Origin of the sequence: Micromonospora sp. NPDC005205, assembly GCF_040608275.1 — a bacterium.
Taxonomy (GTDB): Bacteria; Actinomycetota; Actinomycetes; order Mycobacteriales; family Micromonosporaceae; genus Micromonospora.
In genome coordinates this window covers 1-53,102 of sequence record NZ_JBEXHV010000031.1, presented here as the reverse complement: position 1 = coordinate 53,102, position 53,102 = coordinate 1, and the positions used below count along the sequence as shown (strand labels likewise).

42 protein-coding genes and 2 riboswitches are annotated in these 53,102 nt (G+C 70.5%); of the genes, 27 read left to right on the top strand and 15 right to left on the bottom strand.

Going from position 1 to position 53,102, the window contains the following annotated elements:
• The 3 genes from ABZU43_RS32075 to ABZU43_RS32065 all read left to right on the top strand — a co-directional run.
• Nucleotides 1-306 (top strand): ACT domain-containing protein (locus ABZU43_RS32075; protein ID WP_355010113.1); only part of this gene is annotated, 306 nt, incomplete at its 5' end.
• Nucleotides 307-1,013: 707 nt separating this feature from the next.
• Nucleotides 1,014-1,301, top strand: coding sequence for a hypothetical protein (locus tag ABZU43_RS32070; protein WP_355010112.1), 288 nt, complete (start codon nt 1,014-1,016; stop codon nt 1,299-1,301).
• Between the two features lie 484 nt (nt 1,302-1,785).
• On the top strand, nt 1,786-2,013 hold the full coding sequence (locus ABZU43_RS32065; RefSeq protein ID WP_196922595.1) for a winged helix-turn-helix domain-containing protein: 228 nt from the start codon (nt 1,786-1,788) through the stop codon (nt 2,011-2,013).
• Nucleotides 2,014-2,319: 306 nt separating this feature from the next.
• On the opposite strand, the gene ABZU43_RS32060 is transcribed toward ABZU43_RS32065, so the two are convergent.
• Together ABZU43_RS32060 and ABZU43_RS32055 are read right to left on the bottom strand one after the other, a co-directional pair.
• Nucleotides 2,320-3,315 carry a ribonucleotide-diphosphate reductase subunit beta gene (locus ABZU43_RS32060; protein ID WP_355010116.1) on the bottom strand — a complete coding sequence of 332 codons (996 nt, stop codon included), beginning with the start codon at nt 3,313-3,315 and terminating at the stop codon, nt 2,320-2,322.
• Nucleotides 3,316-3,371: 56 nt separating this feature from the next.
• The gene (locus ABZU43_RS32055) at nt 3,372-5,690 is read right to left on the bottom strand and encodes a ribonucleoside-diphosphate reductase subunit alpha (protein WP_355010115.1); all 2,319 of its coding nucleotides are present in this window, start codon (nt 5,688-5,690) and stop codon (nt 3,372-3,374) included.
• Nucleotides 5,691-5,882: 192 nt separating this feature from the next.
• Nucleotides 5,883-6,100, bottom strand: a riboswitch (cobalamin riboswitch).
• Nucleotides 6,101-6,531: 431 nt separating this feature from the next.
• On the opposite strand from ABZU43_RS32055, the gene ABZU43_RS32050 reads away from it, so the two are divergent.
• Together ABZU43_RS32050 and ABZU43_RS32045 are read left to right on the top strand one after the other, a co-directional pair.
• Nucleotides 6,532-7,929 (top strand): enolase C-terminal domain-like protein, encoded by a 1,398-nt coding sequence (locus ABZU43_RS32050; protein WP_355010111.1) that lies wholly within the window; start codon nt 6,532-6,534, stop codon nt 7,927-7,929.
• Nucleotides 7,930-7,937: 8 nt separating this feature from the next.
• The gene (locus ABZU43_RS32045) at nt 7,938-8,660 is read left to right on the top strand and encodes a FadR/GntR family transcriptional regulator (protein ID WP_355010110.1); all 723 of its coding nucleotides are present in this window, start codon (nt 7,938-7,940) and stop codon (nt 8,658-8,660) included.
• A 7-nt stretch (nt 8,661-8,667) separates the two neighbouring features.
• Here the strand turns inward: ABZU43_RS32045 and ABZU43_RS32040 are convergent, their stop codons facing one another.
• From ABZU43_RS32040 to ABZU43_RS32020, 5 genes are all read right to left on the bottom strand, one after another.
• Nucleotides 8,668-9,687: an aldo/keto reductase gene (locus ABZU43_RS32040; protein WP_355010109.1), complete on the bottom strand. Its 1,020-nt coding sequence runs from the start codon at nt 9,685-9,687 to the stop codon at nt 8,668-8,670.
• The gene (locus tag ABZU43_RS32035) at nt 9,684-10,502 is read right to left on the bottom strand and encodes an ATP-binding cassette domain-containing protein (RefSeq protein WP_355010108.1); all 819 of its coding nucleotides are present in this window, start codon (nt 10,500-10,502) and stop codon (nt 9,684-9,686) included. The genes ABZU43_RS32040 and ABZU43_RS32035 overlap by 4 nt, the downstream gene beginning before the upstream one ends.
• On the bottom strand, nt 10,502-11,557 hold the full coding sequence (locus ABZU43_RS32030; RefSeq protein ID WP_355010107.1) for an ABC transporter substrate-binding protein: 1,056 nt from the start codon (nt 11,555-11,557) through the stop codon (nt 10,502-10,504). Before ABZU43_RS32030 ends, ABZU43_RS32035 begins: the two co-directional genes overlap by 1 nt.
• Before the next feature lie 40 nt (nt 11,558-11,597).
• A complete protein-coding gene (locus ABZU43_RS32025; protein ID WP_091406814.1) occupies nt 11,598-12,605 on the bottom strand; it encodes an ABC transporter permease in 1,008 nt (335 codons plus the stop codon).
• A 320-nt stretch (nt 12,606-12,925) separates the two neighbouring features.
• A complete protein-coding gene (locus tag ABZU43_RS32020) occupies nt 12,926-13,804 on the bottom strand; it encodes an amidohydrolase family protein (RefSeq protein WP_355010106.1) in 879 nt (292 codons plus the stop codon).
• Between the two features lie 265 nt (nt 13,805-14,069).
• Nucleotides 14,070-14,225, top strand: a riboswitch (cobalamin riboswitch).
• Nucleotides 14,226-14,259: 34 nt separating this feature from the next.
• Here ABZU43_RS32020 and ABZU43_RS32015 point away from each other — a divergent pair.
• The 3 genes from ABZU43_RS32015 to ABZU43_RS32005 are packed head-to-tail and all read left to right on the top strand — an operon-like array spanning nt 14,260 to nt 15,805.
• Entirely contained in the window at nt 14,260-14,463 is a 204-nt protein-coding gene (locus ABZU43_RS32015) for a CbtB-domain containing protein (protein ID WP_355010105.1), read from the top strand.
• The gene (locus tag ABZU43_RS32010; RefSeq protein ID WP_355010104.1) at nt 14,454-15,224 is read left to right on the top strand and encodes a CbtA family protein; all 771 of its coding nucleotides are present in this window, start codon (nt 14,454-14,456) and stop codon (nt 15,222-15,224) included. Before ABZU43_RS32015 ends, ABZU43_RS32010 begins: the two co-directional genes overlap by 10 nt.
• Entirely contained in the window at nt 15,221-15,805 is a 585-nt protein-coding gene (locus tag ABZU43_RS32005) for a histidine phosphatase family protein (protein WP_355010103.1), read from the top strand. Before ABZU43_RS32010 ends, ABZU43_RS32005 begins: the two co-directional genes overlap by 4 nt.
• Before the next feature lie 80 nt (nt 15,806-15,885).
• Here ABZU43_RS32005 and ABZU43_RS32000 read toward each other — a convergent pair whose 3' ends face one another.
• Nucleotides 15,886-17,388, bottom strand: a complete 1,503-nt coding sequence (locus tag ABZU43_RS32000) for an MFS transporter (protein WP_355010102.1) — start codon at nt 17,386-17,388, stop codon at nt 15,886-15,888.
• 213 nt (nt 17,389-17,601) lie between these two features.
• On the opposite strand from ABZU43_RS32000, the gene ABZU43_RS31995 reads away from it, so the two are divergent.
• Nucleotides 17,602-18,234 (top strand): TetR family transcriptional regulator, encoded by a 633-nt coding sequence (locus ABZU43_RS31995; RefSeq protein WP_355010101.1) that lies wholly within the window; start codon nt 17,602-17,604, stop codon nt 18,232-18,234.
• Nucleotides 18,235-18,299: 65 nt separating this feature from the next.
• On the opposite strand, the gene ABZU43_RS31990 is transcribed toward ABZU43_RS31995, so the two are convergent.
• The 3 genes from ABZU43_RS31990 to ABZU43_RS31980 form a co-directional block, all read right to left on the bottom strand.
• On the bottom strand, nt 18,300-18,959 hold the full coding sequence (locus tag ABZU43_RS31990; RefSeq protein ID WP_355010100.1) for a phosphotransferase: 660 nt from the start codon (nt 18,957-18,959) through the stop codon (nt 18,300-18,302).
• Between the two features lie 92 nt (nt 18,960-19,051).
• Nucleotides 19,052-24,667 (bottom strand): GH92 family glycosyl hydrolase, encoded by a 5,616-nt coding sequence (locus ABZU43_RS31985; RefSeq protein WP_355010099.1) that lies wholly within the window; start codon nt 24,665-24,667, stop codon nt 19,052-19,054.
• A 273-nt stretch (nt 24,668-24,940) separates the two neighbouring features.
• On the bottom strand, nt 24,941-26,020 hold the full coding sequence (locus ABZU43_RS31980; RefSeq protein WP_355010098.1) for a glycoside hydrolase family 19 protein: 1,080 nt from the start codon (nt 26,018-26,020) through the stop codon (nt 24,941-24,943).
• A 426-nt stretch (nt 26,021-26,446) separates the two neighbouring features.
• Here ABZU43_RS31980 and ABZU43_RS31975 point away from each other — a divergent pair, with 426 nt between their 5' ends.
• The 6 genes from ABZU43_RS31975 (at nt 26,447) to ABZU43_RS31950 (ending at nt 35,148) form a co-directional block, all read left to right on the top strand.
• Nucleotides 26,447-27,478 carry a polysaccharide deacetylase family protein gene (locus ABZU43_RS31975; RefSeq protein WP_355010097.1) on the top strand — a complete coding sequence of 344 codons (1,032 nt, stop codon included), beginning with the start codon at nt 26,447-26,449 and terminating at the stop codon, nt 27,476-27,478.
• Nucleotides 27,479-27,568: 90 nt separating this feature from the next.
• Nucleotides 27,569-28,528 (top strand): acetamidase/formamidase family protein, encoded by a 960-nt coding sequence (locus ABZU43_RS31970; RefSeq protein ID WP_355010096.1) that lies wholly within the window; start codon nt 27,569-27,571, stop codon nt 28,526-28,528.
• Between the two features lie 62 nt (nt 28,529-28,590).
• A complete protein-coding gene (locus ABZU43_RS31965; RefSeq protein WP_355010095.1) occupies nt 28,591-30,009 on the top strand; it encodes a PQQ-binding-like beta-propeller repeat protein in 1,419 nt (472 codons plus the stop codon).
• A 74-nt stretch (nt 30,010-30,083) separates the two neighbouring features.
• Nucleotides 30,084-31,187 (top strand): DUF559 domain-containing protein, encoded by a 1,104-nt coding sequence (locus ABZU43_RS31960; RefSeq protein ID WP_355010094.1) that lies wholly within the window; start codon nt 30,084-30,086, stop codon nt 31,185-31,187.
• On the top strand, nt 31,184-31,897 hold the full coding sequence (locus ABZU43_RS31955) for a hypothetical protein (RefSeq protein WP_355010093.1): 714 nt from the start codon (nt 31,184-31,186) through the stop codon (nt 31,895-31,897). The genes ABZU43_RS31960 and ABZU43_RS31955 overlap by 4 nt, the downstream gene beginning before the upstream one ends.
• Nucleotides 31,894-35,148, top strand: a complete 3,255-nt coding sequence (locus ABZU43_RS31950) for a DUF87 domain-containing protein (protein ID WP_355010092.1) — start codon at nt 31,894-31,896, stop codon at nt 35,146-35,148. Before ABZU43_RS31955 ends, ABZU43_RS31950 begins: the two co-directional genes overlap by 4 nt.
• Nucleotides 35,149-35,345: 197 nt before the next feature.
• On the opposite strand, the gene ABZU43_RS31945 is transcribed toward ABZU43_RS31950, so the two are convergent.
• The gene (locus ABZU43_RS31945) at nt 35,346-35,873 is read right to left on the bottom strand and encodes a DUF3224 domain-containing protein (protein WP_355010114.1); all 528 of its coding nucleotides are present in this window, start codon (nt 35,871-35,873) and stop codon (nt 35,346-35,348) included.
• Here ABZU43_RS31945 and ABZU43_RS31940 point away from each other — a divergent pair.
• Nucleotides 35,863-36,195: a putative quinol monooxygenase gene (locus ABZU43_RS31940; protein WP_355010091.1), complete on the top strand. Its 333-nt coding sequence runs from the start codon at nt 35,863-35,865 to the stop codon at nt 36,193-36,195. The genes ABZU43_RS31945 and ABZU43_RS31940 overlap by 11 nt on opposite strands.
• A gap of 57 nt (nt 36,196-36,252) precedes the next feature.
• On the opposite strand, the gene pdxY is transcribed toward ABZU43_RS31940, so the two are convergent.
• The 3 genes from pdxY to ABZU43_RS31925 all read right to left on the bottom strand — a co-directional run bounded on the left by pdxY (nt 36,253) and on the right by ABZU43_RS31925 (nt 39,244).
• Nucleotides 36,253-37,104, bottom strand: coding sequence for a pyridoxal kinase PdxY (pdxY, locus tag ABZU43_RS31935; RefSeq protein ID WP_355010090.1), 852 nt, complete (start codon nt 37,102-37,104; stop codon nt 36,253-36,255).
• Nucleotides 37,105-37,281: 177 nt separating this feature from the next.
• On the bottom strand, nt 37,282-38,076 hold the full coding sequence (locus ABZU43_RS31930; protein WP_355010089.1) for a serine protease: 795 nt from the start codon (nt 38,074-38,076) through the stop codon (nt 37,282-37,284).
• A 151-nt stretch (nt 38,077-38,227) separates the two neighbouring features.
• On the bottom strand, nt 38,228-39,244 hold the full coding sequence (locus tag ABZU43_RS31925) for a LacI family DNA-binding transcriptional regulator (RefSeq protein ID WP_355010088.1): 1,017 nt from the start codon (nt 39,242-39,244) through the stop codon (nt 38,228-38,230).
• A gap of 254 nt (nt 39,245-39,498) precedes the next feature.
• Here ABZU43_RS31925 and ABZU43_RS31920 point away from each other — a divergent pair, with 254 nt between their 5' ends.
• The 11 genes from ABZU43_RS31920 to ABZU43_RS31870 all read left to right on the top strand — a co-directional run bounded on the left by ABZU43_RS31920 (nt 39,499) and on the right by ABZU43_RS31870 (nt 52,950).
• Nucleotides 39,499-41,853: an AbfB domain-containing protein gene (locus ABZU43_RS31920; protein WP_355010087.1), complete on the top strand. Its 2,355-nt coding sequence runs from the start codon at nt 39,499-39,501 to the stop codon at nt 41,851-41,853.
• A 463-nt stretch (nt 41,854-42,316) separates the two neighbouring features.
• Nucleotides 42,317-43,609 (top strand): cytochrome P450, encoded by a 1,293-nt coding sequence (locus tag ABZU43_RS31915; protein WP_355010086.1) that lies wholly within the window; start codon nt 42,317-42,319, stop codon nt 43,607-43,609.
• 263 nt (nt 43,610-43,872) lie between these two features.
• Nucleotides 43,873-44,355, top strand: a complete 483-nt coding sequence (locus ABZU43_RS31910; RefSeq protein WP_355010085.1) for a helix-turn-helix transcriptional regulator — start codon at nt 43,873-43,875, stop codon at nt 44,353-44,355.
• Between the two features lie 250 nt (nt 44,356-44,605).
• Nucleotides 44,606-47,005, top strand: a complete 2,400-nt coding sequence (locus ABZU43_RS31905; RefSeq protein ID WP_355010084.1) for a nitrate- and nitrite sensing domain-containing protein — start codon at nt 44,606-44,608, stop codon at nt 47,003-47,005.
• 16 nt (nt 47,006-47,021) lie between these two features.
• On the top strand, nt 47,022-47,426 hold the full coding sequence (locus tag ABZU43_RS31900; protein ID WP_030490280.1) for a roadblock/LC7 domain-containing protein: 405 nt from the start codon (nt 47,022-47,024) through the stop codon (nt 47,424-47,426).
• A gap of 53 nt (nt 47,427-47,479) precedes the next feature.
• Nucleotides 47,480-48,673 carry an ABC transporter substrate-binding protein gene (locus ABZU43_RS31895; RefSeq protein WP_355010083.1) on the top strand — a complete coding sequence of 398 codons (1,194 nt, stop codon included), beginning with the start codon at nt 47,480-47,482 and terminating at the stop codon, nt 48,671-48,673.
• On the top strand, nt 48,670-49,566 hold the full coding sequence (locus tag ABZU43_RS31890; RefSeq protein ID WP_355010082.1) for a branched-chain amino acid ABC transporter permease: 897 nt from the start codon (nt 48,670-48,672) through the stop codon (nt 49,564-49,566). Before ABZU43_RS31895 ends, ABZU43_RS31890 begins: the two co-directional genes overlap by 4 nt.
• Nucleotides 49,563-50,582 (top strand): branched-chain amino acid ABC transporter permease, encoded by a 1,020-nt coding sequence (locus ABZU43_RS31885; RefSeq protein WP_355010081.1) that lies wholly within the window; start codon nt 49,563-49,565, stop codon nt 50,580-50,582. Before ABZU43_RS31890 ends, ABZU43_RS31885 begins: the two co-directional genes overlap by 4 nt.
• The gene (locus ABZU43_RS31880) at nt 50,579-51,322 is read left to right on the top strand and encodes an ABC transporter ATP-binding protein (protein WP_355010080.1); all 744 of its coding nucleotides are present in this window, start codon (nt 50,579-50,581) and stop codon (nt 51,320-51,322) included. The genes ABZU43_RS31885 and ABZU43_RS31880 overlap by 4 nt, the downstream gene beginning before the upstream one ends.
• Nucleotides 51,322-52,092 (top strand): ABC transporter ATP-binding protein, encoded by a 771-nt coding sequence (locus ABZU43_RS31875; protein WP_355010079.1) that lies wholly within the window; start codon nt 51,322-51,324, stop codon nt 52,090-52,092. Before ABZU43_RS31880 ends, ABZU43_RS31875 begins: the two co-directional genes overlap by 1 nt.
• 54 nt (nt 52,093-52,146) lie before the next feature.
• On the top strand, nt 52,147-52,950 hold the full coding sequence (locus ABZU43_RS31870) for a methyltransferase domain-containing protein (protein WP_355010078.1): 804 nt from the start codon (nt 52,147-52,149) through the stop codon (nt 52,948-52,950).
• The last annotated feature ends 152 nt before the right edge of the window (nt 52,951-53,102 follow it).

The following is a 53,102-nucleotide window of genomic DNA, read 5'->3' as shown; positions in this document are numbered from 1 at the left end:
CTGCGCGCGCAGAGCGAGCGGGTCGTCGAGGTGAGTTGGAAGCTCACCTCCGCGTCGACGTTCCTGGTCGCCATCCAGGTCGAGGCCCTGGACCGACACAAGCTGCTGGCCGACGTCACCAGGGTGCTCTCCGACGAACGGGTCAACATCCTCTCCGCTACACACTCCACAAGTTGGGATCGGGTGGCCGTGAGCCGGTTCAGCTTCGAGATGGCCGACCCGCAGCACCTTGGGCACTTACTCGCCGCAGTGCGCAGCATCGACGGTGTCTTCGACGCGTACAGAACCAAATCAGCCGAGGTGTGACGCTTCCGGTGGAAGGCCTCCGTATAACTCGCGCGGGTGCTCACGTTTAGACGAAGATGCTTGCTCTCTTGCAGCGAGTATCATCGGCTGTGGCTGCTGCGCCGCCATCAAAGGCCGCCCGCAGTGCGACTCGCCCAAGACGAATGGCTGTGCTAGGGAACAGCTACCGCTCAGAGCGGTATCGGCGGAATTTTGTTATGCCGCGGGGACACGCTCAAACCTGTACGTGGGAATCCCTGCCGGCACCCCCCTTGGCAACCACTTCGTTTTGTCGACGAGCGTGCGCAAATTTGGCAACTCGCACCGCCATTGCGCCGGCTGCTTCCGGCCGAGGAAGGTGCCCACGTCCCGCAGCACCATCACCAACCTCCAGGAACGGATCGGCAAGTTGACCGCCCAGCGGGACGCGCTGGACGCGGCCGCGACCCAGGTCGTACCCGGCAGTCCCGCCGAAGGTGCCGACCCCGCCGCGCTGGTCGGCGTCAGGTTGCCATCCCTGTCCTTCTACGGCACCGACGGCCGTCCGGTCGATCTCGGCGCGCTCGGCGCCGGGCGCAGCGTCATCTTCGTCTACCCACTGACCGGCCGGCCGGGCGTGACCTGCCCAACGGGCTGCTGGAGATCCACGGCGCGCGCGGGGCAGCACCGAGCAGGCCGCCTGGTTCCGCGACCACCACGCCGAGCTCCGCGCGGCCGGCGCCGCCCGGGTGTACGGCCTGTCCGCCCAATCGACCGGGTACCAGCGAGAACTCGCGCACCGACTGCGGCTGCCCTACCCGCTGATCCCCGACCCGAGGCTGACCCTGGCCGACGCGCTGCGGCTGCCGACCCGCACCGCGGGCGACATGACGCTCTACGAGCGGCTGACCCTGATCGTCGCCGACAGCGAGGTCGAACACGTCTTCCACCCGATCCCGGACCCGGCGTCGCACCCACTGCACGTGATGCGGTGGCTCACCAAGCGACGCCAGGCCCCCGGATCGGTCGCCGCCTAGAAGTCGTGGTCGACCTCGCCGCACTGCTCAGCGTCCATCGTTACTTCTGCAACATGATCGATGCGGCATCCGCCACGACACCCAACGACCAATCGAGCTGACGGCATTCGCCCTGACTTGTGCACTCAAGGCAGCCGCCTGAACGCCACGGCTGGTCAAGTGCCCGAGTCCAATGAGCATCAAGCGTCCGCATCGCGGCGAACAGTTCGTCTGCCCGACTTACCGGTTCATCGATCGGCACGGCGGCACCCTCCCGCGTTCACGACGTTGGCCCCACCTGGGGGCAGCGACCATCTGCCGTGCTCCCCCAGGTGGGTGTGCGGCCGAGAACCCAGGAGTTTGCCGAAACCAGGGAACCCGACCAAGCTGCAACCTATTCCAACTTGTAGGAGCAGGTCAAGGTGCTTCGTGGAACTTGTTGGATCAGGTCTCCTCGTGATCAGATTGGGCTGCCGAAACCAGGGAACCTTACGGAGATCGACCCATGCCGACCGAGCGAGTGGACTACCGGCGGATCGCCAACGAGATCGCGGGAAAAATCAAGTCGGGTGAGCTTGCTCCGGGCGAGAAACTCTCGTCCACCCGTGAGCTGGCCGAGCAGTACGGCGTGCACATCTCCACCATCAACCGGGTCATGACGATCCTCAAAGACCGCGAGTTGGTCGAGGGCCAGCCGGGCAAAGGTGTCTACGTCGCAGAAGCCCAGAGCTGAGCGCCCCGCTTCCTTCGATCGATTGATAAGAAGTAGCAAGGCACCGTCGCGTTTAGACGGAGTGGCTGTTCGCCAAACCCGCACCGCCCCGTCGATCATGGAGTTGTGGTGGGTGACAAAGTGCCTGCGCAATACCAAATCAGGCACCACAACTCCATGATCGACGAGACTGGACTGTCCCCTTCTCCGCGATCTTGCACATCCTGTCGCGACATAAATAGCATTGCGCCTATACCGGCAACGGAAAATGCAAGATCGGCGGAGGCGGGGCGTTCCTCATGGGCAACCCGTGGCCGAGGTTGCGGCCTAGAAGTCGTCGTCGAAGGCGACGGTGCCGGTCACCCCGACCTGGTACGCCGACACCCGCCGCTCGAAGAAGTTGGACAGCTCCTGCACGTCCTGCAACTCCATGAAGCCGAACGGGTTGCTCGACCCGTAGTGCGGCGCGATGCCGAGCTGGGCGAGGCGGCGGTCGGCGACGTGCTGGAGGTACTCCCGCATGTCGGCCAATGTCAGACCGGGCACGCCGTGGCCCACCAGGTCCTCGGCGAACTGCACCTCACACTCGACCGCCTCGGTGAGCATCCGGCGAACCTGGTCGGCGAGGTCGTCGTCGAACAGGTCCGGCTCCTCGGCGCGAACGGTGTCGACGACGTCGAACGCGAACGCCATGTGCATGGACTCGTCGCGGAACACCCAGTTGGTGCCCGAGGCGAGGCCGTGCAGCAGGCCACGGGAACGCAGGAAGTAGACGTAGGCGAACGCGCCGTAGAAGAACAACCCCTCGATGCAGGCGGCGAAGCAGATGAGGTTGAGCAGGAACGTGCGCCGGTCCTCGCGGGACCGCAGCTCCCGCAGGTCGCTGAGAGAGTCGATCCACCGGAAGCAGAACTCGGCCTTACGCCGGATCGAGGGGATGTTCTCGATGGCCGCGAAGGCCTCGAAGCGCTCCGTCTCGTCGGGCACGTACGTGTCGAGCAGGTTGAGATAGAACTGGACGTGCACGGCCTCCTCGAACAGTTGGCGGGACAGGTAGAGGCGACCCTCCGGGCTGTTGACGTGCTGGTAGAGGTTGAGCACCAGGTTGTTGGCGACGATCGTGTCACCGGTGGCGAAGAACGCCACCAGGCGGCTGACCAGGTGCCGTTCGGCCGGCGACAACTTGTCCAGGTCGGCGAGGTCGGCGTGCAGGTCGACCTCCTCGACGGTCCAGGTGTTGCGGATCGCGTCGCGGAACCGGTCGAAGAAGTGCGGGTAGCGCATCGGGCGGAGAGTGAGGTCCATCCCGGGGTCGAGCAGCATGTGCGTGGTCCTCGTGTCGGTGGTGCTGGCGTCGGTAGTGGCGGCGTCGGGAAGAGTCACTGGCAGGCCTCGCACGACTCGGGGTTCTCCAGCGAGCAGGCCAGCGCGTCGGCGTCGACGACGACGGGTGCGACGGCGCTGACGGTGGCCTGCTGGATCCGCGTCGCGGGGCGCGAGCGCAGGTAGTAGGTGGTCTTCAGCCCGGCCTTCCAGGCGTAGAGGTACATCGAGGAGAGCTTGCCGATGGTCGGCGCGGCCAGGAACAGGTTCAGCGACTGGGACTGGTCGATGAACGGGGCGCGGGCGGCGGCCAGGTCGATCAGCGCCCGCTGCGGCAGCTCCCACGCGGTGCGGAACAGTTCCCGTACGCCGGCCGGCAACTCGGCGATGTCCTGCACCGACCCCTCCGCCCGCTTGATCGCCGAACGGATCCGCTCGGTCCACAGACCGCGGGCCTTGAGCTCGCGTACCAGAGCGGTGTTGACCTGGAGGAACTCCCCCGACAGGGTCTCGCGCTTGAACAGGTTGGACACCTGCGGCTCGATGCACTCGTAGCACCCGGCGATCGAGGCGATGGTGGCGGTCGGCGCGACCGCCACCAGCAGCGAGTTGCGCAGCCCGTACGCCTCGACCCGCTCGCGCAGCACGTCCCACCGCGCGGTCTGCGTACCCGCGACACCCCACAGGTCGGGCTGGAGCTGGCCCCGCGCGGCCCGGGTCTGCGGGTACGCCGGATGCTTGCCGAAGTCGCGCGCCAGGTCGGCGGAGGTTTCCAGCGCGGTCAGGTACAGCTCCTCGCTGATCCGGGTGGACAGCTCGCGGGCGGCCGGCGAGTCGAACGGCAGCCGCAGCGCGAAGAAGGCGTCCTGAAGGCCCATCAGCCCGAGCCCGACGGGCCGCCAGCGGGGGTTGCTCGCCGCCGCCTGCGCGGTCGGGTAGTAGTTGATGTCGATGACCCGGTCGAGGAAGGTCACCGCGGTCCGCACCGTGGCGCGCAGCCGCTCCCAGTCGATGCCGTCGGCGGTGAGGTGGGCGGCGAGGTTCACCGAGCCGAGGTTGCACACGGCGGTCTCGGCGTCACTGGACACCTCGACGATCTCGGTGCAGAGGTTGGACAGGTGCACCACGTTGCCCGGTTCGGCGGTCTGGTTGCAGAGCCGGTTCGACGCGTCCTTGAAGGTCATCCAGCCGTTGCCGGTCTGGGCGAGGGTCCGCATCATCTTCCCGTACAGCTCGCGGGCCGGGACCTGCCGCACGTAGCGGCCCTGCGCCTCGGCCTGCCGGTACGCGGCGTCGAACCGCTCCCCCCACAGGTCGGGCAGCTCGGGCACCTCGTGCGGGTCGAACAGCGACCACAGCTCGTCGGCCTCGACCCGACGCATGAACTCGTCCGGCACCCAGTTGGCCAGGTTCAGGTTGTGGGTGCGGCGGGCGTCCTCGCCGGTGTTGTCCCGCAGTTGCAGGAACTCCTCGATGTCCGGGTGCCACGGCTCCAGGTAGACGCAGGCAGCGCCCTTGCGTCGGCCACCCTGGTTGACCGCGGCGACGCTCGCGTCCAGCGTGCGCAGCCACGGCACGATCCCGTTGGACTGCCCGTTCGTGCCCCGGATCAGCGCGCCCCGGGAGCGGACCCGGGAGTACGCGATGCCGATGCCCCCGGCGAACTTGGACAGGTTGGCGACCTGGGCGTACCGGGCGTAGATCGAGTCCAGCTCGTCGAGCGGGGAGTCGACCAGGTAGCAGGAGGACATCTGGGTGTGCCGGGTGCCGGAGTTGAACAAGGTCGGCGAGCTGGGCAGGTAGGCCAGGCTGGACATCAGCCGGTAGAAGTCGACCGCCTCGTCCGCCGTCCGGGACAGGCCGCAGGCCACCCGCAGCAGCCAGTACTGCGGGGTCTCCAGCACCAGTCGCCTGGTGGGGTGGCGCAACAGGTAGCGGTCGTACACCGTGCGCAGGCCGAAATACTCGAACCGGCGGTCGCCGTCCGGGTCGACGGCGTGGTCGAGCGTCGCGGCGTGTGCGGCGACGAACGCGGCGGTGTCGTCACCGATCAGGCCCTCGGCGTGGCCGACCCGGATCGCCGCGCTGAACGAGGTGATGCCCTGTCGCCGCACCTCCTTGTCGACGTAGCCGGCCAGCAGCCGCGCGGCCAGACGCGAGTACTGCGGCTCCTCACCGATCATCTCGGCGGCGGTCTGGATGGACAGCCGGTCGAGTTCGGCAGTGGTCGCGCCGTCGTAGAGGCCGCTGATGGTGCGGGTAGCCACCCGCAACGGGTCGACGTCGGTCAGGTCGTCGGCCCACCGCTCGACCGCCCGGACGATCTTGTTCACGTCCACGGGTTCGGTGCCGCCGTCGCGCTTGCGGACCTGCATCGGCGTCCGCCGCACTGTCGCGTCGCCTCTGGCCGGGACTACCTCGGTGACTGTCACCACTCGCTCCTCGGAGTTCGAGACCTGGTGGCCCGGACGCGAGGAGACAGACACCGACGGACGCCACGCCGGCACCGGCATGGGTCAGGTGGCGTCAGCCGTCCCACGCGGCCTCGGACCGCCGCCCACCCGGGTGCGGGTACGCGGCGCGCTGGCAGGTCTTCGGACTCGCGGGCACGACCGGGCTCGCCGGTCTCCTACTGGCCGTCGCTTCCCAGGCCGAATGGTGGCCCAGTGCTGATGACGGCTGTCGTTCCCACTCACCGCTGCGGGACAGTCCCGGATTTCCACCGGGTTCCCTGTTGCCTCGACCGCACTGGATGAGCGGCCGAACCAGCTGCGCTCGACACCATATATAGGGACGCAGTCGTTGTCACACCCCACATGTCGGTCTCGGGCGTGTCGACGGCGATGCGGTGACCACCGTCACCAACCCCCCGGGAGCACGCTGCGGCCGACCGACGCCGGGCACCGGAGACGAGGCTCTGCGCACGGTGTCGACATTCGACAAAGATTTGACGTATCGAGGCCACAGCACTGAGGACCAGGCCCATACGTGGCCGTCGATACCTCGCGGCGAGCCGGAACATCCGATCTCCAGGTCCGCCGCGCGCGGCACCTTCGCCCGCCAACCGGCATGATCGGAGTCAAGGCGGCTCGACCCGAGAGGGCAAACATCATATGTCTGCACGTCCGAGGTGATCGACAACGTTGACGCGCTGGAGCAGCCCTCCGTATACTCCCAGTGATCATCTGATCTTTAGCCTAGCCGGGCGAGGAGCGCATGCCGCAGATCACTGCCGTCACCGTCGAAGACGTCCGCTTCCCCACCTCCCTGACCGCTGACGGGTCAGACGCCATGAACAAGGACGGCGACTACTCGGCGGCCTACGTCGTCCTGCACACCGACGGCGTCGACGGCGTGGGCGCGCCACTCGCGGGGCACGGCCTGACCTTCACCATCGGCCGAGGCAACGACATCGTCGCGGCGGCGGCAGTCCACCAGGCACAGCTCCTCGTGGGCCAGGACGTGGCAACGATGGCAGCGGACATGGGCGCGGTCTACCGCCTGCTCACCTCCGACTCGCAACTGCGGTGGCTCGGCCCCGAGAAGGGCGTCGTCCACCTGTCCCTCGCCGCCGTGTTGAACGCGTCATGGGACCTGGTCGCCCGGGTCGCCGACAAGCCGCTGTGGCGGCTGCTCGTCGACATGACCCCCGAGCAACTCGTCGACATCGCTGACCTGCGCTACCTGTCCGACGCGCTGACCCGCGACGAGGCACTGGCCATCCTGCGGGCCAAGGAGAGCACGAAGGCCGCCCGCCTCGCCGAGCTCGACCGGACCGGCTACCCCGCCTACACCACCTCGGCGGGCTGGCTCGGCTACGGCGACGACAAGCTGCGCCGACTGTGCCAGGAGGCGGTCGACACCGGCTACGGCTACGTCAAGCTCAAGGTGGGCGCCAACCTCGACGACGACATCCGCCGATGCGCGATCGCGCGGGAGATCCTCGGCCCGGATCGCAACCTGATGATCGACGCCAACCAGGTGTGGGACGTCGGTCAGGCCATCGAGTGGGTCACCGCCCTCGCCCGCTTCACGCCACTGTGGATCGAGGAGCCGACCAGCCCCGACGACATCCTGGGCCACGCGGCCGTCCGCCGCGCCGTCGCTCCGATCGGCGTCGCCACCGGCGAACACTGCCACAACCGGGTGATGTTCAAGCAGCTCTTCCAGGCCGAGGCCATCGACTTCTGCCAGCTCGACACCGGCAGGTTGGCCAGCATCAACGAGATCGTCGCCGTGCTGCTGCTCGCCGCGAAGTTCAACGTCCCGGTGTGCCCGCACGCCGGTGGTGTCGGGCTGTGCGAGATGGTCCAACACGTGTCGGTGCTCGACTACGTCGCGATCTCGGGAGACCTCACCAACCGGGTCACCGAGTTCGTCGACCACCTGCACGAGCACTTCACCGATCCCTGCATCATCCGCGACACCGGTTCCGGCAGCGGATACGTCCTGCCCAGCCAGCCCGGCTACTCCACCCGGATGCGTCAGGAGTCGGTGGCGCTCTACCGGTTCCCCGACGGCCACTACTGGGCGGCGACAGACCCGACTACCGTGTCATCTCCGGAGGCGGCGTACGTGATCGCGGGTGGGAAGGCCACCCCCGCCGGCCGTTAGGGGGGGTCATGTCTCGCACCGACGAAGTGGTCAACGGCATCAAACGGATGATCCTCGAAGGGCAGTTCCGGCCCGGGGACCGGTTGCCCATCGAGAAGGACCTCGCCGAGCAGCTCGGCGTCTCGCGAGGTTCCCTGCGCGAGGGGATGTCGGCCCTGTCGATCCTGGGGATCGTCAACATCCGTCAGGGCGACGGCACCTACGTCACCAACCTCGACGCGCCACAGCTGCTGGCCCCGATGAATTTCGTGGTCGACTTCCAGGGCCAGGGCGACCCCCGGCACATCCACACCGTCCGCCGGCTGCTGGAGTGCGAGGCCGCCTGCCTGGCGGCGACCAGGATCACCGACGAGGCCCTGGCCCAGGCGGGTGACCTGCTCGAAGAGGCGGCCCGGTTGGTCGGCCAGGCACCGCCGGACCACGAGCGGATCATGGAGATCGACATCGCCTTTCACCGGATCATCGCGGTGCACGCCGAGAATCCGGTGCTCGTCGGTCTGATCGAAGCCTTCGCCGGGCGCACCATCCGTGGCCGGCTCTGGCGGAGTCTGCACGAGGAGGGCGCGGACCTGCGCACCCATGACGAGCACGTGGCGATCCTGAAGGCCCTCGTGGCACGCGACCCGGAACGGGCACGCACCCGGATGGCCAACCACCTGATCGGTGTGGAGGAGTCGTTGCAGGGGTTACCCGACGACGCTGACGCCAGCATCGAGACGGCCCGGTCGTGACCGACCCTCACGGCTGTACGTCGAGCAGCCCCTCGTCGTACAACGCCGTCCAGAGTTGATCCGGGACGTCGACACCGGACCGACGGAGGGTCTCGGTCACCTGGACGTCGTCCCGCATGCCGACAACGGTCGAGACCACGGCCGGGTGACGACGGACGAACGCCAACGCCGCCTGGGGCAACGTGACGCCGTACGTCTGACAGACCCGCGCTATCCGGCGGGCGTGGTCGATCACCTCTGCCTGCGCCTGCTGGTAGTCGTAGACGGCGTCGGTCGGCGGCATGTCCCGGGCCAGCAGCCCGGAGTTGTAGACACCGGCGACCACCACACCGACGTGGCGGGCCTGCGCGACGGGCAGCAGGTCGGTCAGCGCGCCCTGTTCCAACAGGGTGTACCGGCCGGCGCACATCACCACGTCCACGTCGGTCTCCGCCACGAAGCGGGCCAGCATCGCCGACTGGTTCATTCCCGCCCCGACGGCACCGATCACGCCCTGCTCCCGCAGCTCCACCAGGGCCGGGATCGCCTCGTTGGCGGCCTGCTGCCAGTGCTCGTCGGGGTCATGCAGATACACCACGTCGATCCGGTCCAGGCCGGTGCGCCGAAGGCTCGCCTCCAGCGAACGGCGGACGCCGTCGCGGCTGAAGTCCCAGATCCGGCGGTGATCGGCGGGAACGTCGAACCCCTCCGGATCCCGCTGGTGCGCCGTCTCCGGTGACGGCACGAGCAGCCGGCCGACCTTCGTCGACACCACGTACTCGCCGCGGGGGCGGGAGCGCAGGGCCGCGCCCAGGCGTCGTTCGGACAGGCCCAGCCCGTAGTGCGGTGCGGTGTCGAAGTATCGGATGCCGCCTGCCCACGCGGTGTCCACGGCGGCGGCGAACTGCTCGTCGGACGTCGCCCGGTAGAGATTGCCGCCCTGGGAGGCGCCGAAGCCCAGTGGGCTCAGCCGCAGCGGCGGTGCAGCGCCGCCGCGGCTCGTCGGACCCGCGGGACCGCGGGCGCCTCCCTGGACGGCGGCCCTCACCGCTCGTCCCGACCCACGCTGGTGCTGCCGGTCATCGCGGCGACCAGATCGTCGGTGGTGGCCTCGTCGGCGCGGAGCTGGGCCGCGCGCCGGCCGAGGCGCAGCACCTCGACGCGGTCGGCGATCTCGAGGACCTGCGGCATGTTGTGGCTCACCAGCACCACCGACATGCCGGCGTCGCGGGCCCGCCGGACGACGTCGAGCACCCGCCCGGTCTGGACCACACCCAGGGCCGCGGTGGGCTCGTCGAGGATGACCACGTTGGTCGCCCAGATGATGGCCCGGGCCACCGCCACGCACTGCCGCTGCCCACCGGACAGCATCGCGATGGGGGTGGTGACCCGGGGGATCCGTACGCCCAGTTCGTCCAGGGCGGCGGCGGCGCCGTGGCGCATGGCGCGCTTGTCCAGCAGCCCGAGCCGGCCGAGTGGTCCAGAGCGAAGGATCTCCCGGCCGAGATACAGGTTGGCGGCGACGCTGAGGTCGTCGGCGACGGCGAGGTCCTGGTAGACGGTCTCCACCCCTGCCCGCCGGGCGTCGACGGGGGTGGAGAACTGGACCGGACGGCCGCCGACCCGGATCTCGCCCTCGTCCGGCGGGTGCACACCGGACAGGGTCTTGATCAGGGTGCTCTTGCCGGCGCCGTTGTCGCCGATCAGCGCGACGACCTCACCGCGGCGGACCGTGAAGTCGGCGCCGCGCAACGCCTCGACGTGCCCGAACCGCTTGACGATGCCGCGGGCTTCGAGGACCGGCGGCTCCGCGTCGGTGGGTTGCTGGTCGCTGGTCTTGGTGGCCGTGGGGTTCACACCCATCACTGCACCGGCGGGTTGGCGCAGCTGGGCTCGAGCACCGCCTTGATCTCCGCCGAGTCGATGTTCTCCTTGGTGACGAAGGTGACGCCGGTGTCGGCCGACGCCAGCGGCGCCTTGTCCCGAAGGTGCTTGACCATCTTGTCGACGCCGAAGTAGCCCATCTTGAACGGGTTCTGCACGACCAGCGCCGAGATCTGGCCGTTGCGTACCCCGGCGATCTCGTCCGGGGCGGCGTCCCACCCGATGATGACCACCTTGCCGGACTTGCCGGCGGCCTGGATGGCCTGCGCGGCACCGAGCACGCTCGGCTCGTTGGCCGCGAAGACACCCTTCAGGTTGGGGTTGGCGGTGAGGATGTTCTCGGTGACCCGTCGGGCCTCGTTGACGTCGCTCTTGCTCGGCTGTTGGCCGACCAGCTTCAGGTTGGGGTACTGGGCGAGGCCGGCCTTGAAGCCGTCGACCCGCTCGGTGTTGGTCTGCGATCCGGGCTGGAACTCGACGAGCGCCACCTCGTGGTTGCCGGGGCCGAGCTCGGTGGCGAGCAGCTTGGCCGCCTCGGTCGCCGACGCACGGTTGTCGGTGGCGAAGAGGGGCACGTTCGACGGCTGCGGGCTGGTGCCAGAGTCGATCATGGCGACCGGGATGTTGGCGCTGAGCGCCTTGTCGGTCGCCGGTGCCAGCGCGCTGGAGTCGGTCGCTGCGTAGACGATGCCGTCGACCTTCTTGGTGACGAAGTTCTGGATCAGGTTGACCTGGCCCTCGACGTCGGTCTCGGCGGTCACCCCGTCCCACTGGACGGTGACGTCCCCCGCGCGCTGCGCGGCGCACTCGGCGCCCGCCTTGACGGTGTTCCAGTAGTCGGCGCCGACCGCCTTGGGTACGACGGCGAGCTTCAACGGGCCGCTCGCGTCCTTGGTCGCGCTGTCGCCGCCGCCGTCACGGACCTCGACGCCGCCGCAGGCGCTGAGCAGGGCGGTCGCTGCGGCCGCGGCCAGGATCGCCTGCACGCGCAGGAGTCGTCCTCGCGTCCGCCGGCTGGTGGTGGTGTGTGCCATGGTGTGTGTCCTTCCTCGTTCGGACTCTCGGAATGGCATGTCAACCCCGTGATTCCAGCCGCCGGCGGCGGTACTGGTCGAAGTAGACGGCGGCCCAGATGATCACGCCGACGATCACCTGCTGGTAGTGGATGCTGATGTCGAGCAGGACGGCGCCGTTGCGGACCAGGGCGATGAGGAACGCGCCGATGATGGTCCCGACGATCCGGCCCTGCCCGCCGAACAGGCTGGCTCCGCCGATGACGGCGGCGGCGATGACGTCGAGTTCCAGTGAGATCCCGTAGTTGGGCTGGCCGGAGTTGACCCGGGAGGCGGCGATCATGCCGCCCAGCCCGACCAGCACGCCGGCCAGCACGTACACCCCGGTCAGGTGCCGCCCGACCCGGATACCGGAGCGGCGGGCCGCCTCCAAATTGGAGCCCATGGCGTAGGTGTACTGACCGAAGCGGGTCTGGGAGAGCAGGAAGGCGACCCCGACGGCGACCAGGACGGTGATCACCACGGCGAACGGAATGCCGAGGATCTGCCCGTTGCCGAGCAGTTGGAAGGACCGGGGAAGGCCGTAGACGCCGACCGCACCGGTGATGATGAAGACCAGGCCTCGGCCCACGGACATGGTCCCCAACGTCGCGATGAACGGCGGAATCCGGGCCACCGTTACCAGCAGCCCGTTCAGCAGCCCGGCCAGCGCGCCCACGCCGATCGCGACCGCCGTCGCCGCCCAGAGCGAGAAGCCGAGGTCGCGCACGACCATCGCGCCCAACACGCCGGCGAGCGCGGCGACCGACCCCACGGACAGGTCGATGCCCTTCGTGATGATGACCATCGTCTGGGCGGTGGCGATGATGGCGATCACCGCCGTCTGGGCCCCGATGTTGAAGAGGTTGTCCGCAGTCAGGAAGTAGGGACTCGCGAAGGTCAAGGCGATGAACAGGACGACCAACGCGGTCGCGGCGGTGAACTCGGAGACGGCGTGGGAGATCCGTTCCCGGAACCAGTCGCTGAGTTCGCCGCGCTGTGTGCCGGCGGTTGCCTCGGCGCTACTCATCGTCGGACCTGACCTCCTCAAGCGTGGCGCCGGCGTCCGACGGGGACCCGCCGACGAGCCGAACGTCTGTGAGCGACCGACCCCGCTCGGCCGGCGGTGCGGCGAGGTGCCCGCACAACCTTGGAGATAGGTCGGATGTTTCCCGCGATCAGGCGTTACCTTGCCACGCATTCACGTATGTTGCCAAGGTCTTGCGGGCATGTTTTGCCATCGTTACCTGTGCCATCGAAGCCATACGTCTGACCAAATCGACACCGACTGCCACCGCCAGCATGTTATCGATAACATGCTATGTCCCCAGGCCGAAAGGCGCTGCAGTCTCAGGACGGGGCCAGCTGGTAGACACGGCCGGCGGTCCGGCGCCAGATCGCGGCCCGCTCGTCGTCGGACAGCGGGTCCAGCAGGTCACCGAGGACGGCGACCCAGCGGTTGTACGAAGTGGCGAGCAGGCACACCGGCCAGTCCGAGCCGAACATCAGCCGATCCGGCCCGAACACGTCGAGGGCGTGCTCGACCGCGGGCCGCAGGTCGGCCGCGGTCCAGGACCCACCATCCACTTCGGTCACCAGGCCGGAGAGCTTCGCCGTGGTGTTGGACTCGGCCGCGAGCGCCCGCAGGTCGCGCTGCCAGTCGCCGAGATCGGCGCGTCCGAGCGGGGGCTTGCCGAGGTGGTCCAGGACGAACCGCACCTGGGGCAGGTCGCGGACGAGCCGGACGGCCGCCGGCAGCTGACGGTGGCGCACCAGGAGGTCGAAGGCGAGACCCGCGGCACCGACCGCGGCGATGCCGCGCCGCACCTCGGGGCGATCGAGATAGGTCGGGTCGGGTTCGGACTGGACCAGGTGCCGGATCCCGACCAGCCGTTCGCCGCCGCGCGCCCCGCGTAGTCGGGCGAGGCGACGGTCGACATCGGCCGCGGTGAGGTCGACCCAGCCGACGACCCCGGCGACGAGCGGGTCGTCGGCCGCGATGCCGAGCAACTCGGGCGTCTCCGACCGAACGGCGACGGACTGGACGACCACGGTCTGGGTGACCCCGGCGGCCCGGGTCGCCGGGGCGAGCTCGACCGGTGTGAAGTCGTCGTCGATCGCGGCCATGGTGTGCGGATCGATCCAGGGCTGTGGGTGCCGCGCCCGGACCCAGAGGTGATGGTGCGCGTCGACGATGCCCGCTCGTCGCGCGACCTCGCCGGTCGTCACCGGACCCGTCCCTGGCGCGTTCTCGTCCACAGCACACCCCGCCCCGCCGCTGATCGAACCCTCCGGGTCAACCCGGAGCCACGGAGCCGATCTGGCAGATTGACCATGTTAGCGGTAACAGCCTGTTGTCGAGTCCCGAACGCGCACCACGACCGGCCTCCGGCAGTGTCGCCTTTTGGTCTGACGAATCCACCCGGCACCTGCGGCTGGTCCGCCTCGTCGACGCGCCGGTGCACTGACGCGTCCGGGGCACGGGTCCGGGTTGACCGCCTGAGGCGGCACCGATACCGTCGACGCACTATCTGCGGCGACGCGAGGGAAGCCGGTGTGAATCCGGCGCGGTCGCGCCACTGTGAGCGGTTCCCCAATCACCATCGGGGTCCGCGAGCCAGGACGCTCGGTCGTCCGCAGCCTTGCGATGGGGACGCGTCATCCCTGGGGAGGTTCGTGTATTCATGTCTAGCTCCGCTACCAGCCAGCCGGTGGTGCACCCCGCTGGCAGTGCCCGTCTCTTGTGGACTGCTCTGGCGACCGTTGCCGCGCTCGCCCTGCTGACGTATCTCGTCGCCTTCGACCAGGGGGCGGTGTCGCGCAGTGGGATGTACCTGCACGAGCTGATGCACGACGGCCGGCACCTGCTGGGCGTCCCGTGCCACTGACCACCACCAGCACTCCCCCGTTCCTCGCCGTCCTCGTCCGCGGGCTGCTGGCCGGCCTGATCGCCGGCCTGCTCGCCGGGGCGTTCGCGTACGTCGCCGGCGAACCGCACGTCGAGGCGGCCATCGCCATCGAGGAGGCGGCGACGCACGCCGAGCCTGCCGTTGGTGCGCACGATCACGAGGACGCCCTGGTCAGCCGGACGGGTCAGCGGGGCGGCCTCTTCCTGGCCACCGCCCTGTTCGGGGCCGCGATGGGTGGCCTGCTGGCCACGGCGTACGTCCTGCTGGCCCGGCGGCGGCGCGGCGACGACGACGGGCGGTGGGGTCTGCTGCTGGCCGGCGCGGCGCTGGTCGGTGCGGTGATCGTGCCGTTCCTCAAGTACCCGGCGAACCCACCGGCGGTCGGCGACCCGGCCACCATCAACCAACGGACCGTCACCTACCTGTTGATGGTGGTGCTCGGGCTGGTGGCCGTGTGGGCCGGCTCGCTGGGCTACCGGTCGGTCGGTGCCCACGCGCCGACGTGGCTTCGCGCCGCCGCGGCCGTGGGCGGCTTTCTCCTGGTCACGGCAGTGTCGTACGTGGTGATGCCCTCCTTCCAGGAGGTTCCGGCGGACTTCCCGGCGACCCTGTTGTGGAGTTTCCGGTTGGCCTCGCTCGGCACCCAGGTCGTGCTCTGGACCGGCATCGGCCTGCTGTTCGCGGCCCTGATGCACCACGAGCGGCGTCGCCGGGCCGGCACCGCGCTGCCGAGCACGTGACCGGCACCAGCCTTCGGCTGGTCGCCCACGCTCACACCGCCGCGCTGCGCCGGGCCCGCTTCGGCGGTGCCGGCGACGGCCTGGACGAGGGTGGCCTGCGTGCCACGCTCGCCCAGGCCCACGCGGGTGCGGACCGGCGTTGGCCCCTCGGGGAGAACGCCACCTGCCTGTCCAGCCCCGCGGTGGCCGCCCGACAGACCGCCGACGCCTTCGGCCTGCTGCCGACGGTCGAGACCGCGTTGGCCGACTGTGACTACGGGGACTGGTCCGGGCGATCGCTTGAGGAGGTCGCTGAATCGCAGCCGCAGGCACTGCACGACTGGTTGTCCGCCCCGGACTGCGCGCCGCACGGCGGTGAGTCCGTCACGGCGGTGCGGGATCGGGTCGGCAGCTGGCTGGACGCGCAGCACCGGGCCGGTGGACGAGTCATCGCGGTCACCCACCCACTGGTGATCCGGGTCGCGGTGGTGCACGCCCTCGGCCTTCCGATGGCGACGTACCGGCAGGTGGACGTCGAGCCGTTGGCTGTCGTCCGGCTCACCAGCCAGGGTGCGCGCTGGCACCTTCGACTGGGCGGATAGCGAGCAGGTCGAGGTCACACCGAACGGCGTAGGCCGTGCCCACTCCTGGTGGGCACGGCCTGCGCCTGTGCGCCGCTTGCTCAGTGCTGCCGAATGGGCAGGTGCAGCTCGACCGGCTCGGGCGGGAGGTCGTCGACACCGGCGGCAAGGGCCTGCTCGTGGCGGCGGCGCGCTGAGGGCAGGGCGAGTGCCGCGAAGACGGCCAGGACCGCGACGCCCGCGCACACCCAGAAGCCGGCGGTGAACGCCGTGTCGGTGGGTAGCCCCTGTGGGGTGCTGTTCGAGGTGATGACGGCCGCCACGACCGCCGCGCCGATGCTGCTGCCGATGGTGCGGGCGATGGTGTTGACGCCGCTCGCCTCGCCGGTCTGCCCGGCCGGGACGCTCTCGATGATGGCGTTGGACATCGCCGCGAACGCCAGGCCGATGCCGGCGCCGGTGAGCACCCCGGAGAGCAGAACCTGCCAGGTCGCGCCGTGCCCGAGCGCCGGCAGCACGAACGCGACGACGACCGCGACCGTGCCGAGGAACATCGGCACCTTGGGGCCGAAGCGACGGTCCAGCAGACCCGCGAGGGGGCCGAAGACCACCATCATCAGGACGGTGGGCAGCAGGAAGAGGCCCGCCTGGGACACCGTCTTGCCGAACCCGTACCCGGTGGCCGCGGGGAGTTGCAGCAGGGTCGGTACCAGCACGAACGTCCCGAACATCGCGAAACCGAGGATCAGGGCGACGAGGTCGGTGGCCCAGACACCGCGGATCCGCATCAGGCGCATGTCGATGAGGGGCTCGCGTACCCGCAGCTCGACCCGGACGAACACCACCATCGCGACCACGCCGAGCAGGAACAGGCCGATGGTCTTCGACTCGGTCCAGCCCCAGCCCTGCCCCTTGCTCACGGCCAGCAGCAACGAGACCAGCGACACCGAGAGGATGGCCGCGCCGAGCATGTCGAGCCGTCCGGGCGTGCGGACCCGCGACTCGGGCATCCCGAAGATGGTTCCGAGCAGCGCGACGACGACGAGGACCAGTGGCAGCCAGAACAGCCAGTGCCACGACAGGTGCTCCACGATCGGGCCCGCGGCCACGATGCCGACACCGGCGCCGACCCCGAAGATCGCCGACAGCAGGCCGACGGTGACGCCGACCTTCTCCCGGGGCAGTTGGTCGCGGACGATGCCGATCGAGAGCGGCAGGATCGCTCCGGCGGCTCCCTGTAGCGCCCGCGCGACGATCAGCACGGTCAGGTTGGGGGCCAGAGCGGCGAGCAGTGTGCCCGCGGCGAGGGCCGCGAGGACGCCGATGAGGACCCGGCGCTTGCCGACCATGTCACCGAGACGTCCGAGGATGGGCGTCAACACCGAGGCGGCCAACAGGTACGCAGTGAGCACCCAGCTGATGTCTCCGGTCGAGACGCCCAGGTCCCTTCCGATGGTCGACAGCGCGGGCGCGACCAGCGACTGGAGCACCGCGAACGCCAGGCCGCCCAGCGACAGGTACAGCACCAGGAGGCTGCTGTTGGCGCGCGGGGCGGCGCCGGACGCGGAGTCGAGGTTCGTCGACTCCTCGATGGTGTGGGTCATGAGATCCCCGAACTAGATGTAAACGTTTGCTGACTTAGCCAGTATCCGCAGCCCGGGACTCATGTCAACAGTCGTTTACGTCACCTTCGGGTCGTACCGGACCTTGCAGTCGACAGAAAGTCAACATATGTTTACTTACCGGCCCGAATCGAGCAGCGGATGGGCGGACGGCAACCCACCGACTCCGCGCCAGAGCGACAGGAAGGACGCGTCGTGACAGCAGAACCGCCTGTCCCCGCGACCAGCAACACCGCCGGCGAACCGGCCCAGCGTCGCCGTCGGGACGCGGCCGAGACCCGGCAGTTGCTGCTCGACGCCGCCCGCCAACGCTTCGCCCGGGACGGCTACGCGGCCACCACCGTCCGGGACATCGCCGACGACGCGGGCGTCAACGTGGCGCTCATCAGCCGCTACTTCACTTCCAAAGGAGGCCTGTTCGAGGCGTGCCTGCGTGCCGCTGGCGACGAACTGGGCCGAACCTACGGTCAGACGCCCGCCGGCCGGGTGCCCGAAGCCATCGCCCGGCACATCGCCGGCCTCGGCGCGGCCGGCCTGTCGAGCCAGCTCGCACTGCTGTTGCGGTCGTCCGGGGACGCGGAGGCCGACGAGATCCGGCGTGGCGTGCTGGTCCGTTCCAGCGAACAACTGGCAGCGGCTCGCGGGTGGCGTCCCGGCGATCCGGACAGCCAACAGCTCCTGCTCCACGCCCAGATGGCCCTCGCCGCCGGCATCGGAGTCGCGGTGCTGCGGTCGTCGATCCGGCTGGAACCGCTGAGTTCAGCCACCGAGCATGACCTGGTCGGGCCGCTGCGCGACCTGGTCGACGCGCTGCTGCCACCGCACTGAGCGCTGGCCGAGAGGCCGATCACGGGACCCGGCGCGCGCCGTTCGGGCTGCCAGCGCACGGACGATCAGCCGACGCGGGTATGGACCAGGGCGGCGGCGCGGCCCAGGGCGGACTTCTCGACCGCGGAGAGCGCGGGGTCGACCCGGCGCAGACCCACGGCATGTCGTAGTTGGCTGACCCGGGGTGCTTCGGCGCGTTGCTGAAAGGCGTCGAGGCCGTCCCGGGCAAGATCGGCGAGCTGCGGGTCCGGGCTGACCGCCACCTCGGCGAGAATGAGAGCGGTCATGGCCACGTCCAGGTCGGCTGGGCCCTCGGTCGCGTTACGCCAATCGATGAGCACCGGCCCGCGCGAGGTCACCATGACGTTCTGTGGATGCAGGTCGAGGTGCAGGACGCGGTCCGCCGGATCGGCGCTGAAGCGGGCCGGCAGGCTGTGGAGGCGGTCGTGCAGGCCCACCAGTAGGTCGGCGGCCGCGCCGATGCCGGTGCGCCCGGCGAGCATCGACGCCAGGAGAGTCTCGCCGTCGAGTCGTTCGAGCACCAGGTCGGGCCCCTGGGCGTCGTACACCACGGGCACCGGGTAGCCGGCGGCAGCGACGTACGCCATCAACGCCGCCTCAGGCTCGCTGTCCCCGCCCTGGCGGTAGCGGCGCAGCACCCGCGACTCGTCGAGCACGTAGACGTCGGCGTCGCGGCCCGAGGCGAGCAGCGCGTGATCGTCCATGGCAGACGACGCTAACAGTGTGTTGCGCGACAGGCGCGTGGGGCGGGCCGTGATCACGGCCCGCCCCACGCTGCGTTGTCCCCGGCTCGGTGCTAGCCGGTGACGGTGAACGGTCGGGACACCGTGGTGGCCGACGTGGCGCCGTTCAGCGTGACGCTGGTCGCGCCCGCCTTCGCCGCGCCAGGAACGCTGACTGTCGCGCCGGAGATGACGCCGTCACCGTTCGCGCGCACTGTGCTGACCGCCAGTCCGGTCCCGAAGGCGATCGTGACCACCTCGTTCGGCGCGTACCCGGAACCGTCGACCATGATCGACGTGCCGCGCGGGCCCGAAGTGGTCAACAGCGAAACCCGCGGCTGGTAGGTCCGCGCCTGCGGCTCCCCGGTCACCTGGACGGTGGCCGTGGCCGGCGTACGCGAGGACGCGCCCGTCGCGGTGACGGCGTACCGGCCGGGTTGCGCGTCACCGGAGGTCGGCACCGAGGCGCGGACCGTTCCCGTCGCGGAGGCCGCGACCTTCAACGTCCGGCCCGGGTCGGTGCCGACGTTGACGGTCACCTGCTCACCGGCGGCGAACCCGCTGCCGGTGACGGTGATCGCGCCGCCGGTGGTGACGGCGCCGGACGCGGACAGCGTGATCGCCGGCTGCGATCCGCCCCGAGCCACGGTCACGGTGAAGGATCCGGTGCTGCTCGACAGCGTGTCCCACGCGGTGACGCGCACCGTGTAGGTGCCCTCCCGTGCGTAGGTGTGCTGGCCGCTCATCGCACCCGACGCGCCGATCGTCACATCGTCCGGAACCGTGCCGTCACCCCACTGGACGCGGGCGCGGTATCCCGTCGTACCGGGAACGCCGCCGGTCACCGCACCGAGGTTCGCCGCGAGGGCCTGGCCGGCGGTGGCCGTCTGGCTCTTCGGGGCGGCGGTCGTCAGCGCCGGGGCGGGCGTGCCGTCGTTGGCCACGGCGAACACGTGGATCCGACCCGCCGAGCGAGGGTCACCGGTCTGCGTCGGCAGGGTCACCGACACCAGCGTCCTGCCCGCCGGAATCTGGTACGGCGCGGTGGCGAAGAGGAACGGCTGGGCGCCGTCGCGGTTCGTGCCCTGCAACCGGTACGCCGTCCGGGTGACGATGATGTTGCCGTAGGACGGGGTGCCGTTGGCGTTGCCGCCCAGCGTCCAGTCGCTCAACTGGATCGGAATGCTGGCCGTGCTGCCGTCGCTGAACGTCGCCGTGCCGGTGGTGCTCTGGTTGCCCTGCGTTCCGGCGCCGATGAACGAGATGCTCTTCGCGTCCTCCGGAAGGTCGAGGACGACGCTCGCCCCGTTGCCGGTGGCGTTGTCCGGCTGCCCGGCCGGGATCACCGGCAGGGTGAACCGCAGCGCGGTTCCGGGAACCTGCTGCGGCTGGCCCTGGGTGGCACCACCCGCCGCCAGGGCGGCCCGGGAGTAGGCCCAGGACTTGGCGTCACAGTCCGCGGCCAGTGCCCCTTCGTCGCCGACGCAGACGCTGTCGAAGGCGGCGGTGAGACCGGAGGCCGGGGCGTACGCCACCTCGACGCCGACCGTCGTGGAGCTCTGAGTCTCGCCGTCGGTCACCGTCACGTTCGCCTGGTGGTAGCCGGGCGTGGTGTAGGTGTGCGACCCACCGATGCGGTAGACGGCCCGCGAGTTCAACGTCACGGTGCCCTCGGTGGCCGGCGTGCCGTCACCCCAGTCGATGGTGGCCTGGTAGCCGCCGGCGTCGCCGCCGGTGACGGTGGCCAGCGGGACCGAGACGGGTACGCCGGTGGTCGCGTGAACGCCGTCCGCCGCGGTGACGGTGATGTCGCCGCCCCCGAGGTCGAGGTCACCGCCGGCGAGCAGCTCAACCTCGGCGAGGGTGGTCTGCGCGGCACCGACGGTCTTCGTGACGGCGAGGCGGAACTGCGCGAACCGTCCCGGCTTGTCGATCGAGTACGGGCGGGTCTGGTTGCGCCACGGGAACACCTGACCGTTGCGGGAGTCCACTGTGGTCCAGGTGAGGCCGTCGTTGGAGCCCTGCAGACGCCAGTCCGCCGGGTCGCCGGCAGCGGCCCCGGACGTGAGCGTGTAGTACTTCGGCTTCTGCTTGGCACCACGGAAGGCCCAGGTGATCTGCGGGGTCGCCGAGGCGAAGGTCAGCTGCGTGGTCGACGAGTCGTCAAACAGCTTCGACGCGTCCTGACCGCCGGTCGCGGTCGCGGTGCCGAGACCGGGGCCGGTGACGTCCTGCAACGGCTTGGGCGCCTCGTCACCCTTGGTGAGCGACGGCGGGGCGTCGTTCTTGCCACTGCCCCACGACGACGGCTTGGATCCCATCTGGAAGTCGATGGTGCCGCCCTTGGCGAGCGTCGCGACATCCACCGACAGGCCGCGCTGCTTCCTGCCGTTGACCGAGACGCCCTGCACGTAGACGTTCGCCGCGCTGTTGTTCGGCGCGTTCACGACGATGTCGCCGCTGCTGCGGCGCACGGTCATCCTGGTGAACTGCGGCGAGCCGATCGCCCACTCGGACGACCCGGCCTGCAACGGGTAGATGCCCAGCGAGCTGAGGATGTACCACGACGACATCTCGCCGTTGTCCTCGTCGCCCAGGTAGCCCTGGCCGATCTCACTGCCGACGTAGAGTCGCCGCAGGATCTCCCGCACCGTCTCCTGGGTCCTGGCGGGTGCGCCGGCGACGTTGTACATGTACGGGATGTGGTGCGACGGCTGGTTGCTCATGCCGAGCTGACCCATCCGCACCGCGCGCGCTTCGAGCATCTCGTGGATGACGCCGCCGTACCCACCGGGGCGGTCGGCGTTCTCCGGAGTCGCGAAGAACGCGTCGAGCTTGTCCCGCAGCGCCTTCTGCCCGCCGTACAGGTTGATCAGGCCCTGGCCGTCCTGCTGGGCGGTGAACGCGAAGTTCCACCCGTTGGTCTCGGTGTAGACGCCACCCCAGTCCAGCGGGTCACCGGCGAGGAAGTTGCCGGCGGCGTCGCGGCCCTGGAAGAGCTTCGTCTTCGGGTCGAAGAGGTGGACGTAGTTGCGGGCCCGCTCCAGGAAGTACCGCGACTCCTCCTTGAGCCGGGCACGTTCCGACTTCGGCGTGGCCGGGTCCTTGGCGAGCGCCGCGCCCATGTTGCCGATGCCGAAGTCGTTGATGTAGCCCTCCAGCGCCCAGGACACCGACTCCCCGGTGGACGTCGGCGTGTAGCCGAGGAACAGGGAGCTCTCGATGCCCTTGCGTCCGACCGCGCTGCGCCCGGACGCGACGGTCGCGTCCTTGACGGCCGCGTCGTACGCGGCGAGCGGGTCGGGCAGCTTGACCCCGGTGAGGTACGCCTGAGCCAGTGCCACGTTCGCGCTGGTGCCGGTCATCAGGTCGGCGTAGCCGGGGGACGACCAGCGGGCGATCCAGCCGCCGTCGCGGTAGTGCTGGACGAACCCGTCGGAGATCCTGGTGGCGACGTCCGGGTACAGCAGCGCGTAGGCGGGCCACACGGTGCGGTAGGTGTCCCAGAAGCCGTTGTTGACGTAGATCTGCCCGTCGACGATCTTCGCGCCCGTCCGGGTGGGGGTCGACGCGCCGGTCGGCGCCGAGACCGGGCTCGCGTACTGCCAGCGCGGCGCGGCGGCGGTGCCGGTGTTCTCCGACTGGGAGTTCGGGTAGAGGTTCAGCCGGTACAGGTTCGAGTACATGGTGACGAGCTGCGCCTCGGTGGCGCCCCGCACCTCGACCCGGCCGAGCCGGTCCTTCCAGGTGGCCGTCGCGGCGGCGTGGATCTGGTCGAAGCTCTTGCCGGTGACCTCAAGGTCGAGGTTGCGGCGGGCCTGGTCGACGGAGAGGAACGACGTGGCGAGGCGCATCGTCACCTCCCGCGACCCGGAGATGTCGAAGGTGGCCGAGGTCGCGGCGGACGCCGTCGGCGCCCGGTCGAAGGTGCCGGAGACGAACATCCGGCTCCGACCGGCCGACAGGCCGCTGCCGTTGTCGACCCAACCGGTGAACGTGCCGTCCGCGCCGATGGTGAACGTGCCGTTGTGGAAGACGAGGCTTCCGGTCGGCTGCCCGGTGGGGAAGGTGAACCGCATGATTCCGGCGTGGTCGGTGGGCGACATCTCCGCGATCAGGCCGTTCTGGAGCGTGACCCGGTAGAGGTCCGGCTGTGCCGTCTCGTTGTCGTGGGTGAAGGCGAGCGCACGACTGGCCGGCTGACCGGTGAGCGACCCGCCACCGACGACCGGCATGACCGACATCTGGTTGCGGTCACCCATCCAGGGGCTGGGCTCGTGGGAGATCGCGAGGCCCTGGAGCATGGGCAGGTTGGCCTCGTTGTTCTTCCGGTGGTACTCGTACTCCCACGAGTCGGAGGTCGCGTCGGTCACCGGGGTGAAGAAGTTGAACCCGTTCGGTACGGCGGTGATCGGCAGGTTGTTGCCGCGCGAGAAACCACCCGTCGAGTTGGTGCCCCGTCGGGTGTCGACGTAGTTGGTGAGCTTCGAGCCGTCGATCGACGCCGGCGTGGCCGTCAGCTCGATGTCGTCGAGCCAACCCTGGAACCGGGTCTCGCCGGTGGCCTGCGGGTTGTCGTACGCGAGCAGGATGCGGTCGATCGTCTTGCCGCGTGCGACGGTGCCCAGGTCGGCCTGCACCAGGTTCCACTGGTCGGCGAAGAGCACCTTCGAGGCGCCCTGACCTGCGCCCGTGAGCGGGTAGCCGTGCTGGTCGGCGGCCGAGCGACCACTCAGGTAACTGCCGTCGGTGAAGTGCAGGTCGACGGCGGTGTAGGTGGACGGGTACCGGCCGTCCCCGCCGGTGAACTCGGGGAAGATCTTGTACGACAGTCGGGTCTTCGGCCCGACCGGGATGCTGACGTCGAAGAGCTTGTTGGTCGCGTACGACCGGCCGTTGCCCTCGGCGCCGCCGGAGTAGCGCAGCGCGGCCAGTCCGGTGAACCCGACGTCCGGCTTCGTGGTGTAGCCGCCGTTCGGGCCGGCGGTCGCCTCGCTGACCATGGGGGTGGCCGGCGGGCGGACGTCCGAGCCGTCGCTGATGTTCCAGTCGGCGAGCTGCACGAGCGAGTCACCGGAGTTCGCGGTGACGTTGAGCCGGTAGAAGCCGTAGGCGTCCGGGTTGGTGAAGCTGTACGTGTTGGTGGCGAAGCGTCCGCTGAACTTCTCGCCGGCGCGCTTGTCCAGGTCGGTCCAGGTGCTGCCGTCGTTCGACCCCTGGACGACGAAGTCCTTCGGGTCGCGGGTCGGCGCGTCGTTGGCAGCGGTCAGCGAGTAACGCCGCACTGTCGCCGGCTTGGCGAGCTGGTAGGTCACCCAGCCGCTGGACGCGAACACGAGCCACTTCGTCGACGGGTCGTCGTCGGCGAGGTTCGCGGCGACCTCGCGCGGCTTGTTCTCGTCGCTCGCGGTCACGGCGCTGACCTGGCCGAGCAGGCTGCCCGGCAGGGTGGCGACCTTGCCGCTGAGGTTGGCCTGCACGGGCCTTCCGTTGGGGCCGACCTCGACGGTGCTGGTGGCGGGCTGCGGGTCGGCGGACTCGAACGAGGAGGTGAAGTTGCCGGGGGTGGCGGGGGTGGGGGCGGCGTTCGCCGGGGGCGTGGCGACGAGCAGACCCAGGGGTAGCAGGGCTGTTGTCGTCGCCGCGATCAGGCGGCGCGAGAGTGGACGCGCAAGGGGGGTGTGCGACATGAGGGACGGAGCCTTTCGACTCGAACCGGGTCGAGTTCGTCGAACGTCTGGGCAGTGTGGAGCGGGTGGTGGGCCGAGCCCTGACATCGTTGTCATGAGAGTGCGTGAGCAACGGGAGTCGGGCCTGTGGACTGCCGCTGATAGTTCCGGGCGCAACACGGCCGTGTCAACGGGTTGGCCGCGCCGAAACGGCAGCTGCCCGCACCGGGCCCGGCCGCCGACGTGCCGGGCCTCGACGCCGTCGGATGACGTACGCCGAGGCCCGGGCACGGATCAGCAGTAGAGGTTGGCTCCGGCGGACACGCCGAGGATGCCGACGAACTGCTGGTACCTGGTGACGCGGCTCTGCACCTGGGCGGGGTTTCCGCCGTTGCACTCGATCGAGCCGTTGATGCTGCGGATGGTCTGACCGAACCCGGCGCCGTTGACCATCGCATTGTGGGCGGTCATGGTGCCCGGCCCGTTCTGGGTCATCCAGTACCAGATACCGGTCTTCCAGGCCACCGCGGCGTCGGTCTGCACCAGCCACGGGTTGGTCAGCAGCGGCAGGTTGAGCGCGTTGCCGGCGGCGTTGTAGTTGAAGTTCCAACTCAGCTGGATCGGCCCCCGCCCGTAGTAGGCGGCCTGCCCGGCGGGACACCCGTAGGGCTGGCCGGGGTCGCAGTAGTGCGGGTAGTTGGCGGTGTTCTGCTCGACGATGTGCACGAGCCCGCCGGTCTCGTGGTAGACGTTCGCCAGGAAGGCCGCTGCCTCCTGCCGCTGGACGCTGGCACTGCCGCTCTTCGCGAACGCCGGGTAGGCGCTGAGCGCGGCGATGAGACCGGAGTAGGTGTAGAAGGAGTTGCGACCCGGGAACATCTGGTTGAACTGGGCCTCGGTGACCACGAAGCCCCCCGGATTGGTGGGCGGCGGGGTGGTCGGTGGTTGACCACCACAGGTGTACGGCTCCCAGTACCAGGTGCTGACAACGGGGTCGTACCCGGGATTGTCGTGCTCGGCGATGTAGTAGAGGCCGTTGGTGTACCGCACTATCGCCCCGGTGGCGTACCACGTCCCGGCGGCCCAGTTCGGGTAGGCGCAGGTCCCCCCGGTGGGTGGCGTGGTGCCGCCTCCGCACGCGCCGAGGTCCTCCCAGACGCCGGTCGTGCCCGGCGGGGCCTCGTTCTGGGTCCACCACTTCGCCCGGTAGTTGCGGCCGTTGTGGGAGACCTGCGCGTCTCCCCAGTAGACGGCCGAGGCCTGCCACGACGCTGAGCAGGCCGCCGCTGACGCGGCGGTGGCCGGGATGATCGCGACCAGTCCGCCGGCGACGATCAGCGCCGCCAGCGCGACCAGCGCGCGGAGTCTTGTCATGTGGTTGCTCCTTCCTCGGGCCCCAGTGGCCGAGATCCGAGCCGGATATCGACGCAAGTGACTCTAACATCATCTGTTCACAGTCTTTACTAATTCATCGCCCTCGGACGACGGCAACTCCGTGGCCGGCCGCCGATACTTCCGATGAATTTCCGGATCATGCATCTCTCCACTGCTGCGGTTGACGTCGATCGACTCCCCGGCAGATCAACCTCAGCGCAGTCACAACTGGCCACGCCAGGTGCATGCCCCGCGAGCCGCCCTGACCTGTTCCGGATTGATTCCGGAACTTGTTGACGTGTTCGAATTCTCGCTGTAATACTCCGATCCACTGAGGTCGATACGACAGCAGGCTGCGATCCACCCACCACCACACCTGTCCGGACTGCGCCGTCCGCCGTCCGGGCCTGCGAGAAGGGGCACCAGATGAGCAGACTCCTCCCCCGCACGGCCCTGTGGTCGAGGCGGTTGCGCGCGGCGCTCGCCGTCCTCGCCACCGCGGTCGCCATGTGCGGCGTCGTCCTCGCCGCCACCTCGACCCCGTCGAGCGCCGCCACCTGCAACGGCTACGTCGGCCTCACCTTCGACGACGGCCCGACCGGCAGCACCAGCGCGCTGCTCAACGTGCTGCGCAACAACGGCGTACGGGCCACGATGTTCAACGTCGGGCAGAACGTCCAGAACAACAGGTCGGCCGCACAGGCACAGGTGGCCGCCGGCATGTGGGTCGCCAACCACAGCTGGAACCACGCCCACATGACGTCGATGAGCCAGTCCCAGATGCAGTCGGACCTGTCCCAGACCAGCTCGGCGATCCAGTCGGCGACCGGCAGCCGGCCGGTGCTGTTCCGGCCGCCGTACGGCGAGACCAACTCCACCCTGCAGTCGGTGGCGTCGTCACTGGGCATGCGCCAGGTGATCTGGGACGTGGACTCGCAGGACTGGAACGGCGCCAGCGTCAGCCAGATCGTGTCCAACGCGAGTCGACTCCAGGCCGGTCAGGTCATCCTGATGCACGACGGGATCCAGAACACCCGCGACGCCATCCCCCAGATCATGGCCAACCTGACCAGCCGCAACCTGTGCCCCGGCATGATCTCGCCGTCCACCGGCCGCGCGGTCGCGCCCGACGGCACGACCCCGCCGACCACCCCGCCGCCGACCACCCCGCCGCCCTCCGGCGGCACCTGCACAGCGACCGCCACGACCCCCAACGTCTGGGGCGACAGGTACAACACGTCGGTGACGGTCAGCGGCGCCAGCACGTGGACCGTGGTCGTGGCCATCACCTCGCCGCAGCGGATCTCCACCGTCTGGAACGGCACGGCCACCTGGGACAGCAGCGGGACGGTCATGACCATGCGGTCCAACGGCAGTGGCAACACCTTCGGCTTCACCACGATGACCAACGGCAACAGCAGCGCCCGCCCACAGATCCGCTCCTGCACCTCGGGTTGACATCGCCCGGGTTGAGTCGTGCGCGGTGGGTGCGCCCGGCACCCACCGCGCACCTGCCTGCTCGCCGCACGTGGCCACTAGCCTGCACAGATGCGACACACCCTCACCCCGGGGAATGAGAGCCTGCACGGCCATTTCTCCCCCGATCTCCCGCCCGTGCTCACCATCGATCCCGGCGACACCGTCACCTGTCGCACCCTGGACTGCTGGTGGTCCGCCGGCCCGTACCCCGGCGGGCCGAACCGGGACCGGCCCCGGGTGCCCCAGCACCGCCCCGATTACGGACACGCGTTGATCGGTCCGGTCGCGGTCCGCGGTGCGCGCGCTGGTCAGACCCTCGCGGTACGCATCGACGCGGTCGTCCCGGGCAACTGGGGAACCACAGTGGCCGGCGGCTGGCCGAGCGAGTTCAACAGGCACTACGGCGTGCAGGATCACCAGGTGGTGCACGCCTGGACGCTGGACCCGGTGACGATGACCGGTCGCAACCAGCACGGGCACACGGTTCCGCTGCGACCCTTCATGGGAGTGCTCGGCATGCCGCCCGCTGAGCCGGGGCTGCACTCGACGACCCCACCGCGCCCGTGGGGCGGCAATCTGGACTGCCGGGACCTCACTGCCGGCACCACCCTGCTGCTGCCGATCCCGGTGGACGACGCGCTCTTCTCCGTCGGGGACGGGCACGCCGTACAGGGTGACGGCGAGGTCGGCGGCACCGCGATCGAGTGTCCGATGGACGAGGTGACGGTGATCATCGACGTACGCGACGACTTCCCGGTCACCGGCCCGGTGGCCCGTACCCCCGACGCGTGGCTGACCATGGGCGTCGGCGCCACCCTCGACGACGCCACGTTCACCGCCCTGGACTCGATGCTGACCCTGATGCAGCGACTGCACGGCCTCAGCCGCCCGGACGCGGTGGCGCTGGCCAGCATCGCCGTCGACGTGCGGGTGACGCAGATCGTCAACCAGAGCGTCGGCGCGCACGCGGTGCTCCGCGACGACGCGCTGCGCTGGCCGGACGCCGGTTCTGTCGGGGGGCGTCGTTAACGTGTGGTCACTGTCGCCGCGCCGGCCGGATCGCGCCGCTCGCTGACCCTCGGAGGCCCCCCATGTCCCAGGAGACGACCTACCTCGAACTGTCCGAAGTGGACGGTGCACACAAGTTCTACGAGGTCATCGTCGACAACGCCACGCTGACGGTGCGCTACGGCCGGATCGGCGACCATGGGCAGGTCAAGGCGAGCGCCTATCCGGACAACGCCCGGGCCCGGGCCGCCGCGGCGAAGAAGATCGGGGAGAAGGTCCGCAAGGGCTACGCGCCGGCGGTCCCCGGCGTCCGCCAGAAGCGCACCGTGTCGCGGCGGCAGATCGTCAGCACCCGCTCCACCGCCCACACCGCCCCGGTGCTCTGGCGCTACGACTCCGGCGCCCCCGCCTTCGGCATCTTCGTCGACGGGCAGCACTGCATGGTCGGCAACGAGCACGGAGTCATCACCACGCTCGACCACAACGCCCAGGTGCGCGGCCAGGTCCGCCTCCCCGACGGGGTCAAGTGCATCGTCGCCGACGACGCCTGGATCTACGCCGGCTGCGACGACGGCAACGTCTACGACCTGTCCGGCAAGGTGCCCCGCGTGGCGTACGCGATCGCCCCGGAGATCGACATCTACTGGTTGGACATCCACGACGGCGTCCTCGGCGTCTCCGACGCCGACGGCGGGATCACCGCCGTCGACCACGAGGACGAGTTCCTGTGGCGTCGCCCCGGTCGCGGGCGTTCGGCGTGGATGGTGCGGTGCGACGACGATGCCATCTACCACGGCCACTCGCGGGGCGTGACCGGCTACGAGTGGCGTACCGGCAGCGAACTGTGGCACACCACCACCGGTTCGGTGCTCTTCGGCTGGCAGGAGCACGGCAGCGTGTTCGCCGGGACGGGCACCCGCGAGGTGGTGCGGCTGTCCAAGTCGGGGAAGCTCGAACGCACCTACCGCTGCGACGCCCCGGTCTTCTCCTGCGCCACCGCCGAGGGCGGCGAGTACGTCTTCGCCGGTGACAGCCAGTCCTCGATCTACTGCTTCGACGCGGCGGGCACCCGACTGTGGAAGCTCGGCACCGGCTGCGGCTCGGCGTACTCCATGCAGTATCACGACGACCGGCTCTACGTCGTCACCACCGGCGGCCATCTGGCCTGCATCGACGCGAGCGAGCCGGCGATCCGCGCCGCGCAGGCCGGAAACGTGCCCGAGGTACGCGACATCAAGGCCCCCCGCCAGGCGCCCCAGCCGGTGCAACCGACCATCGTCGAGGTGACCAGCGACTCGGGCGCGGGCGTGGTCGTGCAGTGCCGTGACGATCGGGGGCGGCTGCGGGTTCAGGTGCTCTCCGACGGCTACCGGCGCGACTGGTCGGTGCAGTTCCCCAAGGGGATTCGTGAGCCGGGCGCCCGCTATCTGGTGACCGAGGTGCGCGAGTCCAGCCGCGGTGGCTACTACCGCGCGTACGGCGACATCCGCCGGCTGCGCTGAGCGGCGGGCGCGGCCGGGGCCCCTCGCCACCGAGGGGTCCCCGGCCGCACCCGTCGCTGTCGTAGGGTGCCGCCATGGCACACCCCGTCCGGGCCGACGGCGACGCCAGCAGGGCCTGGTGGGCTGCCCCGCCGACGGGGCGGGTCAGTCACCTGCCGGGCATCGACCCGGAACTGCTGCGGGTGGCACTCGACCCGTTACCCCCGGCAGCCCCCGCGATGGTGCACTACCGGCCCACTGTGACGGGTTCTCTCGGTGACCTCGTGGACACTCTGCTCGACCAACTGGACACCGCAGCCCTCGCGATGTTCCCCCGCTGGCTGACGGGGGCCGACCATCTCGACAGCGAGGGCACGCTCGGTGTGGCGGCGGTGCGGGCACTCGCGGCCCGTACCGCCGCCCGCTCCCGGCACTTCGGCCCGTTCCTGGCCGACCTCGCCGAGCGAGGGCTGCGCGGGCCGCGCCGCCCCGCCGGCCGGTCCCGCTTCGCCCCGGGGGTACGCGCCGCCGGGCTCGCCCGGGTGATCTCCGACGCGTACGACCGGGAGAGCTGTGTGCTGGTCGTGGCCCTGCCCGACCTGGACGCCGACGCCGAGCGGACGCTGGTGGCCGCCGCTGAGTGGCTCGTGCGGCACGGTGGCTTCACCGTGTGGTTGGCCGGCGGGCCGCTGCGTCACGCCGACCGGGTGCGCGCGGTGCCGATGCCGGTGCCGGCGCGGTTCACCGGTCTCGCCGGCACTACCGAACGGCTCCCGGCCACCGCCGCCGAGCCGGCGTCGACGGTGCTGGCCTGGCCCCCGATCGCCGGCGTACCCCGTGGTGACAGCCCTGCCGAACAGGCGTTGGAACGCGCGCTCGCGCCGCACGACTGGGCGCGGGGCCGCCGGTGGAACCAGACCTTCGAGTGGCACGTGCTGGCCGCGGCGTACCGTCTGGATCTGTTTTGGCCCACGGAGGGTCTTGCGGTCGAGGTGGACGGCCCGGAGCATCGTGGGCGAATCGCTTTCGCCAACGACCGGCGGAGAGACGTGCAGCTGCAACTCCTCGGGCTGGACGTGCTCCGCTTCACCAACGAGCAGGTGCTCACCGACGCGCCGGCGGTGGTCGACGGAATCCGTCGGCTGCTGGCCCGGCGACGCGCGGGCGGCACGCACCCCCACGGAGATGAGACATCATGACGAGCCCGGCGGACGTCCCGCACCTGACGCCGAACCAGATCAACGCCCTCGTGGTGCTGATGGTCGAGGCACGCCGACTCACCAACGTCGAGCTGAAGGAGCTGGCCGGTTTCACACTGACCGGCAAGGACAACACGAAGCTCGTCGACCTGGGCCTGGTCGACACCGATCGGACGCACCGGCCGTTCGCCCACGAGCTGACCGAGCAGGGCTGGCGGGTGGCACGTCAGCTGCACACCGCCGCGCCGCCGAAGGCGGGTGGCTCGACGACCCGGTCCCTGTTCGTAGTCCTGTCCAACCTGCACCGTTCGCTGGACCGGCTCCGGGTCAGCCACGGCGACTTCTTCAAGCAGACCGGGGCAACGGCCGCCCTCAGCGAGCCGCGGCCCGAAGCACCGGCACCCACCGTGACAGCGGCGACAGCACCGGCGGCACCGGTGTCCGCGGCGCAGGTGGAGGCACTGGTCCGCTCGGCGTACCGGGACCTGGCCACCGCGCCGGGCGCGTGGGTCGGCCTCGCCGACGTCCGCGACCGACTCGCCGACACCGACCGGGCCGCCCTCGACGCGGCGTTGCGGGCGATGGTGGGCCGGGAGGACGTCCGCATCATCCCGGTGGCGAACACCAAGTCACTGACCGCACGGGACAGGGCTGCGGCCGTGCGCATCGGGAACGAGGACAACCACGCCCTGGCGATCGGCCCGGCATGATCTCGGAGGACCATCGGGCCGCGCTGGACGCGGTCAGTCTCAACCCGGCGGTCACCCCGGACGACGTCTGGCGACCCAGCCCACACAACGTGCCGGAGCTGCACGAGAAGGTGGCCGCGGAGATCCTGCGCGGGGTGGCGCGGGCCCGCACCGACGACACGAGCATGCCGCTCGGCGTGGCCATGCAGGGCCGCGCGGGTGCCGGCAAGACGCACCTGCTCGGGGCGGTCCGCGAGCGGATCCAGGGCGACGGCGGCTACTTCTTCCTGGTCGACATGGTCAGTGGCAAGACGTTCTGGGAGAGCGTGGCCCTGGCCCTGGTGGAGGGGATGGGCCGCCCCCACGTCGGCTGGGGCACCCAGTTGAAGACCTTCCTGCGTCGACTCACCCCCCAGCTCGGCCTGCCGGTGGAGGTGCGGGACGCGGTCGCCGGCACCCGACCGGTGACCCGTGCGCACCTCGACACCTTCATCTGGGCGCTGCGCGAGCGCGATCGGGAGGTCGGGCGGGACGCGCAGGACACCGCTCGGGCGCTCGTCCTGCACGGTGCCATCGACTTCGAGGCACAGGACGTCGGTTACGCCCACCTGATCTCCGAACCGGGTGACCCGGCCGCACGCACGGCGTGGGGACTGAGCGCCGCGATCCGCACCCCCCAGCAGGTCGTGCAGGACATCTCCCGACTGATGGCCCTGACCCTGGACCCCACTGTCATCGCCGTGGACCAGCTCGACACGCTGTTCGCCCAGACCAGCACCTCACTGCTCAACCAGCATCAGGGTCTGGAGGACGGCCAGGCCAAGGTGCTCGGCCCGATCGCCGACGGCCTGCTCAAGCTCCGCGACATCACCCGCCGCACGCTGGTCGTCGTCTCGTGCCTGCCGGACACCTGGGTGCTGATGACCCGCACCGCGCCCACCCCGGTCGCTGACCGCTTCCGTACGGCGCACCTGCCGGACCGGATCCCCACCCCGGAGATCGGGCAGGCCATCGTGGCGAAACGCCTCGCCGCCGCCTACGCGGGAATGTACTTCGGGCCACCGCACCCCACCTGGCCGATCGCCCCCGCCGCCTTCGCCGACGCACCCACCCTGACGCCACGCGCCCTGCTCCGCCGGGTGGACCGCCACATCGCCTGGTGCCGTGATCGCGACGACGTGGTCGAGCTGGATCGGCTCATCGACGGCGCCGACTCGACGCCGACCGTCAGCACCGCCCGTGGCGTCTCCGCCGATCCGACGACGGACGAGCGCCGCCTGCACGAGTTGGACGCGCGGTTCGCCGAACTGGTCGAGGCCGCGGACGTGCCGGCCGCGGTCGACCCGACGGGCGAGGACGAACACATGCCGCCGCTGCTCGCCGCCGGCCTCGCCGCCTGGATCGCCGAGCAGGCGCCGACCGGGGCCACCTACAAGTACGATCCGCCGCCCGGCCGTAAGCCCGCGCTGCACGGGCGGCTCATCGAGGTGCTCGACGAGGCCACCGAGAACGAGGCGCACTGGTGCTTCCGGGCCATCGCGCACCCCAATGCCATCGCCGTCACCGCCCGGGTCAAGGCCGCCTGCACCCTCGCCGGGCTGGACCGGGACCTGCCACAACGGCGGCTGATCCTGCTGCGCAACGGTCCGTGGCCGACCGGGAAGCGTACGACCGAGGTGTTGACCGGCTTCGACGCGGCCGGCGGCCTGCGGTGCGCCGTGTCGGAGGCGGACCTGCGGGTCTTCGCGGCCCTGCGGGTGATGGCGGCCGAACCGTCCACGGCCCTGCAGGAGTGGCTGGTGGCCCGCCGTCCGGCCAGCGGCACCGAACTGTTCCGCGCGGTCCTGCCCGGGCCCGACGGGACGCGCGGCGGTGCCCAGCCGCCGACGCCCGACGACGAGCCACCGTCCGGTGGTCCCGAATCCGACCCGTCGCAGGTGTCGGAAGCCGACGCTCCCGCCGATGTGTCGACCGGTGCGGCGGCCGATCCCGTGCCCGCTGACCAGGCCGACCTCGTGGTCGGCGAGGGCGGTCGGGCGGTCGGGCTGGGCCGGACCGTCGACGGCGCTCACCCCTTCACGGTTCCCCTGGAGTCGCTGCGTCGCCACGCCGTCGTGTTCGCCGGGTCCGGCTCGGGCAAGACGGTGCTGATCCGCCGGCTGGTCGAGGAGTGCGCCCGCGAGGGGGTCTCCGCGATCGTGCTCGACCCCAACAACGACCTGGCCCGGCTCGGCGACCCGTGGCCCGACCCGCCGGCCGGCTGGGGCCCCGGCGACGCCGAACGCGCCGCCGACTACCTCGCACACACCGAGGTGGTGGTGTGGACGCCCCGGGTCACCGCCGGTCGGCCGCTGAGCTTCCAGCCGCTGCCCGACTTCACCTCCCTGCGGGACTGGCCCGACGAGTTCGACCAGGCCGTCCGCTCCGCCGTGGAGGCGCTCGCGCCACGGGCGGGCGTGGACCGCTCCGGCCGGCTCGCCCAGCAGGGCAAGGCAGTGCTCACCGAGGCACTCCAGGCGTACGCGCGGAGCGGGATGGTCGGCCTGCCCGGCTTCACCGAGTTCCTCACCGATCTGCCCGAGGGGGTCAGTCGGCTGGCCCGCGCCGGGAAGCTCGCCGAGGAGTTGGCCGAGGCGCTCAAGGCGGCGATGGTCACCGATCCGCTCTTCGGCGGGGTCGGCGCGCCGGCCGACCCGGGGCTGCTGCTGACGCCGTCGGCGGGGCGGCGGGCCCGGGTTTCGGTGATCAGCTTCGTCGGCCTCACCTCCGACCAGGAGCGGCAGAGCTTCGTCAACCAGTTGCAGATGGCGCTCTTCGCGTGGATCAAGCGGCACCCCGCCGGTGACCGGCCGCTGGGCGGGCTGTTCGTGATGGACGAGGCGCAGACGCTCGCGCCCTCGACCGGCACCACCGCCTGCACCGCCAGCTCGATCGCGCTGGCCTCGCAGGCCCGCAAGTACGGCCTCGGGCTGGTCTTCGCCACCCAGGCGCCCAAGGGTCTGCACAACCAGATCTCCGGCAACGCGACGACGCAGTTCTTCGGGCTGCTCAACGCGCCAGCGCAGATCGACGCGGCCCGCCAGCTCGCCGAGGCCAAGGGCGGGCGGCTGCCGGACATCGGCCTGCTCAACAGCGGCGAGTTCTACGCCGCCGGGGAGGGGTTCTCGTTCGTGAAGGTCCGTACCCCGTTGTGCCTGACGCACCACCCGAAGGCGCCGTTGACACCCGAGGAGGTCGTCGCCCGTGCCCGCCCGGCCGGCGTCGACGGTTGACCCACCCCGTCTGGTCAACCTGACGCCATGATCTTCTGCCGGGCGTTCGGCGACATCCGCCGCCTGCGGTGAGCGGCGATGCACGGCAGCGGGGGCAGGCGGCAAACGACGATGCTGCCGCGTTGGGTGTGCCGGGGGGACGGCTGCTGCGCTGCCCCCGGCCACTGCCGATCCGTCGACCATCCGCAAGGCGGGCGTCAGGACAGGTCGTAGTCGAACCAGATGCTGTGGGTGCCGTCTTCGTCGACTGTCAGGCCTCCCGTTCCACGGATGCCGGTCAGGCCGCCGGTGCCGCTCGTGGGGACGATCGTCAGGAACTCGGCCTGCCGGTCCTGACCCGTGGTGGTGGCGGAGTGCACGAAGTTGAAGGTGCCCGCGTGGCCGGCGACACTGCCCTCGAACGACTCCATGGCGACGTACGTGCCGGTGCCGGTCGCGGGATCGAAGGCGGCCGTGAAGAGTGTTTCGGATCGGCCGTCGACCTCTCCGGTGAACGTCTTGCGCATGGTGGCGACGCCGACCGGCAGGCCGGTCTTGACCTCGGGGCTCGGCACGGGGACCGCGGTGAACTCAGCCACGTCAAAGGTTCCGATTGCTCGCATGTCCCGCACGGTAGTCCGCTCGCCTGACATTTCCGCCAGGATTACGAGCGCTTCCAGCCGGCTGTCCGGCTGACGTCGACGGGTGACCCGTCCGGCTGGGTAACCTGACGCCATGATCTTCATCACCGCCAAGTTCCGGGTCCTTGCCGAGCACGCCGACCGGTGGCCGCAGATCGCCGCCGAGTTCACCGAGGCGACCCGGGCGGAGCCGGGCTGCCTGTGGTTCGACTGGTCCCGCAGCGTGGACGATCCCACCGAGTACGTGCTGGTCGAGGCGTTCCGCGACGACCAGGCCGGCGGGGCGCACGTGCAGTCCGCGCATTTCCGCGCGGCCCAGCAGACCCTGCCGCCGTACCTGGCCGAGACCCCGCGGATCGTGAACGCCACAGTGCCGCAGGACGACTGGTCGCTGCTCGGCGAGATGGCCGTTCCCGAGGGTCGCTGACCGCCACCGGTCAGCGGTCCGCGACCGTCGGCGACGCAGCCGGTCCGGGACCCGCCGTCAGCGCAGGCGGCGGGCGGTGAACCGGGCCGGCGGGTCGGCGATCATGTCCTGCGCCGCGATCAGCTGGATCTCCCGGGTGCCCGCCGCGAGAGTGGCCTCGAGCACGGCGTAGACGGAGGCGATGGTGCGTTCCAGCGCGGTCGCGGGTGAGCCGGTCGTCCACAGGTGGGCGAGGTACAGCGCCGCGGTGACGTCGCCCCCACCGTTCGGGTTGATCGGCAGCAGCGGCGTGGTCACCGCCCAGGCGCCCTCGTCGGAGACCGCCACCACCTCCAGCGAGTCCGGGGGCAGGTCGGCGTGGAGCACGCTGGTCACCAGGACGTGCCGTGGCCCGGTCGCCCGCACCACGTCGACCGCGTCCAGCACCTCGGCGAGCGAGTTCGTGGTGCGACCGGCGAGGAAGTCCAGCTCGAAGTGGTTCGGCGTGATGATGTCCGCACGGGGCACGACGGTGTCCCGTAGGTACTCCGGAATCCCCGGCCGGACGAACATGCCCCGGCCGGCGTCGCCCATCACCGGGTCACAGCAGTACACCGCGGCCGGGTTGGTCGCCTTGACCGTCGCCACCGCGTCGAGGATCACCGCGCCCATGGCCGGGTCGCCCTGGTAGCCGGAGAGCACCGCGTCGGCGCTGCCGAGGACTCCGCGGTCCTCGATGCCCGCGATCACCTCGGCCACGTCCGCCGCCGGGAGCATCGGGCCCCGCCACGCGCCGTAGCCGGTGTGGTTGGAGAAGTGCACGGTCAGGACCGGCCAGACCTCGTGCCCGAGGCGTTGCAGCGGAAAGACCGCCGCCGAGTTGCCGACGTGACCGTAGGCGACAGACGACTGGATGGACAGGATCTTCACCGGCCCATCATCGCCGCTGCGGACGACGGCGCACCGACGGCCCGCCGTTTCTGTCGGGTGGCCCACTCGCCGCCTGAGCGTCGGAACGGCACGAACGGGCGACCCGGACCGTGTCGTCCGGGCCGCCCGAGCGGTGGCGGGCCGACCAACGCGCTGGGTGGCCGTCCCGTCGTACGGTCAGCCGCCGAGGCTCGCCGCGGCCGAGGCGATGGACGAGGCGAAGTAGCTCACCTGGGTGTAGACACCCGGGTAGTTGGGCCGGGCGCAGCCGTTGCCCCAGCTGACGATGCCGACCTGGATCCAGGCGTTGGAGGCGTCGCGGCGGAACATCGGGCCACCCGAGTCACCCTGGCAGGTGTCAGTGCCGCCGCTGGCATAGCCGGCGCAGATCTCCTGGGCGGGGATGAGATCCCCGCCGTAGTTGGCGTTGCAGGTGGAGTCGCTGACGAACGGCACTGTCGCCTTGAGCAGGTACCGCTGCTGGCCGCCGCCCTCGCGTGCGGCGCCCCAGCCGGCCACGGTGAAGGTGCCGCTGTCGTACGCGGTGGTGCTGGCGATCGGCAGCGTGCTCAGGCCGGTGACGGGGCTGGCCAGGCGGATCAGCGCCCAGTCGCGACCGGCGCCGTTGTAGCCGGGGGCACGGTAGACGTAGTTGGACCGGACGGTGATCCGGCTGGACGACTGGAGGTCGACCGTCCCGAGCGTCGCGGTGATGCTGGTGTTGGTGCCGGTCGCGCCCACGCAGTGCGCCGCGGTGAGCACCAGCCGGGGGCTGTACAGCGCCCCGCCGCAGCCCATCGAGAGACGGACCATGAACGGGAACTCGCCCTGCGCGGCGCGGGTGCCACCGACGACGTTCGGCGTCATGGGGCTGTCGGCCGCGGCGGCCGGCGCGGTGAGGGTGAGGCTGGCCGCGGTCACCGCGGCCAACGCGGTGGCCAGCAGGCCAGTGAGGGTACGCCAGCGAACCATGCATTCCTCCGCATCAGGATGGCACGCCTCGTGAGCGCACCGCAGTCGAGATAGCGGTCATCATATTGAGGTCTATGGATCTAGTGGGTCATCCTCTCTGGGTCGTACCACCGGCGGTATGGATCTCGCACGGCGCGCGGGCGACCGGTGGTCAGGCGTCCGGCGTGCCCGTGCTCTCTCGGCGGAGAAGCCGGAACGGTGTCTGCACGGTCAGCGGTCCCGCGACCTCCGCGCCCTCGATGCGGGCGACGAGGCGGCGCACCGCGAGACGGCCGATCTCCCTCTTGTCCGGGGCGATCGTGGTGAGGGTCGGGGCAGTGAACCGCCCCTCCTCGATGTCGTCGATCCCGACCACCGCGACGTCCTCGGGCACCCGGTGACCGGCCTCGGCCAGCGCCCGCAGCGCGCCGATGGCGACCAGGTCGTTGTAACCGAACACCGCGTCCGGCGGATCACCGAGGGCGAGCAAGTCACGCATGGCGCGCATGCCGTCGAGCCGACCGAACGCGTCGGTGCGGGCCACCAGCCGTTGTCGGTACGGCAGGCCGGCGGCCGCCAGGGCCTCCCGGTAACCCCGGACCCGCAGGTGGGCCGACTGCCGGTCACCTCCTGGCGTGGCGCCGATGAACGCGATCCGGCGGCGGCCGATCGCCACGAGGTGCCGGATCGCCGCGTGGCTGGCGGCGACGTTGTCGATGGCGATGTGGTCGTGTGGCACGTCGTAGACGCCCTCGCCGATCAGCACGAGTGGGCTGCCGGCCGACCGGGCCAGCACCTCCTCCCGGCCGATGCGCACCGGGCTGAGGATCAGGCCGTCGATGATGCGCTGTCGCGAGCCGTCGAGGAGCGCCAACTCCGCCTCCCGGTCCGCTGCGGTGTTCTCCATGACGAGCGTGTAGCCGAGCACGGCGGCCTCGGAGATGGCGATCTCGGCGAGCTCGGCGAAGTACGGGTTGGTCAGTTCCGGGACAGCCAAGGCGATCAGGCCGGTACGGCCCCGACGGAGGTGCCGGGCGCCGAGGTTGGGGCTGTAGCCGAGTTCATCGATCGCCTGCTGCACCCGTTGTCGGGTCCGCTCCCCCACCGGCCGGTACCCGTTCACCACATTGGAGACCGTGGCCAGCGAGACACCGGCGCGCTGGGCGATGTCCTTCAGGTTGACGCCCATCCCCAACCTTTCGCGCAGTCGACAGGCGGGCCGACCGGACATTGATGAACAGGCATTGACGGGAGGGTCGGCGCGGCTCTATAACGTTATACAGGTGATGATGGATGTCAATATTTTGCCGCCGCTGGCGCGTGGAGATCCCACCGACATCCGTCGCTGACGCCCGTCCCCCGTCAATGACCACCCGATGCCCACCACCCACGCGCTTCGGGCCTGGCTGCACCGCCCGCGGCGACTCGCCCCCCGGAGACGGCATGACACGTCACGTCCCCATCCGCCCCGCCCTGCCACTGCTGCTCATCCTCACCCTGGTCGCCGGCGTCCTCACCGCGCCCGCCTCGCCGGCGTACGCCGCACCGGCCAAGACGCCACCACTGACCACCCCCTGGACCAGCCAGGCCCTGACCGGCACCCCACTGCCCGAGTACCCGCGACCCCAGATGACGCGGCCGGACTGGCTCAACCTCAACGGCGAGTGGCAGCTACGCCAGTCGACGACCGACGACGCGCCGCAGTTCGGCACCAACCTGCCCGAGCGGGTCAACGTGCCGTTCCCGGTGGAGAGCGCCCTGTCCGGCATCCAGCGGGCCGCCAACGACAACCGCAACTACCTGTTCTACCGACGCACCGTCACCATCCCGGCGAACTGGTCGGGTCGGCGCACCCTGCTGCACTTCGGCGCCGTCGACTGGCAGAGCACCGTCTGGGTCAACGGTGTCCGCGTCGGCGCGCACACCGGCGGCTACGACGCCTTCACCTTCGACGTGACGCCCCAGCTCACCGCCGGAACGAACGAGATCGTCGTCAAGGTCTGGGACCCCACCGACACCCGGCAGAACGGGAGCCTGCCCGCCATCGGCAAGCAGACCAAGACACCCAGCGGGATCTTCTACACCCCCAGCTCCGGCATCTGGCAGACGGTGTGGATGGAGCCGGTGCCCGCCGCCTCGATCAGCAGCGTGGACGTCTACCCGAACCTGAGCAACAACACAGTGCGCGTTCGGGTCTTCACCCGGGGCGACGTGAGCGGCCACACAGTGCTCGCCGAGGCGCTGAACGGCACCACAGCGGTCGGCTCGGCTACCGGCGGCTTCACCGACTTCAGCGTGCCGGTGCCCAACGCCCGCCGCTGGTCACCCGACGACCCGTTCCTCTACAACCTCCGGGTGACAGTGCGCGGCACCACCGGGGCCACAGTGGACCGAACCACGCACTACTTCGGCATGCGGGAGATCACCACCGGCCTGGTCAACGGGGTGCTGCGTCCCAAGCTCAACGGCCAGTTCGTGTTCCAGGTCGGCACCCTCGACCAGGGCTTCTGGCCGGACGGGCTCTACACCGCGCCCACCGACGCCGCCCTCGCCTTCGACCTGCAGAAACACAAGGACCTGGGCTTCAACATGGTGCGCAAGCACATCAAGGTCGAGCCGCAGCGCTGGTTCTACCACGCCGACCGGCTCGGACTGTTGGTCTGGCAGGACATCCCGTCGCTGACGGCACAGGATGTCAACCCCACCGACGCCCAGCAGGCGCAGTTCGAGGCCGAGGCACGCGAGATCGTCGACGAGCACCGCAGCTCACCCGCCGTGATCGCGTACACGCCGTACAACGAGGGCTGGGGCGAGCGGTCCCTCGCCGACACCCGACGGGTCGCACAGAACATCAAGAACCAGGACCCGACCCGTCTGGTCAACCCGCACAGCGGCCACAACTGCTGCCAGTCCCTCGGCAACCCCGGCAACGGCGACATCGACGACTGGCACGTCTACCTCGGCCCGGACTCGCCCGTACCGTCGAGCAGCCGGATCGCGGTGCTCGGCGAGTTCGGCGGCCTGGGACTGCACACGTCGGGCCACGAGTACAGCCCGAGCGGCAGCTTCTTCGCCTACGAGTGGCAGTCCAGCTCGACCGCCCTGACCGACCGGTACGTGGGGCTGGTGCAGGGCACCCAGAACCTGATGCTCGGCAAGGGGCTCAGCGCCTCGATCTACACCGAGATCACCGACCTGGAGGGTGAGCTGAACGGGTTCATCACCTACGACCGCCAGGTGATCAAAATGGACCAGGCGCGGGTACGCGCCGCCAACACCGCCCTGATCAACGCCTCGAAGACCATCGGCAGTTCGGCACCCGTCGCCCTACCCGTCAACACCCGCCGGTCGTTGCAGGTGACCACGCCCGGCTTCACCAACCGCTACCTACGCCACCAGGACAGCCTGGCCTACACAGAGGTGGTCGACGCCGCAAGCTCCGGCCTGCTCAAGGCCGACGCCACGTACACCATCAGGCCCGGTCTGGCCGGTTCCGGTTGCTTCTCGTTCGAGTCGGTCAACTTTCCCGGGCAGTACCTGCGCCACCAGAACTCCCGGGTCCGCAACTCGCCGGACGACGGCTCCGCGCTGCTGCGCGCCGATGCCACCTGGTGCGCCCGCACCGGGCTGACCGGCACCGGCGTGTCGCTGGAGTCGTACAACTTCCGGGGTAGGTACCTGCGGCACTACAACGCGGAGGTCTGGCTGAGCAACGGCGCCGGCGGCGACGCTTACAACACGCCGACGTCGTGGACCGCCGACAGCACATGGAACATCGCCACCCCGTGGGCGCCCTGACCGCTGGGCGCTGACCGGGCCGTCACGATGAAAGAAGGGCGGGGGTTCCGGCGTGGACCGGAACCCCCGCGAGGCGTGGGCGGTGTCGCGGGCCGACTCCGCCGACCGATTTCATCAGCGCCAGGGTCTTCGGCAGCGGTCGGTGACCGGGCCCCGGCGTCACTTCTCGTCTCGGGTGTCGTTTCCCCGATCATGAGCGAAAGCGGCGAGTTGATTGCATCCCCGGCCGGGTCGACTTCAGGGCAAAGACCGAGCCGCAACTTGCATGCGGCCAGATTCACTCGGCTGTTGCAACACGCAATTATGCCGACCAATAAATAGACGATAACCAATCTTGACTTGCACGGTCGCCCAGCGCACCGTAAAGAGTCAGAGGCAGATGCACGCCATTATCGGCCCGGCTGAAGTGGATCGCCAATGGGGCGCTGCCGGTTTCGCGCCGCGTGCAACCAGGAGGCTTTCCATGCGGTTGAATCCGTTTACCGGGGTCTATCTCGCCGATCCGGCAAGCACGTGGCGGCGCATTCTCGACGATCCCGCCGGGGTGCACTACGCCGAGGATCTGGGCCTGTGGCTGATCAGCCGGCACGCGGACGTCCGACGGGCCCTCGCCGACGCCACGACATTCGCCAACGCCCTCACCCTCGCCCCGGTCTACGAGGTGTGTCCACCGGCGCTGAACGTCATCATGCAGATCGACGCGCCACCCACGACGGCCGCGGCGGACCCACCGACACACCCGCGTACCCGGCGGGCCCTACGGGCGACCTTCGCGAACACCGCCGAGCGGGTCGAGGCAGAGTACGGCGGGATCATCCGACGCCGGGTCGACCAGTTGGTGTCCCGTCTCGCCGCCCGCCAGGGCGACCAGGTCGACCTGATCCCGGAGTTCGCGACCGAGCTTCCCCTGCTGGTGGTCCTGGACATCCTCGGGGTCCCCGACGCCGACATCGGACGGATCCGGAGTTGGGCGGACGGGCAGATCGCCCTCATCTGGGGGCAGCCGGACCCGGCCGAGCAGGTACGCCTGGCCCAGGGCCTGCTGGAGTTCTGGCACTACTGCGAGGACCTGGTCCGCCAGCGGGTGGACAGTGGACACCGGGGCGAGGACTTCATCAGCCGCGCGCTGGACTACCGGGACGACGACGACAGTGTGCTGACGGTGCCCGAGGTGGCGAGCCTCGCCTTCAACCTCCTGGTCGCGGGCCACGAGACCACCGCCGGCTTGCTCGCGCATGCCCTCGACCAGGCCCTCTCCGCTCCCCAGCGCTGGTCGGCGATCACCGCGGACCCGGGGCTCGTCCCCGCCTTCGTGGGTGAGACGCTCCGGTTCGCGCCCGCCATCGACGGCTGGCTGCGGGTGACCACCCGCGATGTCACGGTGGGGACGGTGACGATCCCCGCCGGGGAGCGTTGCCTGCTGTTGATCGGCGCGGCGAACCGGGACCCGGCGGCGTTCCATGATCCGGATCGGTTCGACCCACACCGGGCCGATGTGGGTAATCACCTGTCGTTCGGCCACGGTCCACATTTCTGCATCGGCGCGGGACTGGCGCGACTTGAAGCCGTAATCGCCCTCAGTCGGCTCGCCGAAGCCATTCCCGAGCTGAGGTTGTCACCGGAGCAACATCGGTCGCACAAACCCAATGTCGCGTTTCGTGCGCACCGCACGCTGCTCGCGATAATCGACGTCCCGGCGCCCACCGACGTGCCGGCGGCACGGAACGGCGCGACGGCCGAAGTGCGCGCGGGCTGAGCGGGCACCGGCTCCAGCGGTGCTGACCTGCGGACGGGTCGAGGGTGGGGTGGGTCGGCGTCGGCCCGTTTCACCCGGCGCGCCTCAGCGCCGGCACCGGGTCCGGCGAGAATCTTTCCGGCTTTTCCCGACGATCCATGCCGGTGAACGTCTTCACACCCATCGCTTCCTGGGTTAAGAATTGCCCTCTGTGAATGTTCGGCTCATCGGCCAATCTCGATCTGGCGTCCGCCGCTGAATGTCCGTTCCACGAAGGTGAGCGCATGGAGCACACGTCCCCGTCGAGCTCGGCCCACTCTGCGGCCAGTCAGCGGTTCCGACGGGAGTTGCGCGACTGCCGCGTCCAACGGGGTCTGACCCAACGAGCCCTGGCGGACCTGGTGCGGTTCAGCCGGGAGACGGTCGCGGCGGTCGAGTCAGGTCGCCGGTTCGGCAGTCACGAGTTCGCCCTGCGCTGCGACGACGTGCTCGGCACCGGCGGCCAGTTGGCCGCGCTGTGGCCGCAGGTCGCGGCCGAGCAGTTGGCGGCCGACGGTCGCCGAGGCCCCCGCGCCCCGGAGCCGGCTCGACTGGATCAGCAGGTGCCGCGCCAGCGCGGCCGGCGCGACGCGCGCGACCCGGGCGCCGTGGTGGACGCGATCGACGAGCTGCGTGAGCTGATCGGCCAGGTGCTCAACGGTCAACCCGAACCGGATGAACCGGAGCGGCGGCACCCGTCGGCCGAACCCCTCGACAACCAGCGCTGACCCGACGAGCCAACTCGACCTCGCGGCGTCACCGGTCGCTGACGTTGGGTACAGATGCTGGTACGGGCAGTTTGTACCACGGCCAGGTCTGGTCTATGAGCGCGGCTTCCGGCCGAATGAGACTTGCATTCGGCAACGTGCGGATAGACCGTCATCGAAGTCGTGGGAGTCAATCTTGGCGTCGAGCACCCGGTCCCACGCGGCCAGACCCTACCCGACCCGCCGACGCGGTTGGAAGATAGCCGGCCGGATGCGGCTCATCGTCGCGGCCCCGCTCGTCGCCGTGATCGGCTTCGCCGGTCTCGCACTGACCGAGAGCGCACGCCAGACGGCCCGCGCCAGCGACCTGCAGATCCTGGCCCAGGTCGGTGCCGAGGCCGGCGACCTGGGCTACCGTCTGCAACGCGAACGCATCGCCGCCGCCGACCTGCTCACCTACGCCCGGCCGGAGCAGCAGGACGCCTTCGGCGTGGAGATGGCCGCCACCGATGACGCCGTCGCCCGCTACCGCGGGCAGCGTGACCGACTGGCCACCGACAACGGCACCAGCTCGGCTCTCCTTCGGCGCATCGACGCCGCCCTGGACGGCCTCGCCCCGCTGCGCACCCAGGTGCGCACCGCCACGCACGCGTCGGTGTCGGCGATGACCTTCAGCTACCGCATCGCGATCGCCGACCTCATCAGCTTTCGGGAGAACGTCTCACACGGCGTGGTGGACGCCCCACTCGCCGACGGGATCCGGGCCTCGGCGGCGCTGTCGAAGGCGGCCGAGGCCATCGGTCAGCAACAGGTGGCCGTGCTGCGCGCCGTCGCGGGCGGCGAACTGACCCCGGCCATGCAGCAGGACATCACCGCCGCCCGCACCAGCTACACCGAGTCGAGCCTGTCGTTCCTGGCCCTGGCACCACCCGACTGGAGCATCTGGTGGGAGCAGGCCGGCACCGGCAAGGAGGCGCTGGCCCTGCAACGGATGCAGGACGAGGTGGCCCGGGCCCAGCCGGGGTCGCAACTGAAACTGGAAACCGACGACTGGGTGTCCACCACCCAGTCGCGCGCCGCCCGGCTGGCCGACCTGCGCGCCCGGGTCGACAACGCGGTCCGCGACGACGTTCGGGCCGCGCACGCCGACCAGCGCCGCCGCGCCGTCGCCGAGGCGGCCAGCGTTCTCCTGGCCCTGATCCTGACTGCGTTGGTGACCTGGGCCGTCGCTCGGCAGATCACCCGACGGCTGCGCCGGCTGCGGGACGCGGCCAACGCCGTTGCCTTCGAACAGCTCCCCGCCGTGGTGGCCCAGCTCCAACAGCCGGGCAGCGCCGCCGTCGACCCACACAAGCTGGCCCACCAGCAGTCCAGTGCCGCCCTCGAACCGTCCAGCGACGACGAGATCGGCGAACTGGGGCAGGCGTTCAGCGCCGTGCACCAGGCCGCCGTGCGGACCGCCGCCGAACAGGCCGTCATGCGCGCCAACACCGCCGACATCTTCATCCACCTGAGCCGCCGCGAACAGCGACTGGTCGACGCCGTCCTGGCCCAGGTCGACCTGGTCGAGCGGGACGAAACCGACCCCGACCGGCTGGACCAGCTGTACACACTGGACAACCTGGCGACCCGGATGGGCCGGATCAACGCCAGCCTGCTGGTGCTCGGCGGTGTCGGCGTGGGGCGCGTACGCCAGCGCGACGTTCCGCTGCAGCAGGTGCTCCAGGCAGCGCTGTCCCAGATCGAGCACTACGCACGGGTCCGACTCGGCATGATCGACGGGGATGTCGCGGTGGCCGCCAAGACCGTCGACGAGGTCGTGCACCTGCTCGCCGAACTCATGGACAACGCCACGACGTACTCGCCGCCGGGCAGCGAGACCTGGGTGAGCGGCCGAAGCCTGGGAGACCGCGTCATCGTCCAGATCAGCGACGAGGGCGTGGGGCTGTCCACGCAGCGGATGCAGCAACTCAACGAACTTCTGGCGCACCCGCCGGCCATCGACGTGGCCGCCGTACGGGCGATGGGGCTGGTCGTCGTGGGCCAGCTCGCGGCGCGGCTGGGCGTCACCGTCCAACTGCGACGCGGCCCCCGACGCGGCATCCTCGCCGAGGCGACACTGCCCGCGGCGATCATCCGGTCGCTGCCACCGGAGGAGTACCTGCTCGCACCCGGCCGGCTGTCGCGGCGGGCAGCTCGCACACCCAGCCCGCCGCCGCCGTACCAGCCGCGCCCCGAGCCCACCGCCGGCCGCCCGCCGACCGAACGGACCCTGCCGGCCGCGCCGGTCTTCCGACCGGCTCCCCCACCGCCGGACCGGGGTGACGCGCCCACCGAGGAGCTGCTCATCTTCGAACAGGTCAACCACTGGTTCCAGAACGACGTTGTCGACGGCCAGAACGGTCAGAACGGCCAGCAGTGGTCCAGCCCCGCCGACGACGCCTGGCGTACCGCCGCCCAGGCCCACACCCCCGAGGTCGCCACGACCACCAACTCCGGCCTGCCCAAACGCCAGCCGCAACGGCACCTCGTGCCCGGCGGTGTGACAGTGCCCCAGCAGCAGCAACGGTCCGAGTACCGCGACCCGGCGCAGGTGGCCACGGCGATGGCCGCGTACGCGCGGGGCGTGGCCAACCGACGGCGCACCCCGATCAACCTCGGTAACAAATGACGCGACAGGAGAGCACGTGACCGACCAACAGGATCTCGGCTGGCTGCTGGACAATTTCGCGGCGCGCGCGACCGAGGTCAGCCACGCGATCGCCATTTCCAGCGACGGCCTGATGGTGGCCGCCACCCGCGACCTGCCACCGGACCGGGCCGACCAGTTGGCCGCCACGGGTAGCGGGCTGGTGAGCCTGCTGCGGGGGGCGGCGGCCTTCTTCGACGCCGGCGCGGTGATCTCGAACGTCACCCAGCTCGAGGGCGGGTTCATGTTCTCCATGGCCTTCAACGACGGCGCCTCGCTGCTGGTGCTCGCCGCGCCCGAGTGTGACGTGGGCAAGGTCTCCTACGAGATGACCGAACTGGCCAACCGCATCGGGGACGCGCTGACCCCCGCTGCCCGGGCGGCGCTCGCCCGCAGCCGCTGACCACCCCGGCGCCCCCACGCCGGAGACCACTTCCCCTTCCTCTGGAGTTAGACATGCCTCTCACCACGCCTTGGCGCAGCCGTGCCCTCACCGCCGCGCTGCTCGCCGCCGTGCTGACCACCAGCACCGCCTGCGGCGACGACGCTCCGGGCACGAGCGCCGGCGGCTCGATAAAGATCGGCCTGCTCGCGTCGCTGTCCGGGACGTACCAGGCTGTTGGCACGGAGATCCGCGACGGCTTCCAGCTCTACCTGGACACCCACGACGGCAAGTTGGGCGGCCGGCAGGTCGACCTCGTCGTCGCGGACGAGGGCAACGGCGCGCAGACCGCCGTCCCGGCCGCGACCAAGCTGCTCAAGCAGGACCGGGTGTCCGCGCTCACCGGCATCGTCGGTGGAGGCTCGGTCGCCGGCGTCACCCCTCTGCTCAACGAGACGAAGGTGCCACTGGTCGGCTCCAACGGCCGGCCGGAGCTCAAGGACGTCTCCCGGGTCTGGCACACCTCGTACCTCTCCGACGAGCCCGGGGCGGCGATCGCCCAGCACGTCCGCGACAACGTCAAGGGCTCCGTGTACGCGATCGGCCCGGACTACCAGGGCGGTTGGGACGAGCTGCGCGGCTTCACCGACGCCTTCGGCAAGATCGGCGGGAAGCTCGCGAACGCCGACGGCAAGACGACCTTCACTCCCTTCCCGGCCACCACCAACTTCCTGCCGTACTTCGCCCGCATCAAGGCCTCCGGCGCGGCGGCCGTCTACACCTTCTACGCCGGCAGCGCCGCCGTCGACTTCGTGAAGCAGTACGCCCAGTCCGAGATCAAGGACATCCCGTTGTACGCGGCCGGGTTCCTCACCGAGGGCGGCGTGCTCAACGCGCAGGGCGAGGCCGCCCGGGACATCTACTCGGTGCTCAACTACTCGCCCGACCTCGACAACGCGGAGAACCGCGCCTTCGTGGCCGCGTGGAAGGCGAAGCACGACGGTTCGCCGACGACCTACGCGCTGGCCTCGTACGACGCGGCGGCGGTGCTCGACCGGGCGATCGGCGCGGCCGGAAACGACCCGACCCCCGAGGCCATCAACGCGGCTATCGGCCAACTCGGCCAGATCGCCAGCCCGCGTGGCACCTGGCAGTTCTCCACCGCCACGCACTCTCCCGTGCAGAAGTGGTACCTGCGGCAGGTCCGCCAGGACGGCCGGGCGCTGTCCAACACCGTCGTGGGCGACCTCGCGACCGTCGGCCGGTGATAGTGGTGGCGGCCGGCACGAACCGGATCGACCCGTACCTGATCCCGGCGTTGGACGGAGTCGCCTACGGGCTGCTCGTGTTCGTCGCCGCCTCGGGCCTGGTCTTCTGTTTCGGCGTCGCCAACATCCTCAACCTGGCGCACGGCCTGCTCTACGCGATCGGCGGGTACACCGCCGCGGCGCTGCTCGACGGCGGCTGGGCGAGCCTGGCGTTGGCGCTGACCGTCGGTGTGCTGGCCGCCGCCGCGGCGGGGGTGCTCCTGGCCGGCCTGCTCACACCGGTCGCCACCGGCAATCACCTGAGTCAGGCGCTGCTGACGTTCGGAGTGGCGCTGGCCGGCGGCAGCCTGCTCGTCGCCGGCTTCGGGCCCGACAACCCGCAGGTCCAGGTGCCCGCAGCCCTGGAGGGGTCGGTGATGGTCGCCGGTCACCGCTACGCCGCGTACCGGTTGGTCTTCATCGTCGTCGCGGCGGTGCTCGCCGCCGCCCTCTACCTGGTGGTGCGACGCACCAGGGCCGGGATGCTGGTCCGGGCGGCGGTCGACGACCCGGAGATGGTCGCGTGTCTGGGCGTGAGTCCGGCACGGATCCGGGCCGGTGTGCTCGCCGCCGCCGGCGCGCTGGCCGGCGCGGCCGGAGTCCTGGGCGCGCCCATCATCGGCCCCGGCACCGGCACCGCCGACACGGTGCTGCTGCTCTCCCTGGTGGTGGTCGTCCTCGGTGGTCTCGGGTCGATGGCGGGCACCCTGCTGGCCGCGCTCGCGATCGGCGAGATCCAGACGTTGGGAGTGGCGCTGCTGCCGTCCGCCGCACCGTTTCTGCTGTTCGCCGCCATGGCGGCCGTGCTGGCCGTACGGGCGCGTGGCCTGGCCGGCAGGTGGAGGGCGGCATGAGGGGCGAGGTGATCCGGCGAGTTCGAGGCGGCATCGCGGCGCTCGTCCTGGTCGGCCTGGTCGTGGCGCCCTGGGTGGTCGACGACTACACCACGGCGATCCTCGCCCGGACGCTGGCGCTGGCAGTGGTCGGGGTGAGCGTGGCCCTGCTCACCGGCGTCGCCGGCATGCCCACCCTCGGCCAGACCGCGCCGTACGCGGCCGGCGCCTACGCCTGCGCCGTGGTCGGCAGCCGGGTCTCCGATGTCGGCGTCGTGCAGCTCGTCGTCGCGGCGGCCGCCGGGGCGCTGCTGGCCGCGCTCACCGTGCCGCTCGTCGTGCACGCCCGCGGGGTGATCGTCCTGATGATCACCCTGGCCATCGGCGAACTCGTCGTCATCGTCCTGGGGCGGTGGCGGTCGGTGACCGGTGGCACGGACGGGCTGGCCGGCATCCCCGCGGTCCGCCCGTTCTGGGGGCTCCCGCCCCTGGCCAACGACCAGGCCCGTTACCTGTACGCCCTGGTCGTCGTGGCCACGCTGGTCGGCGCGGTGCTGGTGCTGCTGCGTACCCGGTCGGGGTTGGTGCTGCGTGCCGGCCGCGACGACGAGACGCGGTTGCGGGCCAGCGGTCACCGGGTGGCGTTGCACCTGTCCGGCGCGCACATCGCCGCCGGGGCGATCGCCGGCGCCGCCGGCTCGCTCCTGGTCGTCGCCCAGCAGTACATCTCCCCCGCCGACTTCGGCTTCGACACATCAGCGCTGCTGCTGCTCGGTGTCGTCATCGGTGGCACCGCCTCGGTGGGTGGCGCTCTGGTGGGTGCGGCGTTGGTCATCGCCGTCCGGGACTGGCTGTTCGGGGTGCTGCCCGGCCATGCGCCACTGGTGCTCGGCGCGCTGTTCGTGGCGACTGTCTACCTGCTGCCCACCGGTGTCAACCGGGCCCGGGGTCGGCTGCGCCCACCGGGCGCCGCGACGCCACAGCCGGACCAGCCAGCCGCCCATGACCAGGCCGACGTTGCGGAGCTGCACCGATGACCGGCCTGCTGGAAGCCCAGAAAATCAGCGTGCGGTACGGCTCTCTCGCCGCACTCGACGGCGTGGACCTGTGCATCCACGACGGCCAGCGGCACGCGTTGATCGGCCCGAACGGGGCCGGCAAGACGACCCTGCTCAACGTCCTCGGCGGGTCCACCCGGCCGCAACGCGGCACGGTGCGGTTCGACGGACGGGACGTCGGCCGACTCGGCCCGGCGGCCCGGGCCCGGCGGGGCATCAACCGCATCCACCAACGACCCGCGGTCTTCCCGACGCTCACCGCGACGGAGAACGTCGTGGTGGCCGCGCTGCCACGGATCATCCCGGGCGGCCGGTGGTGGCGGGGCGGCCGCCGACGCGCCGCACAGCGCCTGGCCGGTCCGCTGCTGGACCAGATGGGGCTCAGCACCGTCGCGGCGGTGCCCGCCGGGCACCTCGCCCACGGGCAACGACGCCAGTTGGAGATCGCGATGGCGATGGCCGGCCGCCCCCGCCTGCTGCTCCTCGACGAACCAGCGGCCGGGCTGTCCGCCGTCGAGGTCGGCCGGCTGGTCGAGGTCCTCCAGGCACTGCCCAGGGCGGTCGCCGTGTTACTGGTCGAACACCGACTGGACCTGGTGTACGCCCTCTCCGACACGGTCACGGTGCTGCGCGACGGTCAGACGTTGGCCGCCGGCACACCGGACGAGATCCGTACCTCGCCGCTGGTGCGGCAGGCCTACGCCGACGGGGTGGCCTGATGCTCACTGTGGATCGTCTCTGCGCCGGCTACGGCGGGGGAATCGTCCTGCACGAGGTCAGCCTGCGGGTACGCCCCGGCAGCATCCAGGCCGTGGTGGGCCGCAACGGGGCGGGCAAGAGCACGCTCGTGCACACCATCGCCGGGCTGGTGAGGGCGTCCAGCGGTCGCATCGAGATCGGCGGCGTGCACGTCGCCGGCCGACAACCGCATCGCATCGCCCAGTCCGGCGTCGGTCTCGTCCCGCAGGGCCGACGGGTCTTCTCCCGGCTGACAGTGGCCGAGCACCTGCACCTGGCGGCCGCGCCGTGGCGGGCCCCCACCTCCGGCGGCGAAGGCTGGACGGTCGCCCGCACCCTGGAGTTGCTGCCGAGGCTGGCGGTGCGGCTGCGGCACCGCGGCTGCGAACTCTCCGGTGGCGAGCAGCAGATGCTGGCGATAGCCCGTGCGCTGCTCGGCCAACCCCGGGTGCTGCTGCTCGACGAACCATGTGAGGGGCTCTCGCCCGATCTGGCGGCGCGGGTCCGCGAACTCGTCAACGGTCTCGCCGCCGACGGCCTGACAGTGCTGCTCGTGGAGCAGCAGCTCCAGTACGCCATCGAGCTCGCGGACCGGGTGGCGGTGCTGGAGTACGGCCGGGTGGTCTACGACCGGCCGACCGCGGAGGCCCGCCGCGATCCGGCCCCACTGGCGGCGATGTTGAGCGTCGCCGCCGTTGCGCCGCCCCCGGCCAACAGAGCGACCCCTCGGCTCTGGGCCGACACCCCGTAGTAGTCACCCGACCCTTCTCGAGTCACCCGACCCTTCACGGAGAGGTAGACACCGATGACAACCGCTGCACGCGATGACACGTACACATTCGACAACGGCGCGCCGGACGCCGTTCCCCAGATGCACGCGCTGGAGTCCTTCCTGGACCCGATCACGACGCGTCGGCTGGCCCGCCCGGTGCTGGAGCCCGGCGCGACCTGCTGGGAGGTCGGGGCCGGTGGCGGCTCGATGGCCCGGCGGATGGCCCGCGCGGTCGGCGACGACGGGCACGTGCTGGCCACCGACATCGACCCCACACACCTGGTGGCCGAGGGCAACCTGCACGTACGCCAGCACGACGTGCGCACCGAACCGCCACCCGGGGCCGCGTTCGACCTGATCCACGCCCGGCTGGTGCTGCTGCACCTTCCCGATCGACGACGGGTCCTGCGTACCCTCACCGGCGCGCTGGCGCCCGGCGGGTGGCTGGTGGTCGAGGAGTTCGACTGCACCGCGCCGCAGCGGGTGTTGACCGCGCCCAGCGACGACGCCGCGAAGCTCTTCGCGCAGGTCATGGACGCCATGATGGGTGTCCTGGAGGACCACGGCGCCGACCTGGGATGGGCGCAGGACGTCCACACCGAGATGGCCCTCGCCGGTCTGACCGACCTGGACACCATCACCCACTCGCAGAGCTGGGCCGGCGGGTCGACCGGAACATCGCTCTACGAGACCAACTCCCGCCAGTTGGAACCGGACCTGCTGGCTGCCGGGCTGTCGCCCCAGCAACTCAACGCCTTCCGACGGCTGCTCCGTGACCCCGGGTTCGCCGTCATGTCGTACCACTTCGTCTCCACGCGTGGCCGCCTGCCGAGCTGAGCACGCGGACCACCGCGCGGAGCGCGGTCACGCCGTCCGTACCTCTCCCGTGCGCAGCACCTCCCCCCGCTTCGCCCCGGACAGCGACCGCCGCAACCCGCGCACATAGGTACGCAGATTCGCGGCGGCCGACGCCGGCTCGTCGTCGCCCC

Excerpts from the sequence above, each read along its gene's own strand:
- ABZU43_RS32045 (WP_355010110.1), top strand. The coding sequence starts at position 7,938 with ATGTCTCGCACCGACGAAGTGGTCAACGGCATCAAACGGATGATCCTC.
- ABZU43_RS31975 (WP_355010097.1), top strand. The coding sequence starts at position 26,447 with ATGAGCAGACTCCTCCCCCGCACGGCCCTGTGGTCGAGGCGGTTGCGC.
- ABZU43_RS31990 (WP_355010100.1), bottom strand. The coding sequence starts at position 18,959 with ATGGACGATCACGCGCTGCTCGCCTCGGGCCGCGACGCCGACGTCTAC.
- ABZU43_RS31870 (WP_355010078.1), top strand. The coding sequence starts at position 52,147 with ATGACAACCGCTGCACGCGATGACACGTACACATTCGACAACGGCGCG.
- ABZU43_RS31940 (WP_355010091.1), top strand. The coding sequence starts at position 35,863 with ATGATCTTCATCACCGCCAAGTTCCGGGTCCTTGCCGAGCACGCCGAC.
- ABZU43_RS32060 (WP_355010116.1), bottom strand. The coding sequence starts at position 3,315 with ATGCTGCTCGACCCCGGGATGGACCTCACTCTCCGCCCGATGCGCTAC.
- ABZU43_RS32065 (WP_196922595.1), top strand. The coding sequence starts at position 1,786 with ATGCCGACCGAGCGAGTGGACTACCGGCGGATCGCCAACGAGATCGCG.
- ABZU43_RS31925 (WP_355010088.1), bottom strand. The coding sequence starts at position 39,244 with ATGGGCGTCAACCTGAAGGACATCGCCCAGCGCGCCGGTGTCTCGCTG.
- ABZU43_RS32035 (WP_355010108.1), bottom strand. The coding sequence starts at position 10,502 with ATGGGTGTGAACCCCACGGCCACCAAGACCAGCGACCAGCAACCCACC.
- ABZU43_RS31945 (WP_355010114.1), bottom strand. The coding sequence starts at position 35,873 with ATGAAGATCATGGCGTCAGGTTACCCAGCCGGACGGGTCACCCGTCGA.
- ABZU43_RS31880 (WP_355010080.1), top strand. The coding sequence starts at position 50,579 with ATGACCGGCCTGCTGGAAGCCCAGAAAATCAGCGTGCGGTACGGCTCT.
- ABZU43_RS31960 (WP_355010094.1), top strand. The coding sequence starts at position 30,084 with ATGGCACACCCCGTCCGGGCCGACGGCGACGCCAGCAGGGCCTGGTGG.
- ABZU43_RS31915 (WP_355010086.1), top strand. The coding sequence starts at position 42,317 with ATGCGGTTGAATCCGTTTACCGGGGTCTATCTCGCCGATCCGGCAAGC.
- ABZU43_RS31895 (WP_355010083.1), top strand. The coding sequence starts at position 47,480 with ATGCCTCTCACCACGCCTTGGCGCAGCCGTGCCCTCACCGCCGCGCTG.
- ABZU43_RS31930 (WP_355010089.1), bottom strand. The coding sequence starts at position 38,076 with ATGGTTCGCTGGCGTACCCTCACTGGCCTGCTGGCCACCGCGTTGGCC.
- ABZU43_RS31970 (WP_355010096.1), top strand. The coding sequence starts at position 27,569 with ATGCGACACACCCTCACCCCGGGGAATGAGAGCCTGCACGGCCATTTC.
- ABZU43_RS32000 (WP_355010102.1), bottom strand. The coding sequence starts at position 17,388 with ATGACCCACACCATCGAGGAGTCGACGAACCTCGACTCCGCGTCCGGC.
- ABZU43_RS31920 (WP_355010087.1), top strand. The coding sequence starts at position 39,499 with ATGACACGTCACGTCCCCATCCGCCCCGCCCTGCCACTGCTGCTCATC.
- ABZU43_RS31980 (WP_355010098.1), bottom strand. The coding sequence starts at position 26,020 with ATGACAAGACTCCGCGCGCTGGTCGCGCTGGCGGCGCTGATCGTCGCC.
- ABZU43_RS31950 (WP_355010092.1), top strand. The coding sequence starts at position 31,894 with ATGATCTCGGAGGACCATCGGGCCGCGCTGGACGCGGTCAGTCTCAAC.
- ABZU43_RS32030 (WP_355010107.1), bottom strand. The coding sequence starts at position 11,557 with ATGGCACACACCACCACCAGCCGGCGGACGCGAGGACGACTCCTGCGC.
- ABZU43_RS31875 (WP_355010079.1), top strand. The coding sequence starts at position 51,322 with ATGCTCACTGTGGATCGTCTCTGCGCCGGCTACGGCGGGGGAATCGTC.
- ABZU43_RS32015 (WP_355010105.1), top strand. The coding sequence starts at position 14,260 with ATGTCTAGCTCCGCTACCAGCCAGCCGGTGGTGCACCCCGCTGGCAGT.
- ABZU43_RS32025 (WP_091406814.1), bottom strand. The coding sequence starts at position 12,605 with ATGAGTAGCGCCGAGGCAACCGCCGGCACACAGCGCGGCGAACTCAGC.
- ABZU43_RS31910 (WP_355010085.1), top strand. The coding sequence starts at position 43,873 with ATGGAGCACACGTCCCCGTCGAGCTCGGCCCACTCTGCGGCCAGTCAG.
- ABZU43_RS32050 (WP_355010111.1), top strand. The coding sequence starts at position 6,532 with ATGCCGCAGATCACTGCCGTCACCGTCGAAGACGTCCGCTTCCCCACC.
- ABZU43_RS31905 (WP_355010084.1), top strand. The coding sequence starts at position 44,606 with ATGCGGCTCATCGTCGCGGCCCCGCTCGTCGCCGTGATCGGCTTCGCC.
- ABZU43_RS31965 (WP_355010095.1), top strand. The coding sequence starts at position 28,591 with ATGTCCCAGGAGACGACCTACCTCGAACTGTCCGAAGTGGACGGTGCA.
- ABZU43_RS31885 (WP_355010081.1), top strand. The coding sequence starts at position 49,563 with ATGAGGGGCGAGGTGATCCGGCGAGTTCGAGGCGGCATCGCGGCGCTC.
- ABZU43_RS31985 (WP_355010099.1), bottom strand. The coding sequence starts at position 24,667 with ATGTCGCACACCCCCCTTGCGCGTCCACTCTCGCGCCGCCTGATCGCG.
- ABZU43_RS31955 (WP_355010093.1), top strand. The coding sequence starts at position 31,184 with ATGACGAGCCCGGCGGACGTCCCGCACCTGACGCCGAACCAGATCAAC.
- ABZU43_RS32055 (WP_355010115.1), bottom strand. The coding sequence starts at position 5,690 with ATGCAGGTCCGCAAGCGCGACGGCGGCACCGAACCCGTGGACGTGAAC.